Below are 57671 nucleotides of genomic sequence, written 5' to 3' on the forward strand. Positions count from 1 at the left end.
CGCTTGAAGAGCGCGTTTCAGGTGCTGCCGGAACTGCAGGACTATCTGGCCGCAACACAACCCGCACTGCTCAAAACCCTGGCGCAAACTGCCGGCACTTTTCCGGATCTTTGTGACCTGCTGAATCGGGCAGTCATTGAGAACCCTCCCGTGGTTATCCGTGATGGCGGAGTGATCGCCACAGGTTACGATGCGGAACTGGACGAGTTACGCGGTCTCAGTGAAAACGCTGGCGATTATCTGGTGCAACTGGAAACCCGCGAGCGGGAGCGCACCGGCATTCCAACCCTTAAAGTCGGTTATAACCGGGTGCACGGCTACTTTATCGAGATAGGCAAAGCACAGAAAGCCGAAGTGCCTGCTGACTATATCCGTCGTCAGACCCTGAAAAATGCAGAGCGTTATATTACCCCGGAACTGAAAGAGTTTGAGGACAAGGCTCTGAGTGCGAAAAGCCGGGCACTGACCCGCGAAAAAGCCCTCTATGAATCCTTGGTTGAGACGCTTGCGGAGCAACTGGCCCAGCTGCAGGACAGCGCTGCGGCGCTGGCAGAGCTGGATGTTCTGTGCAACCTTGCCGAACGTGCCGACAGTCTGGACTATGTCGCACCAACCCTGGCCGATGAACCGCAGATTCAGATCGCTGGCGGGCGCCACCCGGTAGTAGAAGATGTATTGGATGATCCGTTCGTTGCCAACGATCTGAAGCTGTCCCCCGAACGGCAGATGCTGATTATCACCGGCCCTAACATGGGCGGTAAATCCACCTATATGCGTCAGGCCGCCCTGATTACACTGCTGGCTCATATCGGTAGTTATGTGCCCGCCCAGAGTGCCACCATCGGCCTGGTTGACCGGATATTTACCCGTATGGGGTCGTCCGATGATCTGGCCGGCGGTCGCTCGACTTTTATGGTTGAGATGACTGAAACAGCCAATATTCTACATAACGCCACCGAACAAAGCCTGGTGCTGATGGATGAGGTCGGTCGCGGAACCAGCACCTTTGATGGCTTATCCCTGGCCTGGTCAGCGGCGGAATACCTGGCCAATGAAGTGAAGGCGATGACCCTGTTTGCCACCCACTATTTTGAATTAACAGTACTGCCAGAACTCTGTCAGGGCGTTTTCAATGTGCATCTTACCGCTATGGAACATCAGGACCATATCGTCTTTATGCATGAGGTTCAGGAGGGGCCGGCGAGTCAGAGCTATGGTTTACAGGTTGCCCAACTGGCAGGTGTGCCGGCTAATGTCATCAGCCGGGCACGGCAGAAACTGATCCAGCTGGAAGAGGATACAGGTCAGACGGAGCAGCGGCGTCAACCACCGCCGGTACAGGATGATCTGTTTGTCGCGCCACGGCCCCACCCTGCGCTGGTGCAGTTGCAAACACTGGAACCGGACAACCTGACCCCCCGTGAGGCACTGGATCTGATCTACAGTCTGAAAAAGGCGGCGGAGCGCAGCTAAACCGCCAACCAGAGGTAACACAGACAAAAAAAAACGGGCTCATCGCCCGTTTTTTCTTTACGCTGACGTTCAGCCTTTCAGCAGATCTTCTCCGCTCAGACCGTTTCGCTCAACGATTTCACGCAGCTTACGCAGCGCTTCAACCTGTATCTGGCGTACCCGCTCGCGAGTCAGGCCGATCTCTTTACCCACCTCTTCCAGCGTGCTCATCTCATAGCCCCGCAGCCCGAAGCGCCGTGACAGCACCTCAGCATGTTTCTCCGGCAGCATGCTGAGCCAGCCTTCCAGATTACCACTGATGTTTGATTTTTGCAGCAGTGTTTCCGGGTCAGATGACTCCTCGTCGGCAATCGTATCCAGCAACATCTTATCGGAGTCTTTACCCACCGGTACGTCGATAGAGCTGACGCGTTCATTCAGACCAAACATCTTTTCGACATTTTCAACCGGCTTATCAACGGCGGCGGCTATCTCATCGACGGTTGGCTCATGATCAAGCTTCTGCGCCAGTTCACGGGCAGCGCGCAGATAAACATTCAGCTCTTTCACCACATGGATAGGCAAACGGATGGTGCGGGTCTGATTCATAATCGCCCGTTCTATGGTTTGTCTGATCCACCAGGTGGCATAGGTTGAGAAACGAAATCCTCTTTCCGGGTCAAACTTTTCAACCGCCCTGATCAGACCGAGGTTCCCCTCTTCGATCAGATCCAGCAGTGTCAGACCACGATTGATATAGCGGCGGGCAATTTTCACCACCAGCCGGAGATTACTCTCAATCATCCGCTTGCGCGAGGCTTCATCACCCTTCAGCGCCCGACGGGAGAAGTACACTTCCTCTTCCGCGGTCAGTAGCGGTGAGAAACCTATCTCATTCAGATATAACTGTGTTGCATCCAGTGTTTTAGCATTCAGCAGGTCATTATGGGCCATACTTCCCTTGCCCCGTCCACTGTTGAGAAACTCTGGCTCGTCGTCGGCAACATCATCAAGATCGGTCTCCGCATCGTCTATATCGACAGACACCGTATCCAGATCCTGATCATTATTTTCAACATTTCCCATTTTTCATTCCCGAGTAACCTGTTGTTTTATAATCTTTTATCAGTTACTGCATAGTGATAATTGTTATATATTCATCTTTTACGCGGCAGATACATCATTGGATCCACAGGCTGTCCATCCCTGCGGATCTCAAAATGCAGCATTGTTCGGGCGGCTCCACTATTACCAATTTCAGCAATTTTGTCACCTATTTTTACCTTATCATTTTCTTTCACCAGAATGCGACTGTTATGCGCATATGCACTCAGAAATTTCTGATTATGATGAATAATGACAAGATTGCCATAGCCTAATAAGCCACTACCGGCATACACCACTTTGCCCGATTCAGCAGCGAACACCGGTTCCCCTTTACTGCCAGCAAAGTTGATCCCTTTATTGATCGTGCCTTTATTACTGAATCGGTCAATAATCTTGCCTGATGCCGGCCAGCGCCACTTCAATGCCCGGTCTGCGACCGGTTCAACCATTTTTTTCACAACCACAGGGGCGGCTTTAGGTCTGGTTTTCTGTGCCACTGGCGCGGGTGGCGAAACCTTTTTTTGCGCTACGACCGCTTTAACCGGCCGGGCAGATTTTACAGGGGTCGCAGAGGATGCAGGTTGAGCAACAGCGACCACCTGGCGCGGTCCCTTTTTATCTGGAGGGGTCTCTTTCAGTTCGAGGAGCTGACCCGGGAAGATCTCATAGCGATCACTGATACCGTTAGTGCGGGCCAGCTGTCTGAAATCAAGACCATAGCGGAACGCGATGGAATAGAGCGTATCTCCCCGGCGCACCCGATATTGACCGGGACGCGTCTGGCTGCTGACCACCTTAACCGGATGACGGCCACTGATTGAACGTTCATCCACCGGGGTGTAGAGGCTGGTTGAGCTGCAGGCAGACAGCATCAGCACCACAGCAAACAGTGCTGGAGCTGAGAGAATATCTGCAACTGCTCTCACCATAGTCTATTCCTTAGCGGCCTGATAACGCTCCATAGCCACGACAATAACAATACCCATCAGGGTTAACCCAAGCGCCCAGAACATAAAAGCGGACTGCCCGGTGATGCTTTCAAAGTTCCAGGGAAGCACATTATCCTGCAACAATGGAACCTGCTCCCCATGACGATTGATTGAATATGACAGGGTGTATTTCCAGGGCCAGACTTTATTCAGCGAGCCGAACATAAAGCCCGCCAGCAACGCCAGGGTCACCTGTCTGTGGTGGCTGAACATCCAGCTGAGCAATCGGGAAAAGCTCATGATGCCAACCACACAACCGGCCACAAACAGGCCGATCAGTTGAAAATCAGCGCCTTTCACGGCCGCCAGAATATGGGCATACATCCCCAGCAACAAGAGGATAAAGCTACCAGAGATACCGGGCAGGATCATTGCACAGATAGCAACAGCGCCGGATAGAAACACCATCAGGGCCGTAGGCTCAACACTGACAGGGGCGATGCTGGTTATGATATAGGCCACAATCGAACCGATGATAAAGCTGGAGATCAGATTCATATCCCACCGCTCAATATGACTCATCACCAACCATACCGAGGCCAGAATCAGGCCAAAAAAGAATGCCCATAGCAGAATCGGATAGTGGGCCAGCAGGAACAGCACCGCTCCGGCAATCGTAACAATACTGGTAATAATACCCGCCAGCAGGACCAACAGAAAGCTGCCATTTACCTGCTTCCAGAACGCCACAGGACCACGCTGAAACAGCACCCGGACCGCTCCCAGATTAAAACTCTTGATAGTGTTGATCAGTTCTTCATAGATACCGGTTATAAAAGCGATGGTACCACCAGACACGCCAGGGACCACATCCGCAGCCCCCATCATGACACCCTTAAAAAACAGCCCAAGATACTCCCGGGTTGTACGCGTTGTATTCATTTAATATTCCGTTACATCCATCAGTTCAGCGTATCGTTCCGCTTAACAGGGGCACAAACTTAACCCCTTCAAGTACCGTTGTTTCATACTCAGTGTCTGTGACCCGGATAACCAGCTTTAGTTGCTGATTTTGCGTGCCACCCACCGGAATCACTAAGCGGCCTCCCACGGATAGCTGTGCCAGCAGCTCTGGCGGCACCTCCTCCGGCGCCGCAGTCACCATAATGCCATCAAATGGGCCGCGATCAGCCCAACCCATGCCGCCATCACTGTGCCTCAGGGAGACATTACGGATTTTGAGCAGAGCAAAACGCTGTCGAGCCCTTTCCTGTAACGGTTTAATCCGTTCGACACTGAACACCTTATCAACCAGTTGTGCCAGCACGGTAGTCTGATACCCAGACCCGGTACCCACCTCGAGCACTTTTTCCAGAGGGCCTTCGGCCATCAGAATTTCTGTCATGCGGGCCACAATATAGGGCTGCGAGATCGTCTGGTTAAAACCGATAGGCAGTGCGGTATCTTCATAGGCACGATGGGAGAGTGCCTCATCGATAAAAATATGCCGGGGGGTGTTGCCCATAATATCGAGCACCTGCTGATCATTGATCCCCTGCTCTTTCAGCCGCTGCACCAGCCTGCTGCGGGTCCGCTGGGAGGTCATCCCAATCCCCTGCAACTGCAACTTATTCACTCTAAATCCTCAAGCCAGTTACTTAGATTATCCATTCCTGAATACTGCGTCATATCGACATTCAACGGGGTAATTGAAACATAGCCGGACTTCACCGCATAAAAATCGGTGCCCGGACCACAGTCTGCCGCCACCCCCGCACCTGCGATCCAGAAGCGCTTCGTACCACGGGGATCGATCGATTCGACCGGCGCATCGGCCACCACCCGATGCCCCAGACGGGTGACATGAACCCCTTTGAGCTGATCCAGTGGCAGATCCGGCACATTAACATTCAACACAGTTCGGGGGGCCAGCACCAGTCCCTGAATGTCCCGGACCAGTTGACGCACCACTTCGGCAGCCGTGTCATAGTTCACCGGATTACTGCCCGCCAGGGAAACCGCAATCGGCGGCAGATGCAGATGACGCCCCTCCATGGCTGCTGCGACCGTGCCCGAATAAAGCACATCATCACCCAGATTCGAGCCGCAGTTAATGCCCGAGATCACCATATCGGGGGGTTCATGATAGATACCGCCAATGCCCAGATGCACACAATCGGTCGGAGTACCATTGATACCGATAAAACCGTTCTGATGGTGGTGTGCTTCGAGGGGACGATCCAGCGTCAATGAGTTGCTGGCTCCGCTGCGATTACGATCCGGTGCGACCACCGCCAATTCTGAGTCCTGAGCAAGAATACGTGCCAGTGCTTCCAGGCCCGGGGCATACACCCCATCGTCATTGGAGAGTAATAATCTCATCACTCAGACTCCGGTTCCGGTTGCCCTGATGCAGATGACACCTGTGCCAGCTCCCGCAGCACACTGGTGGCAAAGCTGCCGGCGGGCAGATTAAAGGCCAGGACAAACTGATCATCAGCCTCCTGTTCAATGGTCAGATTCGCCGGCATCAGCCGGGTTGAACGGCGTTCCTGGTTCAGCCCCAGCCGCTCCAGTCCCTCCAGTTGTTCCTGCCAGGGCGTTAACTGCGCGATCTCCCAGGCAGCCGCTTCTGCGGTACAGATTGAGCGACCACGGCCCCACATCGCTGCTGTCAGGTGCAAGTCAGCAGATTGCAGACGGCTCAGGATAGTGTCATCCTGTGGATCAAAGGGAAAACAACTCTGACTGCCATTGATCATCAGCACATCACCGGGCATCGGTTGCGAAAAGAGCGACTGAGCGATGCGCTGAGACACCAACTGATTAAACATATAGGAACGCACCGCCGAGATATACAGCCCTTTTTTGTGTCGCTGACGCTCTTTCAGCTTCCCGGCTATCAGCAGCGCCCCCTTGTGCAGGTTTCCCTGATGGTGTCCGAATCGCTGTTCACCAAAATAGTTGGGCACACCCGCCCGGATCTGTTCCGCCCGACGGAGCAGTTCCGCCGGTTCACTGACCTGACGCAGACGGATCTCAAACCGGTTACCGTTAAGACTCCCCAGCCGCAACTTACGGGTATGCTTAACCGCTTTAAGCACCTTAATCGTCTCGGTTTCAAACAGCGACCAGGTCAGCGGAGCACGCCCCGGCAGATGAACACTAAACCATTGTTCGGTCACCGCATGGCGATCTTTTTTACCGGCGTAGCCAACCTCTTTAGGACTTACCTGGCAAAAGTGCGCCAGTTGCCGGGCTACCCAGTCAGTATTTTCACCGGTTTTGCGGATATAGAGAAACACATGATCGCCGCTGCCTTCAGGCTCAAAAGAGAGATCTTCTGTCACCCTGAAATCATCGGCTTCAGTTCGGATAACCGCACGATTGGCAGGCTCACCGTAGAGATAGTTTAACTCGTTTGGAAAGTTCATTAACGCTAGGATTTCCGTTACTGACCGCTATCGGCCGGTGGCTTACCTGGCAACGCCGGAACCAACTGAAAGAAGGATTCGTCTTCTTTCACCATGCCCAGCTGATTTCGGGCCCGCTCTTCCAGTGCCTCCAGTCCCTGCTTGAGATCCTGGACCTCAGCATCTAACTGATGGTTACGACTCACCAGAAGATCATTTTCCGCCCGTTGCCGCTCGATCTCCTGCTGTAACGCCTGCACTTCCCCCAGGTTCGCTTCGCCAAACCACAGCCGGTACTGCAGCCCGATCAGGCAGATCAGCAGCAACAACATAATCGAACGAAATAAACTCAGGCGAAACACAGTCCGACAGCACTCTTACTCTTTATATAGTCAAAAAAGGGGGCGTTAAGCCCCCTTAGTATTTCACAGATCAGTTAAAAATTAACCCTGACCTTTAATTTCAGACAAACCGTTGTAAACCGCGTTTTCACCCAGTTCCTCTTCGATGCGCAGCAGACGGTTATATTTAGCTACACGATCGGAACGACACAGGGAACCGGTCTTAATCTGACCTGCAGCAGTACCAACAGCCAGATCAGCAATCGTAGTATCTTCAGTTTCACCTGAACGATGAGAGATCACTGCTGTGAAGCCAGCATCCTTGGCCATCTTGATCGCATCCAGGGTCTCAGACAGAGATCCGATCTGGTTAAACTTGATCAGGATAGAGTTACCGATGCTCTGCTCGATACCGCGGCTGAGAATCCTGGTATTGGTAACGAAAAGATCGTCCCCCACCAACTGAACCTTATCACCGATCTTCTTAGTCAGGTATGCCCAGCCATCCCAGTCGGACTCATCCAGGCCATCCTCAATGGAAACGATCGGGTAGTTCTCTGTCAGTGCTGCCAGATAGTCACTGAAGCCTTCGGCATCGAATACTTTGCCTTCACCGGACAGGTCATACTTGCCATCTTTATAGAATTCAGACGCCGCACAGTCGAGCGCCAGGGTAACATCTTTACCCAGCTCGTATCCCGCATTGGAGATCGCTTCTTTGATCACCACCAGCGCTTCTTCATTAGACGCCAGGTTCGGTGCAAAACCACCTTCATCACCCACCGCTGTACTCAGACCGCGGCCTTTCAGAACCGCTTTCAGTGAGTGAAAGATCTCAGCGCCACAACGCAGACCATCGGAGAACTTAGTAAAGTTAACGGGCTGAACCATGAACTCCTGGATATCAACGTTGTTATCCGCATGCTCACCGCCATTGAGGATATTCATCATCGGTACCGGCAGTGAGTACTGACCCGCTGTACCGTTAATGTCAGCAATATGAGCGTACAGTGGAACGCCTTTAACAACGGCTGCGGCCTTGGCTGCTGCCAGAGACACCGCCAGGATAGCATTAGCACCCAACTTTTCTTTGTTCTCGGTGCCGTCCAGTTCCAGCATCCGGTTATCCAGAGCACGCTGATCGGTGACATCCATACCGGTCAGTGCTTCACGGATAACACCGTTCACAGCAGCAACTGCCTTCAGCACACCTTTCCCCAGATAGCGGCTCTTATCACCATCACGCAACTCAAGGGCTTCACGGGACCCGGTAGAGGCACCGGACGGTGCGCAGGCAGAACCGATTACACCAGAGTCCAGAATAACATCGGCTTCAACGGTTGGGTTACCACGGGAATCGAGAACTTCACGGGCTTTAATGTCAGCAATCTGTGCCATTGGCTAAACTCCAATAATTATTTCTATTCTTTATTTCTCAAGGTCCTGATAGGCCAGGGAGGCTTCAATAAAGCCTGTAAACAATCCATGGCCATCCCTTGGGGTAGAGGTAAACTCAGGGTGGAACTGACAGGCCACAAACCACGGATGATCCGGTGCCTCCACAACCTCAACCAGCTCTCCATCAACAGAGCGGCCTGAGATAATCAGCCCCGCTTCTTCAAGCTGAGGAACATAGTTGTTGTTAACTTCATAACGATGACGATGGCGCTCTTTGATCTCGGTTGCCCCATAGGCCTGATAAGCCCGGGTGCCCTCTTTGAGGGTACAGACCTGCGCCCCAAGGCGCATAGTACCGCCCAGATCATCGGTATAACCACGAATCTCTCTGGCACCCTCTTCGGTCATCCATTCGGTGATCAGACCCACCAGCGGAGAGGCCGCATTGGCATCAAACTCAGTACTGCTGGCATCGGTGATACCGGCAACGTGGCGGGCATATTCGATAACCGCCACCTGCATGCCCAGACAGATCCCCAGATAGGGCACCTTGTTTTCCCGGGCGAATTTAACGGCGGCAATTTTGCCCTCAACACCACGCTCGCCAAAACCGCCAGGCACCAGAATGGCGGAGACATCTTCCAGCAGGCCAATACCATCGCGCTCGATCTGCTCTGAGTCGATATACTTGATATTGACTTTGGTACGCAGTGCAATACCGGCATGGGAGATCGCTTCGATCAGCGATTTATAGGCGTCCAGCAACTCCATATACTTACCCACCATCGCAATGGTCACTTCACGATGAGGGTTCAGTTTAGCATCGGACACCCGGTCCCACTCGGTCAGATCGGCAGGCGGGCAATCCAGGTTAAACTGCTCGATGACGATCTGATCCAGTTTCTGCTCGCTAAGCATTCTTGGAATCTTGTAGATACAGTCAGCATCCGGCAACGAGATAACTGCCCGTTCTTCAACGTTGGTAAACAGGGAAAGTTTACGACGCGAGGACACTGGCAGCGCAAAGTCAGAGCGGCACACCAGAATATCAGGCTGAATACCGATAGAGCGCAGCTCTTTTACCGAGTGCTGGGAAGGTTTAGTCTTAATCTCACCGGCAGTGGCGATATAAGGCACCAGTGTCAGATGCATAAACATCGCCCGGCGGGCACCCAGCTCAACTTTCAGCTGTCGCACCGCTTCCATAAATGGCAGCGATTCAATATCGCCCACGGTGCCACCGATCTCAACCAGTGCGATATCGGCATCACCGGCACCTTCGAGTACCCGGCGCTTGATCTCATCGGTAATATGCGGAATCACCTGAACGGTACCGCCGAGATAGTCACCGCGACGCTCTTTACGCAGCACATGCTGATAGACACGCCCGGCAGTAAAGTTGTTACGCTTGGACATGGTGGTGCGGATAAAGCGCTCGTAGTGCCCCAGGTCCAGGTCGGTTTCTGCACCATCTTCGGTAACAAATACCTCACCATGCTGGATTGGGCTCATTGTCCCCGGATCAACGTTAATGTACGGATCCAGTTTAAGCATGGTGACTTTCAGCCCCCGGGCCTCAAGGATAGCTGCGAGTGATGCGGATGCGATGCCTTTCCCTAATGAGGAAACAACACCACCTGTGACGAAAATATATCGCGTCATGAGGAACCTGTATCTGGTCGTGAAAAGTGAGTCGAGCTGTTCCGAAAACAGCTACTAAAGATGGGGCTACAGGGTATCAGAATCACCCCGTGCAGACAATGCAGTTGGCAGCCATTTGAGTGCAAAACCGCTGCCTTTTTTTTCACTTTGCCAGCCCTCACAGATGCAGATTCCCGGCAACGCGACAATCTCATCGTCAACCACACATACCGGCCATGAGCTTCGCTGCCAGGCAGGAATATGATGCTCCTGAAATAATTTTTTCAAACTGCATGAACCACCCCGCCCGACGGGCCTGCAACGATCCCCATCAGAACGGTTGCGCAGGGTCACACCGGTCAGACTTTTTAACCCGCCCGGGGCGACACTGCGAACCACTTGCAGCGTTCCCTGAGCGGTCTGCACGCCCTCTTCACTGAGTGGCCAGTTGCCCCATTCGATGTCGACCTGCTCCGGTTGCAGAACAATAACGCCCTGATAGCGCCGCACCTGAAACGCCCCCAGTTGAACAACCGGCTGGCGGTCATCCGCCGCTGCAATCAGCTGCAGAACACTCTTTACCTGCCGCTCGCCGATGGAGACACCAGCCCTGAGACACCAGAAACGCAGCAGATTTGCTCTTCGCGGTCTGCTCAGATCCAGCAGCGCCTGACACTCCAGGCCGTCACCAGAACCGACACTATGCAGATCAATCTCTGCCAGATCCCTGTGCAGCTGCTCAGCATCTCGGAGATACCCCGCAGTATCCGCCCAGCGACGGGAAAAACCGGGCCAGCGGGCCTGCAACAAAGGCAACACCTTATGCCTGAGGTAGTTGCGGTCGTAGCGAAGATCGTTATTGCTGGGGTCATCAACCCACTGCAGCTGTTGCGCCTGGGCCCAGCTGTGTAACTGCTGCCGGGTGATGCTCAATAGCGGTCGGTAAAGCTCAGCCTGCCCCAGCCTGCGGCTATCGGGGATACCGGCCAGCCCTCGCACCCCGGCACCCCGAAGTAACCGGAACAGCATGGTTTCCGTCTGGTCATCCAGATGGTGGGCCAGCAACAGACAATCACCGGGTTGCAGCAACTGCCCGAATAGCTGATAACGGGCATTACGGGCAGCCTGTTCCAGACTGGAGCCCTCATCAACAACCACTTTATGACTGACAAAAGAAAGCTTCAGCGAGCCGGCCAGACGCCCACAAAAGTCACTCCATTGCGCTGACTGAGACTGCAACTGGTGATCAATATTAACCACCAGCAGTTGCTCAGCGGGCAACGACCTGGCCGCCAGATGGAGCAGCACCACCGAGTCCAGCCCACCACTCAGGCCAACCACCCAGCGGGTTACCCTGCTGCGCCGGTCTTTAAGCTGCTGATCAAAGTAGGACTGAAGATCTTTCATATCGGTTTTCTATCATTGCCCTGGCTCATGGCTGACAGGCAAAAAAAACCGCCGGTGTCGCCGGCGGTTGCTGTGTTACTGGCTAATGCCGTAGGACATAAGTCGCTGGTAGCGTCGTTCCAGCAAATCGTCCTGCTCAATATCTGACAACCGCTCCAGTGTCTCCAACAGATGCTTCTTGAGGTTAGCCGCCATCAGCGCGTGATCCCGGTGAGCACCACCCAGAGGCTCATCAACAATCTGATCCACCAGACCCAGCGCGTGCAGACGATCCGAGGTCAGACCCATCGCCCGGGCAGCATCGGGCGCCTTATCAGCGCTTTTCCACAGAATAGATGCACAGCCTTCCGGAGAGATAACAGAGTAGGTGGAGTATTGCAGCATCATCAACTCATCGCAGACGCCGATCGCCAGGGCTCCACCGGAACCGCCTTCGCCTACCACAGTAGCAACAATCGGCGTATTCAGTCGGGACATTGCCGCCAGGTTGAATGCGATCGCTTCAGACTGACCCCGCTCCTCAGCATCGATACCGGGATAAGCTCCAGGGGTATCAATAAAGGTAAGGATCGGCATCTTAAAACGTTCGGCCATCTCCATCAGACGCAGCGCTTTACGATAGCCCTCAGGACGCGGCATGCCGAAGTTGCGACGCACCTTTTCCTTCACTTCACGGCCTTTCTGATGGCCAATCACCATCACCGGACGCCCTTCCAGACGCGCAATACCACCCACCAGAGCCCGGTCATCTGCAAAATGACGGTCACCATGGATCTCTTCAAATTCGTCGAAAATCAGCTTAACGTAATCCAGAGTGTAAGGACGCTGAGGGTGACGAGCGATCTGGGAGATCTGCCATTCACTCAGGTCGCTGAACAAAGATTTAGTCAGCGTGCGGCTTTTTGCCTGCAACTTTGAGATCTCTTCCTCAATGTTCAGTTCATTGTCATCGCCAACCAGACGCAGCTCTTCAATCTTGGCTTCCAGGTCTGCAATTGGCTGTTCGAAATCCAGATAGTTGGGATTCATGTATTGATATTCCGTAAGTTTGCTTCGTTCCGGCCGGGACGCAGTGGCAACTAAAGATCAGCCGACGATAAAAATTGGCCTAATTCTACCCTGTGTAGAGACTAAGAACCACCCTGATCAGTAGCGAATTCTGACCGCATCTCCGCCAAACTGGTCTTTAAGCTTGAGCAACAACTCGTCACTGGGTTTCACCTGCCACGCCTCACCAAGACAGAGCGTTGCAGAGGCATTATCGCTGCTGTAACGCAACGCCACCGGCATATTCACATCACCTTTATGGGCCTGAAGCAGCTCACCAAAGGATTTTAAAGGCCGCTCTTTCAACTGCGAGCTATCGCAGTCGATCTCAATCTGACGACCATACCGGGCGCGGCACTGGGTTATATCAACAACCTTATTACCCCGCACCTTGAGCTTATCGGTGCCGGAATAACTATCGATGGTGATCTCACCTTCGATCAGCAGTATCGCATCCTTGTTAAGCATGGTGCGGTATTCGTCATACGCCTCACCAAACAGCGAGACCTCTATTCTTGAGGTGCGGTCATCCAGCGTGACAAAACAGAGTGAGTCCCCTTTTTTGGTTTTCTTAACCCGCACGTCCACCACCAGGCCCAGCATTTTTTGTTGCTGACCCCGCTGGGGCACCAGCTCCACGATCCGCCGGGAGATGAAGTTAGGTAACTCAGACTCATACTCATCGATCGGATGCCCGGTTACATAGAGCCCCAGGGTATCTTTTTCACCCTGCAGACGCTCCTTATCGGTCCAGTTCCGAAGCTTCATATATTCTGCATAGGGATCCCGGGGCTGCTCGGCCTCAACCTCACCGAACAGGTCAAACATCCCCGCGCTCTGATTACGCTCGGACTGATCCGCCGCTTTCAGCGCTTCACCGATGGAGGCCCACAGCTGGGCACGATCCGGCCCCAGATGATCCAGTGCACCCGAGCGGACTAACGCTTCCAGCACCCTCTTATTGAGCTTTTTACTACCAACACGCTTACAAAAATCAAAGATATCCTTGAAATGTCCACCCTGATTACGCGCCTCGACAATTGCTTCAATCGGGCCTTCACCGACCCCTTTAATCGCCCCCAGACCGTATACAATCTCACCCTTATCATTCACGGTGAACATGTACTCGCCCCAGTTAACATCCGGCAACACCAACGGCAGCTTCATGGTGCGACACTCTTCGATGAAGATCACCACCTTATCGGTGTTCTGCATATCAGAGGAGAGAACCGCGGCCATGAATGGCGCAGGGTAGTGTGCTTTCAGCCAGGCGGTCTGATAGGAAACCAGTGCATAGGCGGCGGAGTGAGATTTGTTGAAACCGTAGCCAGCGAACTTCTCTACCAGGTCAAAGATGTTGCCTGCCAGGTCCCGGTCGATACCATTGGTTTCACAACCATCGAGGAATACCGCCCGCTGCTTGGCCATCTCTTCGGGCTTTTTCTTACCCATCGCCCGACGCAGCATATCCGCGCCACCGAGGGTATAACCTGCCATCACCTGTGCGATCTGCATGACCTGTTCCTGATACAGGATGATACCGTAGGTCGGTTCCAGTACCGGTTGCAGAATATCCAGCTGATAATCGGCGTGAGGATAGGCCAGCTCAGCCTGTCCATGCTTACGCAAGATAAAGTCGTCCACCATGCCCGACTGCAGCGGGCCAGGTCGGAACAGCGCCACCAGCGCGACAATATCTTCAAAGCGGTCCGGTTTCAGACGCCGCACCAGATCCTTCATACCACTGGATTCCAGCTGGAATACTGCGGTGGTTTCTGCGGATTGCAGCAGATTAAAGGTGGCTCGGTCCTCCAGATCGATCAACGCAATATCGAGAGGCTCTTCACCATTCCTGGCGCGGATCCGGTCGATGGTTTTCACCGCCCAGTCGACGATTGTCAGAGTTCGCAGGCCGAGGAAGTCGAACTTAACCAGACCGGCTTCCTCCACATCGCTCTTATCAAACTGAGTCACCAGGCCGTGACCAAACTCATCACAGTAGGTGGCCGAGAAATCGGTCAGTTTAGTCGGGGCAATCACCACACCACCGGCGTGTTTACCCACGTTACGGGTCAGGCCCTCCAGCTTGAGGGCCATCTCCATGATCTCCTGAGCCTCTTCACTGGAGTCGACAAACTCCTTCATCAGAGGCTCTTCCACCATCGCCCGGCTCAGGGTAATACCCACCTCAAAGGGGATCAGCTTGGACAGGCGGTCGGCCAGGCCAAAGGCTTTACCCTGCACCCGGGCAACATCCCGTACCACCGCCTTAGCCGCCATGGTACCGAAAGTGACGATCTGGGATACCGCATCCCGACCATAAGTTTCAGCCACATAGTCGATAACCCGGTCACGGTTATCCATACAGAAGTCGATATCGAAGTCGGGCATCGATACCCGTTCCGGGTTGAGGAAACGTTCGAACAGCAGGTCGTATTCCAATGGATCAAGGTCGGTAATCTTCTGCGCATAGGCGACCAGAGAGCCGGCACCCGAACCCCGGCCAGGCCCCACCGGCACGCCGTTATCCTTACCCCACTGGATAAAGTCCATAACGATCAGGAAGTAACCGGGGAAACCCATCTGGGTGATAATATCCAGCTCAAATCTCAGCCGTTCTTCGTATGGTCTGCGCTTCTCAGCATAATCCGGATCATTTTTATCCAACAAAATATCCAGACGCTCTTCCAGCCCCTTCCAGGAGACATCGGCAAAAAACTGATCCATGGTCATCCCATCCGGGATGGGATATTTCGGCAGATAGTAGGTGCCCAGATCCAGTTCTACATTACAGCGTTTGGCGATCTCTACGGTGTTGGTAATCGCAGAGGGGATATCACTGAACAACTCAGTCATCTCTTCGGGGGTGCGCAGATACTGCTGTTCGCTGTAGTATTTTGGCCGGTGAGGGTCTTCCAGAGTTCGCCCCTGGTTGATACACACCCGTACTTCATGTGCTTCAAAATCCTCCGGCTTGAGGAACATCACCTCATTGGTGGCAACCAGTGGGCAACCCGTCTCATGGGCCAGCTGGACCGAAGCATGGACACAGTTTTCATCACCCGGTCGTCCGGTACGCTGAATTTCCAGGTAGAAACGATCTGGAAATATGGATTGCCACTGTTCCACTACAGCCCGGGCAGAATCGTTGTCCGCCAGCGCCCGTCCCACCTCACCATCTTTTGCACCCGACAGTGCGATCAGTCCCTCGGCGCGCTCAACGATCCAGCTCTTTTTCAGTAACGCCCGCTCAGGCTGAATATTCTGACCTTTCTCATAGGCCAGGGAGATCAGCTCCATCAGATTGCGGTAGCCTTTCTCATTCATGGCTAGCAGCGTCATCCGGTGGGGAGTCGCCTCCGGATCGGTCTCATTTTCGATCCAGATATCTGCGCCAAAAATCGGCTTTATTCCCGCCCCGGTGGTCGCTTTAAAGAATTTAACCAGCGCAAACAGGTTTACCTGATCGGTGATGGCGATAGCGGGGATCTGCTGATCTTTCGCAACACTCACCAGCTCTTTAATGCGCACCAGCCCATCAACCAGTGAATACTCAGTGTGCAGTCGAAGATGTACAAATGCCGGGTCTGTCATTTCAGCTCATTTATTCAGTGATAATTGTGGGTTAAAGCAACTCTGCTACGGGCCTGAAGCTGCGCCGGTGTTCCGGCAATGGGCCCAGCAGACGCAACCGTTCCATATGCAGCGCGGTCGGATAGCCCTTATGGCGGGCAAAACCATAATCGGGGTAACGCTGATCCAGCTCTGCCATCTCCCGGTCACGGTAAACCTTAGCCAGAATCGATGCGGCGCTGATGGCTGGCTCTTTGAGATCACCTTTGATAATCGCTTCCGACGCACAGGGTAAACCCGGTGGACAACGATTACCATCGATCAGGGCAAACTCAGGCACAACGCTCAGTTGAGTGACCGCCCTTTGCATCGCCAGCATCGTGGCATGAAGGATGTTCAGCTCATCGATCTCGGCTGGGGTCGCCCAGGCAATCGACCAGGCCAGCGCCCGCTCCTGAATCAGCGGAAACAGCTGCTCTCGCTTCTTTTCGCTTAACTTTTTGGAATCTGTCAGGCCATCGACAGGCCTGGCTGGGTCAAGGATAACCGCTGCGGCAACCACATTTCCAATCAGTGGTCCCCGCCCTACCTCATCGACGCCCGCGACCAGTCGTCCGGTAGAGAAATCAAACCCCAGGTTTTCCACTCAGCCTCCCCCTGGATTGCAGCAAACGGACAATCGCATCGGCCGCCTTTTTACTGGCATCCTGACGCAGTTGCAGGTGAATCTCATAAAAATGCTGTTTCAGCGCACTCTGTTCTTCGCTATCGAGCAACGCCTGTTCAATGGCAGGCCCCAGTATTTCGGGGCGCACATCATTCTGTAGAATCTCAGGAACCAGAGGCGCATCTGCCAGCAGATTAGGCAGAGAGATATACTGGCTGCTGAGCAAACGGGAGATAATCATATAGGTGACCGGGGCCATCCGGTAAGCCACCACCATCGGCTTTTTCAGCAGTAACGCTTCAAGGGTCGCGGTGCCCGATGCGATCAGCACCGCATCCGCGGCAGTCAGCACCTCACGGGAACGTTTCAGCACCAGCTTGACCGGCAGATCACTATAACGGCGGTCGAGTAGCGCCCTGAGGTGGTCGTAACGCTGCTGATTAGCTGCCGGCATCACAAAAACAAGATCAGAGTTGCGCTTCAGTAACCAGCGAGCCGTATCCAGAAAGGGGTCAGCCAGATATTTCAGCTCACCACCACGACTGCCAGGCATCAGCGCGACAATCTGCTGTTCAAACGGCAGACCCAGGTCTGCTCTGGCCTTTGCCTGATCCGGTTCAAGGGGGATCATATTTGCCAGAGGATGACCGACAAACTCTACGGGCATCGCATGTTGCTGATAAAACTTCGCTTCAAACGGAAACAGCGTCAGCATCAGGTCGGTGGTTTTGAGAATTTTAAATACCCGTTTACTGCGCCAGGCCCAAACCGACGGGCTGACATAATGGACCGTTGGAATACCGGCAAGACGCAACTTGCCTTCAAGATTGAGGGTAAAATCCGGGGCATCAATTCCGATAAAAATATCCGGACGCTGCTGAGAAAAATGCGCCACCAGTGATCTGCGGATCCTTAGCAGCTCCCGCAACCGACCCAGCACCTCAACCAGTCCCATCACCGACAACTTTTCCATAGGATAAAGGCTGTGACACCCCTCAGCCTGCATCAGCTCACCACCGATGCCCTCAATCTCAATCTCAGGAAAACGTTGTTTCAGTTCTGCCAGCAGCCCGGCACCCAGAATATCTCCCGATGCCTCACCTGCTACGATACCGATGCGCAGGGTAGCCATACCCTAGCGAATGATGCCCCGACTGGAGGCTTTGAGTGAGTCCGACAACAGCTGAAGCTCTGGTGTTTCAGCCACCAGAGGATCGAGCTGAGCAATCGCCTCCTCCAGCTTCAGCCCCTGACGATAGATAATCTTATAAGCACGCTTGATATTCTGAATAGCCTCGGCAGAGAAACCACGTCGCCTCAGGCCTTCGGCATTAATACCGTGCGGCTGAGCGCTATTGCCATTAGACATAACAAAAGCAGGAATATCTTTCAGCACCACACTGCCGGCACCGCACATACTGTGAGAACCGATCAGACAAAACTGATGCACCGCGGTGAAACCACCCAGAATAATGTAATCACCCAAATGGACATGCCCGGCCAGGGCACAGTTATTCGCCAGAATATTCTGGTCACCGACAACGCAGTCGTGAGCCACGTGAACATTCGCCATAAACAGATTATGGCTACCAATCACGGTAATGCTATTGTCCTGGATGGTACCCCGGTGAACAGTACAGCCTTCACGGAAGACGTTATGATCCCCGATCAGCAGCTCTGTTGGCTCACCGTTATACTTTTTATCCTGGCAGTCTTCACCAATACTGGCGAACTGATAGATATGGTTATGCGAACCGATTTTCGTCGGTCCCTTGATAACCACGTGAGAATGGATTTTAGTCCCGGGACCGACCTCTACATCGGGGCCGATAATGGTCCAGGGGCCCACCTCAACATCATCGGCCAGCCGGGCCGACGGATCTATAATGGCGCTGGAGTGGATCAACTTTAAACCTTTCTATCTGCACAAAGAATAGTTGCTGAGCTTGCCAGCTCTCCATCAACTGTAGCACGAACATCAAATTTCCAGATACCCCGTTTTTCAGAAACGATGGTAGCTTCCAGCTGCAGTCTGTCTCCAGGCACTACCGGCCGCTTAAAACGGACCTTATCAGAACCAACAAAATAGTATATCGAGCCATCCTGCGGGGTTTTATCCATGGTTTTAAAGCCGAGAATTCCGGCAGCCTGCGCCATCGCTTCAACGATAAGCACCCCCGGCATGACCGGGTGGTCCGGGAAGTGACCATTAAAGAAGTCTTCATTCACGGTAACGTTCTTATAAGCGACGATCGATTCACCAGGTACCAACTCCACCACCCGGTCTACCAGGAGGAAAGGGTAACGGTGAGGTAAATATTTGCGGATCTCTTTTACATCCATCATCATTCAGGCTGACCTTCAGTATGCTGCTTTACAATATTTTCTAAACACTTAACCCGACGAGACAGTTCATCCAACTGACGAAATCTCACCACATTACGTTTCCATTGCTGATGGGGTTCCATCACCGTCCCGGAAGAGAATACACCCGGTTGCAATATAGATTTACTGACCAGTGTCATCGCCGTGATATGTGTACCATCAGCGATCGTCAGATGCCCGGCAATGCCAACACCACCAGCGATAGTACAATTTTTCCCTATCCGGGCGCTACCTGCGATCGCGGTGCAGGCGGCAATTGCCGTATTATCACCGATATTGACGTTGTGACCGACCTGTATCTGGTTATCCAGTATCACGCCATCTCCAATCACCGTATCATCCAGCGCGCCCCGGTCGACTGTTGTGCCGGCACCAATCTCGACCCGGTCACCCACCCGGACACTGCCCAACTGATGAATCTTAATCCATTCACCATTATTGTTAGCAAAACCAAATCCATCGGCTCCGATCACTGCACCACTGTGGATCACACACGACGCACCTAGCCTGACCTCATGATAGAGGGTTACATTGGCTGCAATACGGGTATTTTCTCCGATCACGCAGTTGCTACCGATCACACTATTTGCACCAATCGTCACTCCAGAGCCGATCTGTGCACCGTCGGCGATAACCACATTTGCGCCGATGGTCAGGTGATCACCCAGCAACGCAGTAGGACTGATCTGCGCCGCAGGACTAATTCCGCTGCCGGTCTCTGACAGGCCACAAAAAAGCGCGGTGGCTCTGGCATAGGCTATATATGGGTCGGCAACTACCAGCGCAATACCGGTCACATCGTCACGGTGTTCAGCCCGCACCAGCACAGCACCAGCCCTGCAAGAAGATAGCTGATGCTGATAACGACCACTATGTAAAAATGACAGCTGATGCTCTGTTGCCGATTGCAGCGTCCCTATGCCTTCTATCAGATGGTCAGAATCGACAGGCTCAGCCTCTAACAGGCTGGCCAGTTGCGATACGGTAAAAGGAGAATGAGCCATCGACCGCTTACTGCTTATCCAGCAGCTCTACAACCTTTGCGGTAATATCCAGCTCTGGCTTGACATAGAAAGTAGCCTCTTTGCTGACGATCATATCATAGTCACCAGACTCTATCAGGCTGCGAATCACAACATCCAGTTTCGGTCGCATCTGTTTCAGGAACTCTTCTTCACGCTGGCGCTGCTTCTGCTGCAGCGCCTGCCCCAGGCGCTGGTATTCGCCATAGGCTTTCTGGAACTGTACCCGCTGTTGATCCTGCACCTCTTTCGACTGAGTATCCTGGCCCTTTTTTATCTCATCCTGAATCTTTTTTACCTGGGCTTTCAGGTCTGACAACTGTTTCTGTTCACTGCTAAACTCTGAACTCAGTTTATCACGATAGGCTTCAGCCGCTTTGCTGTTCATAAGAGCCTGCTGCACACTGAGGGCTGCCACTTTTTCAGCCATGGCATTGAAGCTGAACACCAGTCCTACGATAAGTATCAGTGATCGAAACATAGTCATTCTCCTTAGAAAGTTCGTCCAAGAGCAAATTCAAAGAATCGCTCGTCATCTGTATCTTTAGCATTCAACGCCTTAGACAGGGCAATAGAGATCGGTCCGATTGGCGTCAGCCAGCTGAAGCCAAAACCAGCAGTGTAACGCAGCTCATCCAGCTTGATGCCATTATCACAACCTGAACTTCCAACAGGACACTCCGTGAGGAAGACATTACCGGCATCGGCAAACAGCAGGGTCCGCATCGAACTGGAGTCTTTTATAAAGGGTACCGGGAAGATCAGCTCGGCGCTCATATCAATAGCGACATTACCACCGAATGGATCATCTTTAGAATCACGAGGCCCCAGGGAGTTGGAGTCAAACCCACGAACAGAACTGAGACCACCGCTGTAATAGTTTTTAAAGAATGGGTATTCGTTGTCGCCCAGTTTTCCGGCGAAGGCGAGGCGTCCACGCAAGGATCCGATCAACCCCTCGCTGTCTTCGCTCAGCGGGTAGTAGATACGCCCCTTATACTGCTCTTTATGGTAGGAAAGATCACTGCCGGGAACGCCTATCTCTATCGAAGCACTCTGCGAATACCCCTCGGTAGGGAAAATCTTCCGGTTCAGATGGTTATCACTCCAGCTAAGCTGGACGTTGAAAATATTAAAGCTGTCGCCTTCCAAATCTATATAGTCTGTTACTTCCTGTGAAACATCGTTCGAAGGCTTAACCTTGATCCCTTCGAAGTTAAAACCAAAGTTCAGCCGCTGATAGTCATCCATCGGGTAGCCGAAATTGACCCCGGCCCCCAGGGTATCGGTGGAATAGTTACTCACATTCTCTTCATCGTAATGTGTTTCACGGGAATAGATGTTATAGCCCCGGCTGACGCCATCAACGGTATAATAAGGCTCGACATAGCTAAACTTGTATTCGGTAATCGTATCACTCTGAGTGATACCAAAGCCGACACTGTTACCCGACCCCAGAAAGTTATCCTGTTCAACACTCAGATTGAGAATCGCACCGCTGGTCTGTGAGAAGCCGACACTGGCAGAGAAGTTACCGGTATTGTCTTCAACAACACTGTATTCCAGATCCACCTGATCATCGGTACCGGGTACCGGTGCGGTTTCCACATTTACATCTTTAAAATAACCGGTCTGGGCAATACGCTGTTTGGAGCGCTCGATCGCTGCTGAAGAAACCAAACCACCTTCCATCTGTGATATTGAGCGGCGAGCCACCACATCCGCAGTTTTTGTATTACCTTTTATAGCGATGCGACGCACATAAGTCTGTTTGCCCGGGGCGATAAAAAACTGCAGATTAACGGTATTATCATCATTAATCTTAGGCACCGGGCTGACATTGGCAAACAGATAGCCTTTGTCGCCCAGCTTACGGACCAGCGCATCCTGAGACTCGGTCATTTCACGGCGGGAGAAGGTTGCCCCCTTAGCGACAGTGATCGCATCCAACAACTCCTGTTCATCCACCACCAGATCACCGGCAACGGTCACATCGCCAACGGAAAATTTCTCACCCTCGGTCACACTGACCGTGATGAAAACGTGTTTCTTATCCGGTGACAACGAAACCTGAGACGAATCAATTGTAAAGTTGATATAGCCGCGGTCCAGATAATAGGAACGCAGACGCTCCAGATCGCCGGCCAGCTTTTCCCGGGCATACTTATCGGAGTCACTGAAAAAGTCCCAGAACCCGGGTAGTTTGAGGGAAAACTCATCTTTCAGCTCCTCATCGCTGAACACCGTATTGCCAACGATATTGACATGTTGGATGGTCGCTACCTTGCCTTCCTTGATATCAATATTCAGTGCCACACGGTTTTCAGACAGTGGCTCCACCTCTGCTTCTATCGCCGCACCATAGCGCCCCTGTCCTGCATACATGCGCAGCAGATCCTGACGAATTTTTTCCAGGGTTGCCCGCTTAAAGACATCCCCCTCGCGCAGGCCGTTCTGCTTCAGCCCCTCCAGCAACGCGTCATCTTCCAGCACCTTATTCCCTTCAAGGCGTATCAGACTGACGGCGGGACGCTCCTGAACCCTGACGATCAGCACATTGCCATCACGGGCGATGCGGATATCATCAAAATAACCGGTGCGAAACACCCGACGGGTCGCCTCAGCAATCTCGCTCTGATCGACACTCTGCCCCGAGTCGATATCAAGATTTCGCAACACCAGGCCGGGTTCCACCCGTTGCAGCCCTTCCAGGCGCACATCTTCTACTGTGAATGATTGCGCACTAACAACCGCTGAAAACAGTGCCAGGGAAAAGAGAAGTCCGATTCTGATCTTCATGAACTGGTTCTTATATTGGATAGAAAATTTAAAGTCGCATTAGATCATTAAAAATAGCGACGCCCATAAGCGAAAACAAAACTGCCATTCCGATTCTTAAGCCAATCATCTGCACCTTCTCAGAGACTGGCCTCCCCCGTAGCAGTTCTACTGAATAATACAGCAGATGCCCACCATCCAGCATGGGGATTGGTAACAGGTTAAGAATACCGAGACTGATACTCAGGTATGCCAGAAATCCGGCAAATGCCTCTACACCCGAAGCCGCAGAAGCGCCTGCCACTTTAGCAATGGTTATCGGTCCACTCAAGTTTTTTACCGACAGAACCCCTTCCAGCATTTTCCAGATTGAATCAAGGGTTAGACTGATCATCTGCCAGGTTTGTGAAAACGCTCTGCCAATCGATTCGAAAACACCGTAACGCACCTGCCGTAACATCTCGGGCGGCCATTTAACCGGCACAACACCCGCGCCAACATAGCCAACCACGCCCTCTGCTTCAGACTTTTCATCCGGAGTAACCGTTATACTGAGTCGCTGCCCCTCACGCTGCAACTCCAGCTCAAGCGCCCGACCGGGATTCTCACGAATAATATCGACCAGTTGTCCCCACTCAGTCACCGGCTGATTATCGATTGCGACAACCCGGTCACCCGCAAGCAGACCCGCTCTTGCTGCCGCCCCTGTTTCCACCACCTGCCCAATAACAGCGGGGTGAACCGGCCGATAGGGCTGAATACCCAGTGCCGACAGAGGACTTTGCGTTTCCGGATTAAAATGCCAGTCAGTCAGACTCAACTGATAGCCCTGCGGCTGACCGCTCTGCCCCTTTCGGGCCGTCAACGGTACAGATATCGATTCACCGATATAGGTCGCCATCGCCAGATTAATCTCATCCCAGGAATGGGTTTTCCGCCCGGCAACGGTGAGAATCTCATCGCCATGTTGCAACCCGGCCCGCTCCGCCACACTGCCTGCGGCAATACTGCCAATTACCGGTGCCACTTTTTCAACACCCGAAACCAGCATCGCCCAGTATACGACCACCGCAAACAGAAGATTGACCACAGGACCAGCCGCCACAATGGCGATGCGCTGCAGGACAGGTTTGCGATTAAACGCCTGATCCTGCAGCTCAGGCTCAACTTCGGCTTCACGCTCATCCAGCATCGACACATAACCGCCGAGTGGAATCATGGCAATCACATATTCTGTATCGCGCCGGTCACGCCAGCAGACCAGCGGCTTACCGAAGCCGACAGAGAAACGTAAAACCTTGACACCACAACGCCTGGCCACCCAGAAGTGGCCATATTCATGGATGGTTACCAGAATCCCCAGGGTAACAATCAGTGCCAGTACCGTATTTATAATGTCCATCATTCCTCAGAATCAGCCAACCGCTATCAGTTGCAGCCCCACGACAAACACTGGCGCAGCCGCGGTAATACTGTCGATACGATCCAGTATCCCCCCATGACCAGGCAGCAAGCGACTACTATCTTTAATACCCCGATGCCGTTTGAGCATACTTTCAAACAGATCACCCAGCACCGAAGCCAGCCCGGCAATCATCGCCATCAGCAACAGATAGACTCCGGTTAGCAGATCAAGTTCAAGATAGAAAACAAAACAGAGCGATATCAGAGCACAGGAGGCCAGCCCACCCCACAGTCCGGCACGGGTTTTACCCGGACTAACGTTGGGTGCCAGCTTAGCGTGCCCCCAGGTTTTACCAGCGAAATATGCACCGATATCAGCCCCCCAGACCAATAACAACAACATCAGCAACAACACCCCGCCTCTGGGCAGGTGATGCAGACTGACCAGCGCCATCCAGCTGGAGGTCAACACCAGAACACCAATAAGAGCCCGCTGCCAGGTAGCTTGCCACCCCTTGGCCGAGGGGTAGCGCACAACCCAGTAGGCAGCCAGCCCCCAAAAGATAACAGCGACAGGAAGAACCCGGCCAAAAAGTGCATCCGGCGAATAATAATTAAGGGCAGCCATCAGGGCTGCTATAAGAGAGGTATATGCAAAGCGCACGGCAGGAGCACTCAGAGCAGACAGATTAGCCCACTCCCAGGCAGCCAAAAGAATAATCGCCGCCACAAACAGTTTAAACACGTCAAAGCTGGAGAGGAAAAGCCCCGCCAAAACCAACGGTGCCAACAGGACAGCGGTCCAGACCCTCTCTTTAAGCATTATCAGCCTCTATCTGTTCACTGGTTTTACCAAAACGACGCTCCCGGGTTGCATAGCTTTGAATCGCGGCACCCAGAGCGTTTTTGTCGAAATCAGGCCACAGCAGATCACTGAAAAAATACTCACTGTAAGCCATCTGCCAGATCAGGAAGTTACTGATGCGCTGTTCTCCAGCGGTGCGGATACACAGATCCGGGGGAGGCAGATCACTCAGGCACACCATCGAGCCAAGCAGTTCGGCATCCAGCTGTTCCGGGGTAAACTGTCCGTCAATACAACCCTGTGCAAAGCGTTTCGCCGCCTGAACAATATCCCACCGCCCCCCGTAGTTGGCAGCCACATTGACTATCAGCCCCGTATTAGCCGCCGTCAGCAGCTCGGCTTTATCAATCTTCTTCTGCAACGAACTGCTGAAGCGACTCTTATCACCGATAACCCGCAAACGGATATTGTGCTTATGAAGTTTCTTCACCTCGCGATCAAGCGCCAGAGCAAATAACTCCATTAACCCTTTTACTTCGAGCGGGGGCCGTTGCCAGTTCTCGCTACTGAAAGCAAACAGCGTCAGCACTTCCACGCCCAGTTCAGCGCACCCCTGTACCACACTGCGGACGCTTTCTACACCGGCCCGGTGACCCGCCAGACTACCTTTTCCATGCTTTTTCGCCCACCGGTTATTGCCATCCATAATGATCGCAATATGTCGCGGGACAGACTTTCCCACAGGCAGGCTGAGCTGTAATTTTTCCGACATATCAGACGCCGGCACACCCTAACAGAGGTTACCGGCTATTCCCTATTAAATTTCCATCAGGTCCGCTTCTTTATCCTGAAGCAGTTGGTCAACCTCAGCGATAAATTTATCGGTCAGCTTCTGAATCTGATCTTCACCACGACGGGCATCGTCTTCAGTGATCTCTTTTTCTTTCAGCAGATCTTTAATATCGCCATTGGCATCGCGGCGGATATTACGAATCGATACACGACCATTTTCAGCTTCCTGACGAGCCTGACGGATATACCCTTTACGGGTTTCTTCGGTCAGCGCAGGCATAGGCACACGAATCACTGCGCCTGCTGTAGAGGGGTTCAGGCCCAGATCAGATTTCATAATCGCCTTTTCAATATCGGGAACAAGATTGGATTCCCATGGGGAGATCGACAGCGTCCGACCATCCTCAACACTGATATTGGCTACCTGACTCAGCGGCACAGCTGAACCGTAATAATTCACATGTACGGTTTCCAGAATACTCGGATGCGCCCGACCTGTTCGAATCTTCTTCAGGTTTGTGGCCAGAGCTTCCAGACTTTTACCCATTCGATCCTGGGCATCCTGAGCGATCTCATTCAGCATATATATCTCCTACCGTCTCATTATTATCGATGACGGTTCCCTCGTCGCTACCAACAATCAGGTTGGCTAACGCACCTGGTTTGTTCATATTGAAAACCCGGACCGGCATATCATGGTCACGAGCCAGACAGATTGCAGTCAGATCCATGACGCCCAGCTGCTTATCCAGCGCTTCATCAAATGTCAGATGCAGATAGCGCTTGGCAGAAGGGTCCTTCATTGGATCTGCGGTATACACACCATCAACCTTGGTGGCTTTTATTACCACATCAGCATCGATTTCGATGCCCCGCAGACATGCGGCAGAGTCTGTAGTAAAAAACGGGTTACCGGTACCCGCAGAAAAAATCACAACATCACCCTGATTCAGGTAACGGACCGCATTACGGCGATCATAATCATCCACCACACCGCGCATCGGTATGGCAGACATTACACGGGTAGCAATATTACAACGTTCCAGCGCATCACGCATCGCTAATGCATTCATCACTGTTGCCAGCATCCCCATGTGGTCTCCGGTCACCCGGTCAAGGCCCGCTGCACTGAGTGCCGCACCACGGAACAGGTTACCACCACCAATAACCATACCGACCTGAACACCTATACCGACCAGTTGACCTATCTCCAGCGCCATCCGGTTCAGCACCTTAGGATCGATGCCGAAATTTGCTTCACCCATCAGGGCTTCGCCACTTAATTTGAGCAGTATACGTTTATATTTGGAATGTTTATTTGAGGCAGGCATCGGTATCGTCTCCACCCGGACTGAGTTCGCACCAGTGTAACAAGAAAGAAATAGATTGCGCACCCAGAACAGGCGCGCAATCTGCGCAGGATCAGTGTTTAACCTTTCAACTGCTCAGCAACTTCAGCAGCGAAGTCTTTATGCTCGACCTCGACACCTTCACCTACTGCAATACGGATGAAAGATGCAACAGAAGCGCCCGCATCTTTAACCAACTGACCCACTTTAACATCGGGGTTTTTAACGAATGGCTGTTCAACCAGGCTGTTTTCTGCCAGGAATTTGTTGATACGTCCAACAACCATCTTTTCTGCGATCTCTGCAGGCTTGCTAGCCATATCAGGCTGAGCCAGAATGATCTCTTTCTCTTTCGCAACAACATCAGCAGGCATATCTTCTTTGCTAACCACTTGCGGATTAACAGCAGTAACATGCATTGCGACATCTTTAGCCAGCTCAGCATCGCCACCGTTCAGGGCAACAATGGCCGCCAGAGTACCAGTACCGTGAACGTAAGCAGCGACCGTTTCGCCTTCAACAATGAAAACACGACGTACGCCGATATTCTCACCGATCTTCTGTACCAGCGCATCACGAACATCAGTCAGTTCACCAGCCATCAGTGCGGCAACGTCTGTCTGCTTGTCAGCAAAAGCTTTTTCCAGAACCGTTTGAGTAAAGGCCAGGAAGTTGTCATCACGAGCAGCAAAGTCAGTTTCAGAGTTAACTTCAACTGCAACGGCATAGCTGCTGTCATCAGCAACTTTAACCGCAACAACACCCTCAGCTGCAGTACGACCAGCCTTTTTAGCCGCTTTCATACCTGATGCTTTACGCAGCTCTTCGATCGCCTTATCCACATCGCCATCAGCAGCAGCCAGCGCTTTCTTACACTCCATCATACCCAGACCGGTACGATCGCGCAGTTCTTTTACCTGCTTAGCGGAGAAGTTTGCCATTTGGTTTTACCCCATTAACAATCTATTGATTCAAATTCAAAAAAAGGGGAGCAACTCAGCTCCCCCTCCCGCGTGTCTGAATAGTCTATCCAAACCGCTTGACAGTCTGATTACTCAGCAGCAGCGTCGTCTTCAACTTCAACGAATTCGCTCTTGTCACCAGCATTAACTTCCGCGCCTTCAGAGCATGCATCAGCAACCGCTTTAACGTAGATCTGAATTGCACGCAGGGCATCGTCGTTACCCGGAATAACGTAGTCAACACCATCAGGGTTGCTGTTAGTATCAACGATACCAATGACAGGGATACCCAGCTTGTTAGCTTCATTGATAGCGATACGCTCGTGATCAACGTCAACCACAAACAGCGCGTCTGGCAGACCACCCATATCCTTAATACCACCGATAGACAGCTCCAGCTTTTCCATCTCACGCTGACGCATCAGCGCTTCTTTCTTGGTCAGCTGAGCGAAAGTACCATCCTGGCTCTGTGCTTCAAGATCACGGAAACGACGGATAGACTGACGGATAGTCTTGTAGTTAGTCAGCATACCACCCAACCAGCGGTGGTTAACGTACGGCATATTCGCACGAATTGCTTCTTCTTTGATGGTCTTGCTGGCAGCACGCTTAGTACCAACGAACAGAATTTTGTTCTTGTTGCCAGCCATGCCTTTAACAACATCCAGCGCACCATTCAGTGCTGGCAGGGTGTGTTCCAGGTTGATGATATGAATCTTGTTACGGGCACCAAAAATGTATTTACCCATTTTCGGGTTCCAGTAACGGGTCTGGTGACCGAAGTGAACACCTGCTTTCAGCAGGTCACGCATTGTAACTTTTGCCATTATATTTTCCTAAGTATTAGGGTTAGACGTCCATGCACCCCACCCCCCAACCGCAAGCGGCACCCAAGGAGATGTGTCGGTAACATGTGTGGATTTATGAAACCTGCGTTTGCAAACCCTGCGGATTCAGAAACTCAAATTTCGAGCGCGATTTTATACCATAAACGCCCCCTGTTTTGAAGTATGAATTACAATCTATTTATTCGCAGTGTTTTGTTCTTGGTCGGTAAATTCGCTACAATCCACTGATATCTTCTTACGCCCCAAAGGCTTACAAATTTAAGGGTTTATATGAGCATCACGATTAAAACGCCGGAAGAGATCGAAAAAATGCGCGTCGCAGGACGTCTGGCTGCAGAAGTCCTGGAAATGATCGCCCCCTTTGTCAAGCCAGGCGTCACCACAGAAGAACTGAATACCATCTGCCATAACTATATGGTCAACGAGCAGCAGGTAATCCCGGCGCCACTCAACTATCACGGGTTTCCCAAGTCGATCTGCACCTCGGTCAACCACGTTGTCTGTCACGGTATTCCAAATGACAAGCCACTCAAAAACGGGGACATTATCAATATCGATATTACCGTGATTAAAGATGGCTACCACGGCGACACCAGCCAGATGTTCTATGTCGGCAATGTCCCTCCCCATGCGCAACGGCTGTGCGAAATCACTCAGGAATGCCTGTATAAAGGGATGGCCCTGGTCAAACCTGGCGCCCGCCTGGGCGATATAGGCCATGTGATCCAGCAATACGCTGAAGCCAATCACTATTCAGTGGTACGGGAATACTGTGGCCACGGCATCGGCATCGGTTTCCACGAAGACCCACAAGTAGTGCATTATGGTAAGCCGGGGACCGGCGTCGAACTGCAAGAGGGGATGTGCTTTACCATTGAGCCGATGATCAATGCTGGCAAACGCCACGTTAAATTGCTAAAACGGGACGGCTGGACAGTCGAAACCGTCGACAAGCGCCTTTCGGCGCAATGGGAACATACAATCCTGGTCACCGCTGATGGTTATGAAACGCTAACCAGACGCAAGGATGAAACCATCTAATCTACCGCTGCCGAGGGCAATCCATGTCGCACAACGCTTTTGCTGCTGATGAAACGCTCTTTTCTGCCAGCGAGTTTAGCGCTGCCCTGGCGCAATCAAGCTCCCCCATACCGGTATTTAAAGATGCATTGAAAGCAGCCCAGGAGAAGATGGACGCCCGCTTCCGGGAAGGCGAGGATATTCGCAAGCTGATCTATGGTCGCGCCTGGCTGATCGATCAGTTGCTACTGCAGGCCTGGCAACTGTTTGACTGGCCAGACGATAAACATATTTGCCTGATGGCCGTCGGAGGTTATGGCCGGGGCGAGCTGCACCCCCGCTCCGATGTCGATATTCTGATTTTGCTGGATAACATCAGTGACAGCGAAGTACAGGAGAGTATCAGCCGCTTTCTCACACTGCTATGGGATATCAATCTCGACATTGGTTCCAGCGTCCGCACCCTTGACGAATGCTACAACGAAGCCCAAAGCGATATCACTATCGCAACCAATCTGATCGAATCGCGTCCACTGGTCGGCAATGCCGATCTGCATATTCAGATGTACCTGCGGGTAACTTCAGAAGGCGCATGGACCGATAAAGAGTTCTTCCTCGCCAAGGTGAATGAACAAAACAGCCGGCACGACAAAACCAACGATACCGAATACAACCTGGAACCCAACCTGAAAAACTCTCCCGGAGGATTACGGGATCTGCAGACTATTGGCTGGGTGGCGAAACGTCATTTTGGTGCGACCTATATCCGCGACCTGGTGGATCACGGTTTTCTCACCGAGCTGGAGCTGGACACTCTGAACAAGGGTGAGCTCTACCTCTGGACGGTACGCTACGCCCTGCATATGCTCTGCCAGCGCCGCGAAGACCGACTACTGTTCGATCATCAGCGCAGCCTCGCAGACCTGTTCGGCTATACCGATCAGAGCGGCGCACTGGCCGTTGAGCAGTTCATGAGCAAGTACTACCGGGTTGCCAAGGCGATGTCTGAGTTCAACGGCATGCTGCTGCAGTATTTTGATGAGGTTATTCTGCGCCGTGAAGAGGAGCAGGTTATCGAACCACTGAATAACCGCTTCAACCTGCACAACGGTTTTATCCGGGTCGCCTATGAGTCAGTTTTTGAACACCACCCGTTCGCGATGCTGGAAATGTTTGTACTGCTGGCGCAAAACCCTGAGATCAAAGGGGTGAGGGCATCCACCATCCGTCTGATCCGCAACAACCGGCACCGTATCGACGATGAGTTCCGTAACGATATTCGCAACACCTCCCTGTTTATGGAGCTGTTAAAGCAGGATAAAGGGGTCTCTACCGAACTTAAGCGGATGAACCGGTTTGGTATTCTCGGTCTCTACCTGCCTGAATTTGGTGATATCGTCGGACAGATGCAACACGACCTGTTTCATATCTACACGGTCGATGCCCACACCCTGAAAGTGATACAGAAGATACGCAAGTTCCGTCACAAGGATCAGCGGGAGAAATTCCCGATCGCCTACCGCATCATCAATCAGTTGCCCAAGCTGGAGCTAATCTACATTGCCGGGCTTTACCACGACATTGCCAAAGGGCGTGGTGGCGACCACTCAGAGCTGGGCGCGGAAGACGCGATAGCTTTCTGTCTGCGGCACCATCTGGGTAAATGGGATACCCATATGGTGCAATGGCTGGTGCGCAACCACCTGCTGATGTCGATGACTGCGCAGCGCAAAGATATCTCTGACCCGGATGTGATTCTGCACTTTGCCAAACAGGTACGGGATATCGCCCACCTGGATTATCTCTACATCCTGACGGTGGCCGATATCAACGCCACCAACCACAGCCTCTGGAACAGCTGGCGGGCAACCCTGATGCGTCAGCTGTATACCGAAACCAAACGCGCACTCCGTCGGGGACTGGAAAACCCGGTTAATAAAGATGACCGGGTCGAACAGATTCAGAATGAAGCCCTGGCGATTATGCAGCGCAAAGGCTTCAACGAGCAGGAGGTCATCGAGTTCTGGAACCTCCTCGGCGACGATTACTTCCTGCGCGAACAGCCGCAGCATATTGCCTGGCAAACCCAGGGAATACTGGAGCACGGAGACTCTGATCTGCCACTGGTTATGATCCGCAAAACATCCTACCGGGCTTTTGAAGGGGCCACTGAGATCTTTGTCTACATGCCTGACCTGCCAAGCCTGTTTGCCGCTGCCGCTTCAGCCCTGGACCAGCTCAACCTGAACATTCAGGATGCGCGCATTATGGTGGCCGACAACAATCAGGCACTCAACACCTATACGGTGCTGGCTGAAGATAACCTGCCATTGCCGGATGACGAAGCGTTTCTGGAACAGATTCGCAATCACCTGGTGGAAGAGCTGGATGACCCCGACGACTTCCCGGCCATCATTCAGCGCCGCATTCCACGTCAGATGAAACTGTTTGCCTATCCAACCCAGGTCAACATGAGCACCGACCCGGCCACTCAACTGACCACCCTGGAGATTATCACACCAGACCGGCCCGGACTGCTGGCCCGACTGGGGGGAATCTTTGTTGATTTTGGCATCTCGGTGCGCAAAGCCAAGATCGCCAGTATAGGCGAACGGGTAGAAGACTTTTTCTTTATCTCCGACGAGCAGGGACAGGCCATCAGTGACCCGGATCTCTGCATCAGGCTGCAAGAGGCGATCTGTCAGCAGCTGGATGAGTATAGTAAGTCAGCCTGACGCTGACGCATTAATCTGACAGGTGAATATTCATGGACAAACAGACACAAACCGAATTAGAAGCGGCAGCTTTTCGCCGCCTGGTACAACATCTGGATCAACGCAAAGATGTACAGAATATCGATCTGATGATTCTGGCAGGCTTCTGCCGCAACTGCCTGTCCAAGTGGTACAAAGCCGCCGCCGACGAACGGGGGGTAGAACTGAGTTACGAAGCAGCCTGCGAGCAGGTCTACGGCATGCCATACTCCGAGTGGAAAGAGAAACATCAGAAGAAGGCAACCCCTGAACAACTGGCGGCCTACGAAGCGACTCAGAAGCCGGGATAACACCTCATATGCCAGGTTTTACCAGAGCAACGCTCATAAAAAAGCCGGTCTGATTTGACCGGCTTTTTTTTATACCCAAACGACCCTCACACCCCGCAACTATTGACTGGCCTGCCAGGCACGCTGCACCTGATTCAGATCGATCTCCAGAATCGTGGCGTAAACATCGGTCTGCACCGGATAACTTTTCACCACCCGTGCGCCGCGGACAATGCCGGCTACCGCCCCCTGAAACTGGTTGTTCTGTAAGACCATATCCTTCACCGATGTAGTCCCGGCCAGATACTGCCCATGCACCAGCGCCGTCAGCTCACGATAGGCATCCAGCTTTGAGGCTTTCATCGCCATCAGCACCTTATGCTGCTGGGTTTGCCCCTCCTGCAGACTGATGGGAGCATAACCCGTCACCTGAACCCAGTTGGGTTCTATCGGCGTATCATCCACCCTGGGCGGCAGATCCGGCAGCGCCGAAACAATATCTTTTGTGGACTCAACAAAGGTTTCGCAGCCCGCCAGAGAGATCACCAGCAACATTGCCAGCATCGCCTGTATCAGGCTTTTCAGCCCCTTTCTGAAGCGCCAGAAGCCCGCATTCATTGTTTACTCTCCGAAGCCGGTTGACGTGTACCATTCTCAATAATCATACCATCATCCATCGCTTTGATCGGGTCATAGCCCGGCAGGGCACCTTCCAGGCGTACAGAGGGAATATTAGTCTGGGCCGACGCCATAATCTGACGACTGGTGGTGTCCAGCACCCGGGCATTGATAATGATGCCATCCGGGTGCTGACTGTAGGTACCGGTCAGCACAAAATGGATTCTGAAACGGTTACGAATACCCGACAGGTTCTCTGTAGAGAGTGGATCTTTTACAGTCGTATTCAGGCTAACTGCTCGAAAATCGACCAGATTATAGCCATGCTGCTGTAACTGAAAAATAAAGTTCTCACTCAGACGTTCACCGGTCGGCGTTCCTGAGGCTTTGTTACCCAGTTGCACAAAGGGAAGAATTGCAATCGGCAGCCGCTTAATACGATTCTCAGCCAGACCAACATTCAACTGCACCGCCATCTGCGCCACCGCTTCGCTTAGCGGATCAGCGCCCGAAGGCTGATCTCCCACCACCTGAACTTCATGTTTGGCTAACTCACGCTGCGCTTCAAGATTCGCCGCTTCCGCTGCGCGCATCTGCTCCAGCGCCTGCGGATCTACACTCTGCACCGCCACAGGGACCGGCTCATTCAGCGCACAGCCGGCCAGCAAAACAGACCAAAGCAGTAAAGAATATCTCATCGACACCCGACACCCAGAATTGAATATCCGTTTAAACTAACATAAATCAGGCACTTAAACAGTCCCTGCCGTATTGCAACAGATCAATAATTTGCATACCTTAGTGTATTATCGGTCAGCCAGAAAGTATGTTTAGCCCTATGATTCGTATCGCCGCAGCACTCTTGTTCAGCCTTCTCAGCCTGTCACTGCATGCCGTTACGATGGAAGCAGAGGGACGCGCACTGATATTCGACAAGGATATTGATTCTGCCCGCCAGGCCGCCATCAAGAATGCCACCCAGCAAGCCTCTCTGCAGGCCAGCGCCATTGTCAGCAGCACCCAGAGCATCGATCAGGGAGTATTGAGCATCGACAATATGCAGGTCAGCACGCTGGGGATGGTCAGCAATATCGAAATTATTGATGAGAAAATCCAGGGGCGGATGCTCTGGGTCAAAGTCCGCGCCGATATCGATTTCGAAGAGGGTTGCGCCGCAGGCGTCTCCGGACACGGCTACCAGAAATCGGTGGCGGTAACCGCCTTTCCCCTGCTCTATCCACAACAGGCCAGTCTTGGTGCGCTCAGCAATATGCCGACAGAACTCAGCAGTCTGCTCAGCAATCAGATCAACCAGACCAGCAACCTGAGGGCACTCAACGCCGGTATGCTCAACGTACTTGAAGCACCAGCCACCGCCCCCACCCGCCAGCTCAGCGCCGGTGCCCTGACCACCGTACTGGACTACACCCGCCAACTGGACGTCCAATATATCGTCTCCGGCGTCATTCGTGATATCAGCCTCTACGATTCCTCTGTCATTGATCCACAGCGCAATATTCTGGTAGACCTCTATAACCGACTCGATTACCGCAGCAAACGCCACCTGCGCACTCTGGTACTGGACCTGTATATCCACGATGGTTTTTCCGGCGCCCTGCTCTTCAGCAAACAATACGCCACCGCCGGACGCTGGAATCTCGAACCCGAAGCCCGCCCAGGTTTTGCCAGCGCTGAGTTCTGGCGTCAGGATTATGGCAAGCAAACCCGTGAACTGCTGAATCAGGTCGCTGCCGACCTCAATGATGAACTGCGCTGCATGCCTTTCTCTGCACGCATCACCAAAAGCGAAGATAACCTACTCTGGTTCAATGCCGGAGCCCTGGCGGGTATAAAGGTGGGCGATAAACTCACGGTGTACCGCAAATCAAACTTCTATACTGACGATATGCGCAGCCATATACAGCTTATCAACACCCGCAAAACCATGACCGTCACCGAAGTACAACCGATGTTCGCCATCGGCCGACTGGCGGAAGATGGTGCAATCTACAATATACAGCCGGATGATGTCGTGATTTCCTGGTAAGCGCGAAGCGCTTAACAGGCAGACCGCCGCGAAGCGGCTAGCTAGACGCGACTGCGTCGCTTGCTAGGAGCTAGACGAAAAACTTCGTTTTTCTTGCTAGAAAAAGCAAAGAAGAGATAACTTTATTGCTCGCTCTGTTAGAACTGCTTTGAGCTATAAAGTCAGTGGATCATTGCAATAACTTGAATCAGAAACTGAACTGAGTCAAATTGCCCGCTACAATAATGTCAAATCCTTCTCAAAGGATTGTCCAGAGAGCTGCTTAGGAAAATTTATGACATGGAATTTGTTTTTTTATTTGCTTACCTGTCGTTGTACTGGGCTATTAGAATTAATCAGGCATTAACCCCAGAAGATTTAATGTTACATGATGAACGACTTGGCCATTTAGTTATTATGCTTCTAATTGCCATGCCTGTTGTGATTCTCAGAGTGATAGTAGGAAACAGGTACTACAGGAAGAAATTTCATGGCCTTTACCCTTCTATAAACGTCAAGAATCTTATGCAGCATGACATCTCATACTCTGCTCTCTGTACGATAGTTGTCGGTATCATTTATGTCTCTGAACGGGATTATTTTGATGCTGGTTTTCGTGAGTTTGGAGTGTCAATGTTTATATATTGGTTTGCATCTATGCTGCTTGGCTTTCTTCGATGGCTTCCTGCCACCAAGAATGGCTTTAGGTAACAAATGGCAGTTGTATAAAGTTATCAAAAGCATCTTCTTAATGTCGTTAGTTAACCCTATGAATCCTCATTGAAAACTTGACACAAAAAAACCGCCAAATGACGGTTCTTTTTTATGCTTTTTCTAGCAAGGAAACGAAGTTTCCGTCTAGCGAGTGACGAAGTCACGTTCTAGCGAGCCGCGAAGCGGCGGTCTTGAAATAATTGCTCCGCAATTATTTCTGCGTCCCGCGAATATTCACTTCCACCCGGCGGTTCATCGCCCGGCCACCAGCAGTATCGTTGCTGGCCACCGGATAGCGCTCACCATAGCCCCGGGATTGCAGGCGCAGCGGTGCAACACCTTTACTGGACAGATACTGGGCTACGCTGGCAGCGCGTCGCTCAGACAGGGTCTGATTGGTTTCAAACGAACCGGTACTGTCGGTAAAACCATCGACATTGACGACGGTCTTATCAAATTTAATCAGCACCTTGGCGACAGAGCTCAGGGTTGGGTAGAAGCCCTGGTCAATATTGTAAGATCCGGTTGGGAAGGTCACATTGCCAGGCATAATCAGTCGGATTGAGTCGCCGATACGTTCCACCCGAACGCCTGTGCCTTCCAACTCCTGACGCAGCAACATCTCCTGCTGGTCCATATAGTAACCGATACCGCCACCCACGGCGCCGCCCAGCAGTGCACCGGCAATCGCGCCTTCCGTTCTTTTACCTTTGCCTGCCACTGCATTCCCAAGAACCGCACCGGCAACCGCACCGATCCCGGCACCTGTTGTGGCGTTGCTGGTTTTTGCTTCCTGAGTGTATGGATCCATTGTCTGGCATCCCGCCAGTGCGATTGCACCAGCCAAAACAATAATTTTTTTCATTATCACTCCTTTGAGGATCTGTGAAAAAGTTCAGCCTGATTCAGACGATACTGTGAACTGACAAAACCTGTGATGATCTCGTTTATCTCAACCGGGGTTAGTTTCTATTCTGCCAACTAAGTTCCCCCTTAGCCAATCTGATTAGCAAATTATCGCTTTTTAAGCTGAATATCACCTTAGCGAGGCATTTTTCCCGATATAGATCTGGCCTCAGGTTACAACAACTTATAGAATCTCTTCTTAACACATTAGTACGACCTTTGTATTGCGATCGAATCATTCTGTCCGAGGATTATCACTTGTCTCAGCTACCAGTCATCGTGGGGTTCGGCGGCATCAGCCCAGCCGGACGTAGTTCCTTTCACCATGGCTATCGTCGCCTGATCCTCGATAAGCTCAGCAGTGATAAGCGCAACGAGACCCTGCTTGACCTGGCGACCCTGACAGGGCTGGCTGGCTACAGAGACAACAGTTACGTCGATCAGAAAGGAAACCCGACGCCTGTCAGCGAACTGCTGGAGGCAATTACTCCGCAGGTGTGCAATAACACCCTGATTCGCCGGATTGAAAAAGAGTGTTTCGATGTTCATAACGTCACATTCAATAAACCCGCTACGATCAATGCTGCCGAGCCTATCACTTTTACCCTGCGCAAACGCCAACTGCCACAGAACATCCCTGCCAACTGGTCAGTAAAGCCTCTGTCTGCCACTCAGATTGAAGTGACACTGACAGGTGATCTGGAAGTTATTTTTCCGGATTTTAAGGAAGCACTGGTCCAGTCAGCCGGACAGCTACCCAGTGGTTTCCAACCCGGCAAGTTGTATCAGTCGCGCAACCATCCCCGCAATATCCAGATGACCGTATTTGGGGCTTCCGATGCTCTCAACTCTGCCGGAATACCCTGGGATAAAATTGCCGCCGCCGTCAGCCCCGATCAGATCGGTGTTTACGCCAGCAACTCCATCGGTCAGCTTGATGATCTGGGGTTTGGCGGTCTGACTAAATATCCATCTATCGGTAAACGCACTACCTCAAAACAGATGCCACTGGGCTACGCGCAGATGCCAGCGGATTTTGTCAACGCGTACATCCTGGGCAGCGTGGGCGTAACTGGCGGCTCACTGGGTGCCTGTGCGACCTTTCTTTACAACCTGCGCAACGCGGTAAACGATATCCGTTCAGGGCGCCGCAAGGTGGTCTTAGTGGGTGGCAGTGATGCTCCGGTGACCCAGGAAGTTATTGAAGGCTTTCGCTCAATGGGGGCACTGGCAGAGGATAAAGACCTTCTGGCACTGGATAACCTTGCCGAACTGAGTGGCGATGATTACCGTAAAGCCTGTCGTCCCTTTGGCAATAACTGTGGTTTTACGATCGCCGAGTCTTCCCAGTTCACCCTTCTGATGAGCGATGATCTGGCTATTGAACTGGGTGCAGATATCTATGGTGCAGTTCCTGAAGTGTTCGTCAACGCCGATGGCCACAAGAAATCGATCTCGGCCCCCGGTATCGGCAACTATATCACCCTGGGCAAAGCAGCATCGCTGGTACAAAGCATGCTGGGACAGACCTCCCTGCATCAGCGCAGCTTCGTACAGGCCCACGGCACCAGCACACCGCAGAACAGAGTAACTGAATCCCATGTCATCAATGAGACCGCGAAAGCCTTTGGCATTCAGAACTGGACAGTGGCTGCACTGAAATGCTTTATCGGCCACTCTCAGGGAACCGCCGGTGGCGACCAGATGAACCTGTCTCTGGGGGTATGGCAGTATGGCTATATCCCTGGCATCACCACCACTCCTGAGTTTGCCAGCGATATCCACAACAGCAACCTTAATCTGAGCAACCAGCATATTGAAGTTGGCCCACAAGGCATGGACTCGATAATCCTGAACTCCAAAGGGTTTGGTGGTAATAATGCCAGCGCGGTTGTCCTGGCTCCCCATATTACTGAGCAGATGCTACTGAAACGTCATGGCCAGGAAGCGATCAATCGCTACCAGGATAAACGTGCTATCACTCGAGAGATGGCTAACAGCTACGACCAGGACAGCATTAAAGGGCTGACCCGACCGATCTATCTCTATGACCACAACGTGCTGGCGGGTGAAGACCTTGAGATCAGTAACCGGGCAATCAGGCTTCCTGGCTATAACCAGCCCGTCAGCCTTGATATTGAGAACCCATTTGACGATATGAACTGAACGGGTACTCAGACTTCAGCCTTATAACAACAGACTATCAGGAAATCACATGTTCAGAGTTATCACCGCACTACTTATAACCCTGGCCCTGACCGGATGCATGGACAGCATCAGTAAACTGTCTGAACCGGCGGATACCAGTTACTACACCGTTGACCTGAAGGATTATGAATACTGCAGGGGGAATACAACACAATGCCTTAGCATGACACTCATTGGCACAGGACTACCCTACTTCAAACCGATCGAAGAGGCATACAGTCAGAAATTATCTGGAAAAAACTCTCTAAAATCCCTGATTCGCATGCTACTTACTTCTGATAATGCTAAATACCCGATAGTAAAAGAAAGCGAAGACGGTCGTTACTATCGGCTTGGGGCCAACAAACAGACCGATACTGTATGGAAAACCCTCCAACATATTGAAGAATCTCTCTACAACCCTAAAAGGTTAATCGACTGAGCACTGGTCACCCCAATCACGTCAGCCAGCGGTTCCTGCCTGAGTTTAGCAACTACCGCGGCAACCTTTGCCACCCGCTCGGGGTAGTTCAGCTGCCCCTGATACCCCAGTAACGGCATATCGGGGCTATCAGTCTCGAGGACAAAACTTTCCAGCGGCAGCTCTGCCACCAGTTTTCTCAGTTTTGTCGCGCGATCATAGGTGACCGCGCCACCGATTCCCAGCTTATACCCCAGTTTCAGGTACTCTCGGGCCTGTTGCTCACTACCCGAAAAGGCATGCACCAGCCCTGCCCGCTGCAACTTTATCTGACGTAACTGCTTTAGCACCTGATCATGGGCTTTACGAACATGTAACAGCACCGGCTTATCAAACTGATCTGCCAGCCTGAGTTGAGGGACGAAAAAAGCGAGTTGATGTTGCAGATCAGCCTGGGGGATAAACAGATCCAGCCCGATCTCGCCAACCGCAACCAACTCGGGATGATCCTGAAGCTCCTGTTCCAGCCGCAGCAGATCACTCTCTACAGCGGGATGATCGAAGCAGGGATGCAAACCCAGCGCGGGGTATAACGCGGAATATCGGGCGCACAGCGTTAATAAACGGTTCCAGTGAGGTTCGGATACACCAGGCACCACAAACCCCGTCACACCCTTGTCCCGGGCACGTTTAAGAACACTGTCTATGTCGTCTGCCAGTTCCGGAAAATCCAGATGGCAGTGGGTATCAATAAGCGGCATAGAATAAATCGCTGTGTGACGCGGATTAGTGGCTAGTGGCTAGTGGCTAGTGGCTAGTGGCTAGTGGCTAGTGGCTAGTGGCTAGTGGCTAGTGGCTAGTGGCTAGTGAAAGTTTAAGAGCCTTCCTCAGGAGTATCAAGTTTATAAGTCGGTACATCTATTTGTAGAACGCCCTTTCTGGCCACCCATAAAAATATTCTTGCATGTTATGGGGAAGGATACAGAAAGTATTGATACCTTCCCGGTTGGTTGGAGCCCTCTCCAGATATTTAAAATCGCGGCAAAGCGACCTTTGTAGGCGGTAAAAGCAAGAACTCCTGACGTTGCAGGATGCCGCTCCACAACCGGCAGGCGGAGGTATGGATATGTGACGCTGAAAAGCATAAGGGGAATGTTTTACCAGAGTACCCAAAGAGCATGCTAAGTACACAGAGAACGCCGAGAAACGCTATTTATAAGCTTTCCTCTGTGGCCCTCTGTGTCCTCTGTGGTGAATCTCTTTTAAGCTGTTGTATCGATCCACAGAAGATCAAATATGCAGGCATCCTTTCCCGATAAAGCGCGATGAACCTAAAAAACGCGCCAGTGGCGCGTTTTCGTGTTTAATGCTCCCGGGTCGCCCGGAAACGCATATCCGGCCAGCGCTCCTCGGTGAGACTCAGGTTTACCCGCGTCGGTGCCAGGTAGGTCAGCAAGCCACCACCATCCAGGGCCAGGTTATCTCCCCCTTTACGGCGGAACTCTTCCAGCTTGCGGGCATCATCGCATTCAACCCAGCGGGCGGTTGCGATGGTCACCGGCTCATACATACACTCAACCTTGTACTCATCTTTAAGACGATACACCACCACCTCAAACTGTAGCTGGCCCACCGCCCCGAGAATCAGGTCGTTCTTGTTGATCGGCTGGAACAGCTGTACCGCACCCTCTTCTGATAGCTGCTGCAAACCTTTCTGCAACTGCTTCATCTTCAGGGGGTCTTTAGCCCGCACCCGACGGAACATCTCCGGTGCAAAGTGGGGAATACCGGTAAACTTCAGGTCTTCGCCTTCGGTAAAGGTATCGCCTATCTGGATCGTACCGTGGTTGTGCAAGCCGATAATATCACCAGACCAGGCTTCCTCTACGTTGGAACGATCGCCGGCAAGAAAGGTTACCGCGTCGGCGATCTTCACATCTTTGTTGATCCGCACATGACGCATCTTCATCCCCCGGGTATAACTCCCCGAGCAAACCCGCATAAAAGCGATCCGGTCACGGTGTTTAGGGTCCATATTAGCCTGAATCTTAAACACAAAACCTGAAAACTTATCCTCATCGGCAGAGACAGTCCGGCTGATCGTTTCCCGTGCTATCGGTGACGGTGCAAACTCGACAAAACCATCCAGCATTTCACGCACGCCAAAGTTAGACAGCGCAGTACCAAAATACACAGGTGTCTGACGGCCTGCCAGATACTCATCCTGATCATATTCATGGCTGGCCCCCCTTACCAGGTCGATCTCATCGACAAAATCATCATAGAGATTACCCAGTAGTTCCCGGGCGGCATCGCTTGCCAATCCCTGTACCTGGATATCATCGGGAATCACACTCCCCTGCCCCGGCGTAAACACATGAATCGTATCGGTATAAAGGTTATAAACCCCGCGAAAATCCTTACCCATACTGATCGGCCAGGTAATCGGTGCAGCCGCAATCTTCAGGACCTCTTCAATCTCATCCAGCAACTCAATCGGGTCGCGGATATCCCGGTCCATTTTGTTAACAAAGGAGAGAATCGGCGTATCACGAAGACGGCAAACCTCCATCAGCTTGATCGTCCGGTCCTCGACACCCTTAGCACCGTCCACCACCATCAGAGCTGAATCCACAGCCGTCAGTGTGCGGTAAGTATCTTCAGAGAAATCTTCGTGTCCCGGCGTGTCCAGCAGGTTAACGATGCGCCCGTTATGGGGAAACTGCATCACCGATGATGTCACCGAGATACCCCGTTCCTGTTCCATCGTCATCCAGTCAGACGTCGCATGCCGATCAGATTTTTTACCCTTAACGGTACCCGCTTTCTGAATCAGGTTTCCGAACAGCAGCAGTTTTTCGGTAATCGTGGTTTTACCCGCATCCGGGTGAGAGATAATCGCGAAAGTCCGACGAATCGACACTTCCTTAGAGATACTAGACATAGAGATCCGGTTACGTTGGAAACAGCCCTGCACACTACATGGCAGAAGCCAGAAAATATAATTGGGCGCTATTTTCCCTGATATGCCTCAAATCCACAACTGAAAGCTATTGACTGACCCATCTATTCTGACAGACTACCCTTTGCTGCTATGGAAAGCAGGGAGTAAATGATGATATGGACTATCACTCCGGCAACCGCTCACTCTCTCCTCCTTTTGCTCAACATCCCTGTTCTCGCCCTTGAGTAGCAAATAACAATACTCCGTCGATTTAAGCTTTCATCAAAGCCTGATCATGGAAGACTAAGCCGACTTTAATAAACCAAGGACTCCACAGATGAACCAGCCTGTCATAATCGCGGAAGAGACCCCTCCTATCAGCCGTAGTGCAGAGCAGCACACCCTCCTTAGCCACGATAACAGCGAACTGTTTTACCGCTATTGGCCCGCTATACAATCAACCAATTCGCAGCGTGCTATTGTGATGTTTCATCGGGGCCACGAACATGGCGGGCGAATGAGCCATCTTGTAGATGAACTGCAACTGCCTGATACCGCCTTCTTTGCCTGGGATGCCCGGGGGCTGGGTCAGTCTTCCGGCGCACGGGGCCATGCCAAAAGCTTTGCCACCCTGGTGAAGGATATCGACTGTTTTATTCGCCATATCACCGAGGCCCACGGTTTTAAAACCGATCAGATCATCGTGTTAGGCCAGAGTGTCGGCGCGGTTATGCTGACAACCTGGGTACATGACTATGCCCCGGAGATTCGCGGGATGGTACTCGCGGCACCCGCATTTGATATTAAACTCTATATCCCCTTCGCCCGACAGATGATCTCAATGCGGCAAAAACTCGGGGGAATTTTCACAGTTAACTCCTATGTCAAAGCGAGTCAGCTCACCCACGATCCTGACAGAATTCGCAGCTACAACGCAGACCCTCTGATTACCCGTCCCATCGCCTCCAACCTGTTGCTGGACCTTTATGCCGCAGGTGAACGCTCTGTTAAAGACGCCCACGCGATCAACACACCAACCCTGACACTGGTATCTGGCAGTGACTGGGTGGTCAGAAAACAGCCTCAGTATGAATTTGCGGCACGTCTGGGTAGCAGCAACAAACGGCTGATAGAGCTACCCGGCTTTTTCCATGACACGCTGGGCGAACTCAACCGGGAGCAGGCTCTGACAGAGATACGCCAATTTACCAGCGAACTTTTTGACACGCCCCGACATCAGCCCGACCTGAGACAATCAGATCAGCAGGGTCAGGGTTATCAGCACTATAAAAGTCTCGCCACAGCAGAAACGGGGCTGAAACAAACCTATTGGCAGCTACTACAGAAAATGGTCGGTCTGGGCGCACAGTTATCAGAGGGGTACCGGTTAGGTAAAGAGACCGGCTTTGATTCCGGCAGCACCCTCGATTATGTCTATCGCAACCAGCCACAGGGGAAAAACTGGCTGGGCAGGCAGATCGACCGGGTATATCTCAATAGCATTGGCTGGCGTGGCATCCGGCTACGCAAACTTCACCTGGAACAGTTGATTAATCAGGCCATCGATCAGTTACAGGCAAACCAGCAACCCGTCCGTATCGTTGATATTGCTGCGGGCCATGGCCGTTATATTCTGGATGCTATCGCTCCCCGTAAAGATGATATCGATAGTATCCTGCTGCGGGACTTCAGCGATATCAATGTGACCGCAGGCAGCCAGGCGCTGATACAGCGCGGCATGGATAGATTCGGCTCGTTCCAGCAAGGGGATGCTTTTGATCAGGCGTCGGTAGCCGCAGTACAGCCAGAACCGTCCCTTGCCATCGTTTCCGGACTGTATGAACTGTTCAGCGATAACAGCCTGCTGCAGTCATCCCTTGCCGGGCTGGCCGACGCGGTGAAACCCGGCGGTTATCTGATCTACACCAACCAGCCCTGGCATCCGCAGCAGGAGCTGATCGCACGGGTGCTGAGCAGCCACCAGAGCAATCAACCCTGGGTGATGCGTTGTCGTTCACAGGGGGAGATGGACCAGTTGGTTGCCGAGGCTGGTTTTGAAAAATGTACTCAGCTGATCGACCAGTGGGGCATCTTCAGCGTCTCAATTGCTCAACGACGCTAAGCGGAAGCAGCGATGAATACTGAATCCGTCATGCTCGGTGATCAACCGCCACGCCCCTGGCTCAGAGCGTTACTCTGGCTGGCCTTTCTCGGGCCAGCATTTTTTATCAGCTACGGCTTTGCCAATGCGTTTACGGCGGGCCGCAGCGATGTTGGGCAGTATGTCTTTGCCTGGGAGACACAGATCCCCTTCTGGGACTGGACCATCATTCCCTATATGTCCATCGACCTGTTGTATGGCATCTCATTGTTTCTCTGCACCAGCAAGGCCGAACTTGATCGCCATGCTCTGCGCTTGCTAACCGCTACCGCTGTTTCTGTTAGCTGTTTTCTGCTGTTTCCGCTGGAATTCACCTTTGTCCGCCCACCCACCGATGGACTCTATGGCGAATTATTTAATCTGCTAACCGGCTTCGATAAGCCCTACAATCAGGCGCCCTCTCTGCATATCAGCTTACTGGTGCTAATCTGGTACACCTTCAGCCAACACCTCAGGGGCTTACTGCCGCGCTTGTTAATGCATAGCTGGATGCTATTAATCGGCATCTCAGTACTGACCACCTGGCAACACCACGTCATCGATGTGATTGGGGGACTTATCGTTGCGCTAGTGGTGATGTACATGATTCCCCCGGTTGCTCATCGCTGGCACTGGGCAGGGCAGCGGAATAGCAAACTGGCCGGATATTATTGTTTCGCCACCCTGATTCTGAGCCTCAGCGCGATTTTTATCGGCAGTTGGGGCTGGTTATTGTTGTGGCCAGCCACGGCGACAGCCCTGATGGCGCTGGCCTATTGGGGTTTAGGCATCTCGGTTTTTCAATATGATAATCAAAAGATGTCGCTGCCGGCATTGATACTATTGACCCCCTACCTGCTCGGCGCCCACCTCAGCGCCCGGTTGCTCAGCAGACACAGACAGGGGTGTGTAAAAGTCACCGACGGGGTCTGGCTGAGTAAAGTCCCAGGCAGGGAGGAGTTACAAACCAGCGGCGCCAGCCTGCACCTGAATCTGACCGCCGAGATGCGGCCTCTGAGCTATCGTTGCAACCATACATATCGCATACCGATGCTCGACCTGGCGATCCCCGATGAAGCAACGCTGTGGGCAGCGATTCAGACACTCAATTGCCTTGCTGAGAACAAAAAAACGGTACTGGTGCATTGTGCACTGGGATTATCACGCAGTGCACTGGTGGTTGCTGGCTGGCTGCTATACAGCCATAAAGCCCGTTCAGTCGGGCAGGCTGTGGACATGATCACCCAGATAAGACCCGACTGCATCCTCCACGAAGGTCATCGGGCACTACTCCATAAGATCAGCAGGCCGACAATGGAGATCGATAATGATCACTAACCAATCCCCAACCGAAACGGTGCTGGCCGAAAAACCTGAGGAGGTCAAAGCAGAGGTGCTGCTGGCGGCCCTGTCATCCACTCATGCGCTTAGTTTTATCTCTGCGGTGCTGGCAGGCTTATGTGGCCTGTTGATTATTTTCGGCGGCTCGCTTCTGGTCAGGTTGATCGCTTTCGCCGGTATACTCATTGCGCTGCTGCAAAGTTATTACTTCTGGCGAGTATCTCTTGATAGAAAATTACTGCCAGTCTTACTCAAACATGGTGCGAAATCCTTTGATCAGGGACTCCGGTTCCTGTTTCCGGCGAAAGCCGATTCACTGATAACCCTGACGATGAGTGACCGTCTACAGGGCATCAGAAAACTATTCTTTCGGCAGTGCTGGCTGGCTATAGTACAATCGCTGCTGACCCTACTCAGTCTGGTTCTGTGCTTAATCAGCGCCGCTTGTTAAAAGGATTTATTCATGCCCAGTGTTTATCAGCTTAAAAGTGCGTTCTCCGATATTCTCCGCCCGATCACGCAACGCCTGGCAGCCGCTGGCGTCACAGCGAATCAGGTCACTATTGCGGCACTGGCCGGTTCTGTTGCGCTGGCAGCCGCACTCTATTTTGGTTCGCTGCTACTGAATCTATCGCCACTCACCTGGCTATCGGTGCCCATCTGGATGTTTATCCGCATGGCGCTGAATAATATCGACGGCATGCTCGCCCGCGAACATGATATGTCGACCCCGAAAGGGGCCATTCTCAATGAGATGGGCGATGTCGTGTCCGATAGTGCCCTGTTTCTGGCCTTTGCCGCACTGCCGGGTATCAATATTCCACTGCTGGTTATCCTGACACTACTCGCGGTAATGAGCGAGATGATCGGCGTTGTTGCTGTGCAGATCGGTGCCAGCCGCCGCTATGACGGCCCCTCCGGTAAGAGTGACCGGGCACTGTTTTTTGGTCTGCTGGGGTTTCTCTATGCCCTGGGCGTTAACCCGGGAATGTGGAGTAGCGCAGTATTACTGCTGATTATCGTTTTGCTGGCGGTCACCATTATTAACCGCGCTAAATCAGCCCTGCGCGAGGTTAACAGCAACACCCCATCTGAAGCTGATTAAACCGCCACATCATCGGCTTCAGCAGCAGGCAGGGTCAGGCAATAGGCGGATAACTGTTTAAACGATTCGGTCGCCGAGTTCATAAATCCGGCGGCACTTTCGCGATCCGTCAGATTTTCACCGATCACCACGTCGCAGTTAAAAGGTACCAGCAGCGCTTCACCTTTAGGCAGCGCCCGGCCAAGACCATGCAGCATGGCTGGCACCACCGGGATATCCCCGCGCTCTTTGATCAGATAGTACACCCCTTTTTTTAGTCGACTCAGCTGCTCCGGCTTACCCCGGCTGCCCTCAGGGAATAGCACCAGAATCTCTCCGGTATTCAATGCCTGAGTACAGCCACTGAACAATGTTTCCCTATCGGCACCACCACTGCGATCCAGAGGAATAATACCGATGCATTTCAACGCTACCCAGGCGAGCAAACCGCCATTGCCGAGAAAATAATCGGCCGCGGCCACCGGACGTACTTTATGGATCATCGACAATGGAAACAGGCTGAGTAACACCAGCGTATCCAGATGGCTGTTATGGTTGGCGATAACGATGGCCGGGCCGCTATCCGGCAGGTTATTCCTGCCCCGGACATTCAGTCCCAATAACAACAGCACTATCGGTTTGACCAGCAATGCAAAAAATAGCACTTTAATCGCTCTGTCCATTGTCTCCCCTCCAATCAGTAATAACTGTAATAGAGAAAATGAAAAAACAGTGGAGCGGTAAACATCAGACTATCCATTCGGTCCAGAATCCCACCATGCCCAGGGATCAGATTGCCAGTATCCTTAATCTGCAGATCCCGTTTAACCGAAGAGATCACCACATCACCAAAGAAACCGCTAACACTGATCAGCAGTCCGGCAATCAACCCCTGCCACCAGTTTAACGGCGTCAGCAACGGCGCAGTCAGCCCTCCTAGTAAGGTAATCGTAGCAACACCACCGAGAAACCCTTCCCAGGTTTTATTCGGACTGACCTTCGGAATAATCTTATGCCGGCCGAATCGCTTACCCCAGATATACTGACAGACATCGTTAAACTGGGTCATAAACAGCAGAAACAATACCGGACCGATATAACCAGCCATCTCATTCTTTACCGGCAACACCAGCAGATAAGCGATATGGCTGATAGCAAAGACTGTCAGCATGGTTGCCCAATGGAGAATCCCCACCGAACGAATAAACCCTTTTGTTTCACCCAGTAGCACCATCCGTACCGGCAGCAACAGAAAGATGTATACCGGGATGAAGATGATAAACATGCCGTACCAGCCAATAGACACCCAGTAGTACTGCACGGGAATTGACAGATAGGCCCAGAAGATCACCCGCCGGTCAGTTTGCCGGGTAGGTACAATCGAAAGAAACTCTTTTAACGCCAGAAAACTGAGAAAGCCAAAAAAGACAATGGCCAGGGTCTGATTAAACAGCAGTGCTGCAAACAGAATACCGATCATCATCCACCAGGACTGCACCCGCTGTCGGAGTTCGGTGTAATCTTTATCAGGATGCTTCTGTTGCATACGATAGCTAATCAGGCTACCGCTCATCAGCAGAATAACCACCAGCAGGATCAGATAAAACGAGTGAATCGGTACACCAAACATATGATTTCAAAATCCTTTTAAATAAATGCGCAAAGTACCTAATATTGAAAGGCTAAATTCTACCTGCGTTACAGTATACTGTAATCAAAACATAACATAATACTGTGGCGATCACGCCTGATCTCCTTAGCAAGAATTTAAAACAATCCCTGTGGTTAAACTGTAGTTACAACCGCCTTATTCGGAAAACTTCCAGGGCTTGTCTTCAGGCACATATACGCTTTCCTTCTTAACGCAACGCTGGCTGATGTCAGTCGCTTCGGAAAACAGAATGTCCCGCCCCTGGGCTATTTTTCGCGTATAGAGCGGGATTGTCCAACCGTAAAAAACAGCTTCGCATCGCTGCGTCGTCAGCACCCCGGCCATATCTTCTTCACTCCAGTTGCACTGATAATCTGCGATTGTCCGTACAGGACCTTTATCAGATAACAGTTTATAAGGGGTAAGGTTCTTTTCAGTCACCGGGTGCATCCGGACTCTGGCAATATTACCTACAGAGAGATAGGTGTACTCCGCATCAGAGGTTTCCCAGCGCTGTTTACGATAGGGGGTGTAGGTTATTTCACCCCGCTGCCGGGCCTGCATTGTGAGCATCCCGCCGGTTTCTTCAAAATAACTGGCGTCGGCTGTTGCAATTACCACCTGACGGCCCTTCCTGTCGGGTTGTTCATCGATCAGACGGGTAACAAAATGCTCATAGGTGATAACCACTGCAGGCACTTCATCAGAACTGCAGGTCAACGCCCCCTGATTCTGTGCATGGACGAAAGGTATACTGAATAGAAAGACTAAACAGAGCAATCGTTTAATAACTGGATTCATTTGCATAAAAAGCTCAGCCATTGACTCCCAAAATTTATCTGCAGACATTGTGATTGCCTGATCAACAGAGAGCAATAGTTGGAGGCAATGTGACTTAACAGTTTTGCGACAAAGATAAACAATCAACGTGCGACAATCTGCCACATTCATGACTTAAGGCGCTTGGTTATAATTCTGCTTTCTGCCAAGCTAGCGCTATGAACTACACCAGCAACACCCGTCATCAGCTATTGCAGCTCAGTTATATCCGTACGGTCACTATTTTCGGCCAGAGCGGGTTGTTGCTGTACCTGTTTTTTGGCCTGCATGTCACGCTTAATTTCTGGCTGATCGCGTTTGCGCTGCTGGCGATGGCGTTGCTTAACCTGTTGTCACTCTTGCGGCTGCGCTCCCCTATGCCCCTGACCCAGCTGGAGTTTTTCTTTCAACTGGTTGCAGATATCGCTTTTTATGTCTGCTTGTTATATCAGATGGGTGGCGTGGGCAACCCCTTCTCCGCACTGCTTCTAATCCCCCTGATTATCAGTGCAACCTCACTGCCGCGACAATACACCTGGCTGACTGCACTGATGGTGACCATCAGCTACTCTCTGCTGATGCGCTTTTTTATCCCCATCAACCTGCCGGATACGGGGCATCAGCATCAGGCCGATGCACTGTTAAATCTGCACCTTGCCGGGATGTGGGTTAACTTTATTCTCACAGCAATTCTGATCACCTGGTTTGTTGTGAATATCCGCGAGAATCTGCAGCGTCAGGAACTGAGCCTGAATCGTGCACGAGAATCCAACCTGCGCAATCAGCAGTTGCTCTCTCTGGCCACCATGGCAGCCGGTACAGCCCATGAGATGGGAACACCGCTGGCGACTATGCGGGTCCTGCTGCATGAGATTAAACTTGATCACAGTGAAGATCAGGAACTTGTGGAGGATATTGAGATCCTTCAGGCTCAGGTGGAAAACTGTTCCGATCGTCTGAAACACCTGGCGGAATCAGTCAGGCAGGAGCAGCAGGAATCCCGCGCACTGCCTGCCGCACAATTTTTCGATGAAATTCTGGACCGCTGGTTGCTGATGCGCCCCACTGCACGCTTCAATCCCCCGGTGATCAACGTCAGTGGTAATCCGGTCATACTCAGCTCTATCCCTCTGCAACAGGCGTTTATTAATCTGTTGAATAATGCCGCTGATGCATCGGATAAACCGCTGCAGATCGAGGTATCGTCTGATGCACAACAGATACTCTTTACTATTCTGGATCAGGGGCCGGGGATACCTCTGGAGCAAGCGGAACAACTGGGTAGCCCGTTTATCACCACCAAAGGTAAAGGCCTGGGCATAGGACTGTTTCTGACTGCCAGCGCACTGGACAGCTATGGCGGAGAGGTCCGGCTGTTCAATCACCCAGAAGGGGGAACACTGACCGAAGTTAAACTACCGGTCATTAAAGAGGGGCATAACAATGGATACTGATTCGTTAGCTTTGCGTTTTCTGATTGTTGATGATGACGAGACGTTCTCCCGGGTATTAAGCCGGGCAATTAAACGACGGGGTTATGAGACGGCAGTGGCCGGTTCAGCGGAACAGGCTCTGGAGATGTTACAAACCTTTACCCCGGATCTTGCCACTCTGGACCTGAAGATGGATGGCGCCTCAGGCATCACTCTGATTCCCCGTCTGAAAGCGCTTAACCCCGATATCAGAATTCTGATTCTGACCGGCTATGCCAGTATCTCTACGGCAGTTGAAGCGATCAAGCTGGGGGCTACCGATTATCTCGCCAAGCCTGCCGATACCGACCAGATTCTCGCAAAATTGAACGCTACAGAGCCGGACCCGGATATTGAAATAGCCGATAAACCTATGTCTGTAGGACGACTGGAATGGGAACATATTCAGAAAGTGCTGACAGAGCATGATGGCAACATCTCGGCTACCGCCCGCGCCCTGGGCATGCACCGGCGCACCCTGCAGCGTAAACTACAAAAACGGCCGGTCAGGGAAGAGCATTAACGTTGCTCGTTGTAGGAGCGGCTTCCAGCCGCGAGAATAGGTGAAAATGTTCAATCGCGGCTGGAAGCCGCTCCTACAAATACAAAGAAGGGTTTTATCGAGCAACGGCTTTTGAAGCTCTTTGTGACGTCGAGCTACGAGCAACGGCTCTTAAAAAATCACTTTTCCTGTGACAATCGAGCTATATCCCTTTACTGATCATCAATATATTTTTTAGCATCGAAGGTGCGGATCCAGTCAGGATAGAACACCATCATCCCGGTCATGATGATGCCGTTGAGCAGTCCCTCAGGAAAAACAATAAGAGGCAGTATCTGTATATACTCGCTATAGATCTTATCACTGCTGTAAACGTCACTGATCCACAACAGAAACCCCATGCTCAGCCCGCCGACAAGGGTCGCCGCCCCCGCTCCCAAAAAAGCACAGAGAAACAGATAAACAAAGAAGTTAGGTGGCAGCCGTGCTTCAACCTGACGCAGAATATAATAGCTAACCAGCGAAGGAATGACGACGGTGCAGAGCCCGTTCACGGCGAAGCCGTCCCAGCCCTCCCGCCCAATCAGGGTAGTCCCCAACAGTGCCAGACTGGCGGATAGAATCGCAAGATCCCAGCCAAACATCAGGGTAAGCACCGTCACCCCGAGAAAATGGATACCCAGTCCGGGCGAGATGCCGGCCCGCATCTGCCATAAAATCATCAGCCCGACGGTTGTTCCCAGAAACAGATGTTGCAGCTGCCGGTTGCTGACGAGCGTCGACCAGGGCGCAGACCATATCGCCAGCCCCAGCAACAGAAAATAACCGGCCTGGGCAAACCAGAACCAGAAGCCGGTAATCAGGTCTGTGGTTAAATTCATGACGTTGCCGAATCCCTTGAGTAAACTCTCTAATCAGTGAGTTCTGTCGAGTTTAGCGCGCTGACGGTAAAATAAGATTGTTACAGCTCATTAAAATAGCATCTTCACTGCCATTTCCGCTTGGATAATAGCCTTTACGAATACCATCTTCTGTATAACCCAGCCGCAGATAGAGTTTGCGGGCAGCCTCGTTAGAGCTGCGCACCTCGAGCATATTCCGCCGAATATCGTCTTTGTGAAGCTGCTCATGAACATAACCCATCAGCTCAGTCGCCAGCCCCTGGCCACGGCACACAGGGCTCACCCCTATCTGCAGTAGCTCGGCCTCATCCAGAACCGTTGACAGCAGAGCAAACCCGGTCAAATGCGCCTCCTGCCACATACCATAACAACGATATCGCTGACCAGACAGATACGTGTGTAACTGAGTTTCAGACCAGGGGGAAGCGAAACACAGGGTCTGCAGCTCAGACAGCTGCAACAGATCGTCGACCTTAAGCGGTCGCAGGTGATTATCGCTCATCGCCAGCCAGTTGTTTTTCCAGGTGATCGAGCAGTGGTTGCAGATCCTGCCACACCTCCCGCTTGCAGCCCGGCACCATCATCATCTCGGTAAGGCTGGCAGAGGCCAGGGTTTTAACGCTGGAACGCAGACTGAACAGCATACCGCGCAACTGATCCAGCGGCTCAGTTCGTTCCAGCACCATCTGGGCGGCCGACTCGCCCAGCAGTAATACCGTATTTACCGGACTCTTTTGCAAACTTTTCTTCAGTTTATGCTGCACGGTGAGGCGGGCCTGTTCAGCCCCCTGATCCAGCGATTTGCTGGCAAACATCGGCCAGGGAAGGGTGTAAAACTCAGCCGCACTGCCGCCGCTAAGACCGATAGAGCGCAGAATTTTATCGAGTAGAATCTGGTGGTGCGCATCGGCCTGCCCGCTGTTCAGTTGCGCCCGCGCTGACACGGACACCGGTGGCAGAGAATCGATGACCAGGCAGTCCTGATATACCATAAAGGCCAGCTTAAACGGTTTTTGTTCCGTCTGTGTGGCGGGATCGGGAAGATCGATATCCACCGATTGAGAGAGGCTTATATCCGCCGCAGCTGCTGGAACCGCTTCAGAAGGCGCTGTAGGGGGCACCTGCACCTCAGGCCGGGCTGGCGCAGCGGCTGCAGACGCACTACCGGCCGATACTGCTTTCTGCTCTTCCCCAAAACTGGCACTCAGCTCAGCCCGGGCCTGTTTAGCAGCATGAGCGCGATCAGCCGGTTTAAGGATTGGAGCAGATCCCGTTGCAGCAACATCAGTTGCCGATGCAGGTTGCGGCCAGCAGTACTCCCACACCCAATCCGGGGTGGGACGGGCACCGGGGAGCTGTCGACGGGGCAACCAACTGACAATGCCCAGCGTTTCCAGATACTGATTTCGTAGCGACTGCTCCATTCTGCTGTTCCCTTTACCCTGAACTGATAACTGAAATTTACGCGTCAGTTAAACCTGCGGATGAGCTTTCTCTTCAGTGGATTCAAGCATATTCAACGCATGGATATAGGCTTTAGCCGAAGCGATAATAATATCGGTATCCGCCCCCAGCCCATTAACGATACGCCCCCCCTTCTCCAGCCGCACGGTCACCTCGCCCTGAGAATCGGTGCCGCTGGTGATCGCATTGACGGAATACAGTTCCAGACTGGCATCAGATCCAACCAGTGAGGCAATCGCTTTAAATGCCGCATCCACCGGACCACTGCCCTCAGCTTCGGCGGTGTGTTCAGCGTCGCTAACCACGACCGTCACTTTAGCAACTGGCACTTCACCGGTCTGGGAGGTCACCGAGAGACTGCTGAGCTTAAACTTCTCGTAATGGGATGCACGGGTATCACTCACCAGCGCCTGCAGATCCTCATCGAAAATCTCATGCTTTTTATCCGCCAGATCTTTAAACCGGGCAAACGCAGTATTCAGTTCAGCATCCGATTCGAAAGTGGTGCCCAGTTCTTCCAGTCGAGCCCGGAAAGCACTGCGACCGGAGTGCTTGCCCATCACCATCTTATTGGCGTTCCAGCCAACATCCTGGGCGGTCATAATCTCGTAAGTTTCGCGGTGCTTCAGCACACCATCCTGATGGATACCGGATTCATGAGCGAACGCATTAGCCCCCACAATCGCCTTATTCGGCTGTACCGGAAAACCGGTCACACTGGAGACCAGCCGAGAGGCGGGCACGATCTGCGTGGTATTGATACCGGTATGCAATCCCAGCACATCCTGGCGGGTGCGCAGCGCCATAACCACCTCTTCCAGAGAAGCATTACCTGCCCGTTCACCCAGGCCGTTAATAGTACATTCCACCTGCCGGGCTCCGGCACTGACCGCTGCCAGCGAGTTGGCGACCGCCAGACCCAGGTCGTTGTGGCAGTGAACCGAAAACACCGCTTTATCGGCGTTGGGAATCCGTTGCAACAGCTGCTGAATCGTATGGCCAAACTCTTCCGGTACGGCATACCCCACCGTATCCGGAATATTAATCGTGCGGGCACCAGCATCGATCACCTTCTCGATAATGCGGCACATGAAATCCAGCTCAGAACGGCTGGCATCCTCCAGCGAGAACTCCACATCACTGATCAGGTTTCGCGCCCGCTTAACGGCATAGACCGCCTGCTCCACCACTTTGTCCGGGTCCATCTGCAGCTTATACTTCATATGGATCGGCGAGGTGGCAATAAAGGTATGGATACGTCCGGAATTGGCATTCACCAGCGCTTCACCCGCGCGATCAATATCGGCATCCAGTGCTCGTGACAAAGAACACACCGTGCTGTCTTTTATGGTATCTGCAATCGCTTTAACTGAGGCAAAATCCCCCGGCGAGGCGATCGCAAAGCCCGCTTCAATCACATCCACCTGCATTTTTTCCAGCTGTTTAGCTATACGCAGCTTCTCTTCGCGGGTCATCGAAGCGCCGGGGCTCTGCTCGCCATCACGCAGAGTGGTATCAAAAATAATTACACGGTTATTATCGGTCATGAGCGGACTCCGGGAACTGATTGGCTGCGACTCTCTATGGTGCGGCAAACAAGCTGTATTGATTAGTTGGAAAAGGGATCGGCAGCGGGCGGGACTGTAACGCTACAGTCAAAAAATTGCCGGAAAATTAAGGCCATATCCACTATATTATCTGATACTGAGTAATATAACTTCCTGATGGCTATTTGCAACTTAATGACATACAAATAAGCCCCTGTCAGCCTCTCAACTAAAGGGATTCAGCCGATGAGCTATGATCATTTCGATCAACCTGTAGACCGCCATACAACTTCCAGCCAGAAGTGGGAGAAATACCGCGACACCGATATCCTGCCAATGTGGGTCGCCGATACCGACTTTATGGCTCCCCCCGCAGTGATAGAGGCACTGCAGGCGCGGGTCGACCATGGCATCTTCGGCTATACCAACACCCCCTCAGAACTCAGCCAACTGATTATCGAGCGGATGCAAACACTCTATAACTGGAGCATTCAGGAGGAGTGGCTGGTCTGGCTACCGGGGCTGGTGTGTGGTCTCAATCTGGCCTGTCGCAGCGTCGGGGCCAGTCAGGACGAGGTCGTCACTGCCAAACCGATCTACCCCCCCTTTATGTCCGCTCCCCGCTTATCTGACCGGCGTCTGATCACTGTGCCCATGATTGAACAACAGCAGCGCTGGCTGATCGATTTCGACGCACTGGAACAATCGATTACCGATAACACCACACTATTATTGTTCTGTAATCCGCATAACCCGGGAGGCACCGTCTACCGTAAAGAGGAACTGCTGCAACTGGCTGATCTCTGCCTTAAACACGGGCTGACCATCTGTTCTGATGAGATCCACTGTGATCTGATTATGGAGCCGGGATTAAAACATATCCCCCTGGCCTCGCTGAACCACGAGATAGCAAACCACAGCATCACCCTGATGGCCCCCAGCAAAACCTTTAACATTGCTGGCTTAGGCTGCTCGTTTGCCATCATTCCCGATACCCGGTTGCGCAAACAGTTTCAACAGGTACGCAAAGGGATCGTACCCGACGTTAACCTGCTCGGTTATACCGCGACAATGGCCGCCTACAAAGAGGGAGCACAGTGGCATCAGCAGCAACTGGATTACCTCAAAGGCAACCGCGACTACCTGATGCATGAGATCAATCAGATTCCAGGGCTCAGACTTAACCCGGTGGAAGCCACCTACCTGGCCTGGATAGATGTCTCAGCCGCCAAGCTGGAAAACCCCGCCCACTTCTTTGAACAGGCTGGCGTAGGGATGTCACCGGGACGGGACTTTGGCGATGACCGCTTTATGAGACTCAACTTTGGCTGCACCCGCAGCCTGCTGATAGAAGCGGTCGACCGCATCCGCCGGGCGATGCTTAGCCAGTTGCCAGGGGGCTAACTCGCTTCGCGAGAGTCGCTAGACGTAAAACTTCGTTTTACTTGCTAGAAAAAGAATAGGTACCAGATGTCCGCTTTCGACAAAGCGGACAGAAAAGTGCCGTGGCTAGATGTGAAATTCAGAGAGGTTGTTCACAACTCGGTTGT

Annotated in this window: 53 protein-coding genes (1 of these 53 running past the window's edge); 15 read left to right on the forward strand and 38 right to left on the reverse strand. The window is 52.3% G+C overall.

The features are described from left to right. A protein-coding gene (mutS, locus tag BMY09_RS16815; RefSeq protein WP_091360578.1) for a DNA mismatch repair protein MutS crosses the window boundary here: on the forward strand, window positions 1-1473 show its 3' portion. The gene continues 1113 nt to the left of window position 1, outside the view; the window shows 1473 of its 2586 coding nt (coding positions 1114-2586); the start codon falls outside the window, past its left edge; it ends in the stop codon at window positions 1471-1473. A 69-nt stretch (window positions 1474-1542) separates the two neighbouring features. Here mutS and rpoS read toward each other — a convergent pair whose 3' ends face one another. The 26 genes from rpoS to rpsB form a co-directional block, all read right to left on the reverse strand. After that, the gene (gene rpoS / locus BMY09_RS16820; protein WP_091360579.1) at window positions 1543-2538 is read right to left on the reverse strand and encodes an RNA polymerase sigma factor RpoS; all 996 of its coding nucleotides are present in this window, start codon (window positions 2536-2538) and stop codon (window positions 1543-1545) included. A gap of 71 nt (window positions 2539-2609) precedes the next feature. Continuing rightward, window positions 2610-3488 carry a peptidoglycan DD-metalloendopeptidase family protein gene (locus BMY09_RS16825; protein ID WP_091360581.1) on the reverse strand — a complete coding sequence of 293 codons (879 nt, stop codon included), beginning with the start codon at window positions 3486-3488 and terminating at the stop codon, window positions 2610-2612. Window positions 3489-3491: 3 nt separating this feature from the next. Then, complete coding sequence (locus tag BMY09_RS16830) at window positions 3492-4430, reverse strand: polyprenyl-phosphate transporter (RefSeq protein ID WP_091360583.1); 939 nt, start codon at window positions 4428-4430, stop codon at window positions 3492-3494. Between the two features lie 25 nt (window positions 4431-4455). Beyond that, window positions 4456-5124, reverse strand: a complete 669-nt coding sequence (locus tag BMY09_RS16835; RefSeq protein ID WP_091360585.1) for a protein-L-isoaspartate(D-aspartate) O-methyltransferase — start codon at window positions 5122-5124, stop codon at window positions 4456-4458. Continuing rightward, entirely contained in the window at window positions 5121-5870 is a 750-nt protein-coding gene (gene surE, locus BMY09_RS16840) for a 5'/3'-nucleotidase SurE (protein WP_091360587.1), read from the reverse strand. The genes BMY09_RS16835 and surE overlap by 4 nt, the downstream gene beginning before the upstream one ends. Continuing rightward, window positions 5870-6922, reverse strand: coding sequence for a tRNA pseudouridine(13) synthase TruD (gene truD, locus BMY09_RS16845; RefSeq protein WP_091360589.1), 1053 nt, complete (start codon window positions 6920-6922; stop codon window positions 5870-5872). Before truD ends, surE begins: the two co-directional genes overlap by 1 nt. 17 nt (window positions 6923-6939) lie before the next feature. Then, complete coding sequence (ftsB, locus tag BMY09_RS16850) at window positions 6940-7263, reverse strand: cell division protein FtsB (RefSeq protein ID WP_425424964.1); 324 nt, start codon at window positions 7261-7263, stop codon at window positions 6940-6942. A gap of 81 nt (window positions 7264-7344) precedes the next feature. Next, complete coding sequence (eno, locus tag BMY09_RS16855; RefSeq protein ID WP_091360593.1) at window positions 7345-8640, reverse strand: phosphopyruvate hydratase; 1296 nt, start codon at window positions 8638-8640, stop codon at window positions 7345-7347. Between the two features lie 30 nt (window positions 8641-8670). After that, the gene (locus BMY09_RS16860) at window positions 8671-10302 is read right to left on the reverse strand and encodes a CTP synthase (RefSeq protein WP_091360594.1); all 1632 of its coding nucleotides are present in this window, start codon (window positions 10300-10302) and stop codon (window positions 8671-8673) included. A 66-nt stretch (window positions 10303-10368) separates the two neighbouring features. Then, a complete protein-coding gene (gene tilS / locus BMY09_RS16865) occupies window positions 10369-11688 on the reverse strand; it encodes a tRNA lysidine(34) synthetase TilS (RefSeq protein WP_091360596.1) in 1320 nt (439 codons plus the stop codon). A gap of 75 nt (window positions 11689-11763) precedes the next feature. Beyond that, window positions 11764-12717 (reverse strand): acetyl-CoA carboxylase carboxyl transferase subunit alpha, encoded by a 954-nt coding sequence (gene accA / locus BMY09_RS16870; protein WP_091360597.1) that lies wholly within the window; start codon window positions 12715-12717, stop codon window positions 11764-11766. A gap of 117 nt (window positions 12718-12834) precedes the next feature. After that, window positions 12835-16329 carry a DNA polymerase III subunit alpha gene (gene dnaE / locus BMY09_RS16875; protein ID WP_091360599.1) on the reverse strand — a complete coding sequence of 1165 codons (3495 nt, stop codon included), beginning with the start codon at window positions 16327-16329 and terminating at the stop codon, window positions 12835-12837. Between the two features lie 31 nt (window positions 16330-16360). Beyond that, window positions 16361-16954, reverse strand: a complete 594-nt coding sequence (gene rnhB, locus BMY09_RS16880) for a ribonuclease HII (protein ID WP_091360601.1) — start codon at window positions 16952-16954, stop codon at window positions 16361-16363. Further along, window positions 16935-18107, reverse strand: a complete 1173-nt coding sequence (gene lpxB / locus BMY09_RS16885) for a lipid-A-disaccharide synthase (protein WP_091360602.1) — start codon at window positions 18105-18107, stop codon at window positions 16935-16937. Before lpxB ends, rnhB begins: the two co-directional genes overlap by 20 nt. 3 nt (window positions 18108-18110) lie before the next feature. Next, the gene (gene lpxA / locus BMY09_RS16890) at window positions 18111-18881 is read right to left on the reverse strand and encodes an acyl-ACP--UDP-N-acetylglucosamine O-acyltransferase (RefSeq protein WP_091360604.1); all 771 of its coding nucleotides are present in this window, start codon (window positions 18879-18881) and stop codon (window positions 18111-18113) included. Window positions 18882-18883: 2 nt separating this feature from the next. Beyond that, window positions 18884-19324 carry a 3-hydroxyacyl-ACP dehydratase FabZ gene (gene fabZ / locus BMY09_RS16895; RefSeq protein ID WP_205209916.1) on the reverse strand — a complete coding sequence of 147 codons (441 nt, stop codon included), beginning with the start codon at window positions 19322-19324 and terminating at the stop codon, window positions 18884-18886. Beyond that, window positions 19321-20364 (reverse strand): UDP-3-O-(3-hydroxymyristoyl)glucosamine N-acyltransferase, encoded by a 1044-nt coding sequence (gene lpxD / locus BMY09_RS16900; protein ID WP_091360606.1) that lies wholly within the window; start codon window positions 20362-20364, stop codon window positions 19321-19323. Before lpxD ends, fabZ begins: the two co-directional genes overlap by 4 nt. A gap of 7 nt (window positions 20365-20371) precedes the next feature. Then, window positions 20372-20863 carry an OmpH/Skp family outer membrane protein gene (locus tag BMY09_RS16905; RefSeq protein WP_091360608.1) on the reverse strand — a complete coding sequence of 164 codons (492 nt, stop codon included), beginning with the start codon at window positions 20861-20863 and terminating at the stop codon, window positions 20372-20374. An 11-nt stretch (window positions 20864-20874) separates the two neighbouring features. Further along, entirely contained in the window at window positions 20875-23181 is a 2307-nt protein-coding gene (gene bamA / locus BMY09_RS16910; protein ID WP_091360609.1) for an outer membrane protein assembly factor BamA, read from the reverse strand. Window positions 23182-23209: 28 nt separating this feature from the next. Next, window positions 23210-24562 (reverse strand): sigma E protease regulator RseP, encoded by a 1353-nt coding sequence (gene rseP, locus BMY09_RS16915; RefSeq protein WP_091360669.1) that lies wholly within the window; start codon window positions 24560-24562, stop codon window positions 23210-23212. Window positions 24563-24574: 12 nt separating this feature from the next. Next, window positions 24575-25387: a phosphatidate cytidylyltransferase gene (locus BMY09_RS16920; protein ID WP_091360611.1), complete on the reverse strand. Its 813-nt coding sequence runs from the start codon at window positions 25385-25387 to the stop codon at window positions 24575-24577. Next, window positions 25380-26141, reverse strand: coding sequence for a polyprenyl diphosphate synthase (gene uppS / locus BMY09_RS16925; RefSeq protein WP_091360613.1), 762 nt, complete (start codon window positions 26139-26141; stop codon window positions 25380-25382). The genes BMY09_RS16920 and uppS overlap by 8 nt, the downstream gene beginning before the upstream one ends. 45 nt (window positions 26142-26186) lie before the next feature. Further along, window positions 26187-26744, reverse strand: coding sequence for a ribosome recycling factor (gene frr / locus BMY09_RS16930; protein WP_091360615.1), 558 nt, complete (start codon window positions 26742-26744; stop codon window positions 26187-26189). Continuing rightward, a complete protein-coding gene (pyrH, locus tag BMY09_RS16935; RefSeq protein WP_091360617.1) occupies window positions 26734-27492 on the reverse strand; it encodes a UMP kinase in 759 nt (252 codons plus the stop codon). Before pyrH ends, frr begins: the two co-directional genes overlap by 11 nt. 98 nt (window positions 27493-27590) lie before the next feature. Then, the gene (gene tsf / locus BMY09_RS16940; protein WP_091360619.1) at window positions 27591-28451 is read right to left on the reverse strand and encodes a translation elongation factor Ts; all 861 of its coding nucleotides are present in this window, start codon (window positions 28449-28451) and stop codon (window positions 27591-27593) included. 110 nt (window positions 28452-28561) lie between these two features. After that, window positions 28562-29299: a 30S ribosomal protein S2 gene (gene rpsB / locus BMY09_RS16945; RefSeq protein ID WP_091360621.1), complete on the reverse strand. Its 738-nt coding sequence runs from the start codon at window positions 29297-29299 to the stop codon at window positions 28562-28564. Window positions 29300-29590: 291 nt separating this feature from the next. Between rpsB and map the strand changes: the two genes are divergently transcribed. From map to BMY09_RS16960, 3 genes are read left to right on the forward strand one after another with little or no spacing between them, the layout of a single operon-like run. Further along, window positions 29591-30361, forward strand: a complete 771-nt coding sequence (map, locus tag BMY09_RS16950) for a type I methionyl aminopeptidase (RefSeq protein WP_091360623.1) — start codon at window positions 29591-29593, stop codon at window positions 30359-30361. 23 nt (window positions 30362-30384) lie between these two features. Continuing rightward, window positions 30385-33075, forward strand: a complete 2691-nt coding sequence (locus BMY09_RS16955) for a [protein-PII] uridylyltransferase (RefSeq protein WP_091360625.1) — start codon at window positions 30385-30387, stop codon at window positions 33073-33075. A gap of 32 nt (window positions 33076-33107) precedes the next feature. Further along, complete coding sequence (locus tag BMY09_RS16960) at window positions 33108-33404, forward strand: DUF1244 domain-containing protein (protein WP_091360627.1); 297 nt, start codon at window positions 33108-33110, stop codon at window positions 33402-33404. 99 nt (window positions 33405-33503) lie between these two features. Here the strand turns inward: BMY09_RS16960 and BMY09_RS16965 are convergent, their stop codons facing one another. Both BMY09_RS16965 and BMY09_RS16970 read right to left on the reverse strand, forming a co-directional pair. Then, on the reverse strand, window positions 33504-34001 hold the full coding sequence (locus BMY09_RS16965) for an LPP20 family lipoprotein (protein WP_245756619.1): 498 nt from the start codon (window positions 33999-34001) through the stop codon (window positions 33504-33506). Further along, complete coding sequence (locus tag BMY09_RS16970; RefSeq protein WP_091360629.1) at window positions 33998-34699, reverse strand: FlgO family outer membrane protein; 702 nt, start codon at window positions 34697-34699, stop codon at window positions 33998-34000. The genes BMY09_RS16965 and BMY09_RS16970 overlap by 4 nt, the downstream gene beginning before the upstream one ends. 128 nt (window positions 34700-34827) lie before the next feature. Here BMY09_RS16970 and BMY09_RS16975 point away from each other — a divergent pair, with 128 nt between their 5' ends. Both BMY09_RS16975 and BMY09_RS16980 read left to right on the forward strand, forming a co-directional pair. Beyond that, a complete protein-coding gene (locus BMY09_RS16975) occupies window positions 34828-36048 on the forward strand; it encodes a flagella assembly protein FlgT (RefSeq protein ID WP_091360630.1) in 1221 nt (406 codons plus the stop codon). Between the two features lie 279 nt (window positions 36049-36327). After that, window positions 36328-36738, forward strand: a complete 411-nt coding sequence (locus BMY09_RS16980; RefSeq protein WP_091360632.1) for a hypothetical protein — start codon at window positions 36328-36330, stop codon at window positions 36736-36738. A 214-nt stretch (window positions 36739-36952) separates the two neighbouring features. Here the strand turns inward: BMY09_RS16980 and BMY09_RS16985 are convergent, their stop codons facing one another. Further along, the gene (locus tag BMY09_RS16985) at window positions 36953-37606 is read right to left on the reverse strand and encodes a YiaD family glycine zipper/OmpA-like lipoprotein (protein WP_091360633.1); all 654 of its coding nucleotides are present in this window, start codon (window positions 37604-37606) and stop codon (window positions 36953-36955) included. Between the two features lie 299 nt (window positions 37607-37905). Between BMY09_RS16985 and BMY09_RS16990 the strand changes: the two genes are divergently transcribed. Together BMY09_RS16990 and BMY09_RS16995 are read left to right on the forward strand one after the other, a co-directional pair. Continuing rightward, window positions 37906-39813, forward strand: coding sequence for a beta-ketoacyl synthase (locus tag BMY09_RS16990; RefSeq protein ID WP_091360635.1), 1908 nt, complete (start codon window positions 37906-37908; stop codon window positions 39811-39813). A gap of 49 nt (window positions 39814-39862) precedes the next feature. Further along, window positions 39863-40276 carry a hypothetical protein gene (locus BMY09_RS16995; protein ID WP_091360637.1) on the forward strand — a complete coding sequence of 138 codons (414 nt, stop codon included), beginning with the start codon at window positions 39863-39865 and terminating at the stop codon, window positions 40274-40276. Here BMY09_RS16995 and BMY09_RS17000 read toward each other — a convergent pair. Further along, window positions 40249-41016, reverse strand: a complete 768-nt coding sequence (locus tag BMY09_RS17000; RefSeq protein ID WP_091360638.1) for a TatD family hydrolase — start codon at window positions 41014-41016, stop codon at window positions 40249-40251. The two genes, BMY09_RS16995 and BMY09_RS17000, sit on opposite strands and share 28 nt — an antisense overlap. A 602-nt stretch (window positions 41017-41618) precedes the next feature. Beyond that, complete coding sequence (locus BMY09_RS17005; RefSeq protein WP_091360640.1) at window positions 41619-43199, reverse strand: peptide chain release factor 3; 1581 nt, start codon at window positions 43197-43199, stop codon at window positions 41619-41621. A 337-nt stretch (window positions 43200-43536) separates the two neighbouring features. Here BMY09_RS17005 and BMY09_RS17010 point away from each other — a divergent pair, with 337 nt between their 5' ends. From BMY09_RS17010 to BMY09_RS17025, 4 genes are read left to right on the forward strand one after another with little or no spacing between them, the layout of a single operon-like run. Beyond that, window positions 43537-45321 (forward strand): bifunctional alpha/beta hydrolase/class I SAM-dependent methyltransferase, encoded by a 1785-nt coding sequence (locus BMY09_RS17010; protein WP_091360642.1) that lies wholly within the window; start codon window positions 43537-43539, stop codon window positions 45319-45321. 12 nt (window positions 45322-45333) lie between these two features. Further along, complete coding sequence (locus tag BMY09_RS17015) at window positions 45334-46677, forward strand: phosphatase PAP2/dual specificity phosphatase family protein (protein WP_091360643.1); 1344 nt, start codon at window positions 45334-45336, stop codon at window positions 46675-46677. Continuing rightward, complete coding sequence (locus BMY09_RS17020; RefSeq protein ID WP_091360645.1) at window positions 46667-47131, forward strand: hypothetical protein; 465 nt, start codon at window positions 46667-46669, stop codon at window positions 47129-47131. The genes BMY09_RS17015 and BMY09_RS17020 overlap by 11 nt, the downstream gene beginning before the upstream one ends. A 12-nt stretch (window positions 47132-47143) precedes the next feature. Continuing rightward, window positions 47144-47785 (forward strand): CDP-alcohol phosphatidyltransferase family protein, encoded by a 642-nt coding sequence (locus tag BMY09_RS17025; protein WP_091360647.1) that lies wholly within the window; start codon window positions 47144-47146, stop codon window positions 47783-47785. On the opposite strand, the gene BMY09_RS17030 is transcribed toward BMY09_RS17025, so the two are convergent. From BMY09_RS17030 to BMY09_RS17040, 3 genes are all read right to left on the reverse strand, one after another. Beyond that, on the reverse strand, window positions 47782-48447 hold the full coding sequence (locus BMY09_RS17030) for a lysophospholipid acyltransferase family protein (RefSeq protein WP_091360649.1): 666 nt from the start codon (window positions 48445-48447) through the stop codon (window positions 47782-47784). The two genes, BMY09_RS17025 and BMY09_RS17030, sit on opposite strands and share 4 nt — an antisense overlap. 14 nt (window positions 48448-48461) lie before the next feature. Further along, complete coding sequence (locus BMY09_RS17035; protein WP_091360652.1) at window positions 48462-49394, reverse strand: phosphatidate cytidylyltransferase; 933 nt, start codon at window positions 49392-49394, stop codon at window positions 48462-48464. A 177-nt stretch (window positions 49395-49571) separates the two neighbouring features. Continuing rightward, window positions 49572-50222 (reverse strand): hypothetical protein, encoded by a 651-nt coding sequence (locus tag BMY09_RS17040; protein ID WP_139203211.1) that lies wholly within the window; start codon window positions 50220-50222, stop codon window positions 49572-49574. Between the two features lie 191 nt (window positions 50223-50413). Between BMY09_RS17040 and BMY09_RS17045 the strand changes: the two genes are divergently transcribed. Next, window positions 50414-51688, forward strand: coding sequence for an ATP-binding protein (locus BMY09_RS17045; protein ID WP_091360656.1), 1275 nt, complete (start codon window positions 50414-50416; stop codon window positions 51686-51688). Further along, window positions 51678-52229, forward strand: a complete 552-nt coding sequence (locus BMY09_RS17050; protein ID WP_091360658.1) for a response regulator transcription factor — start codon at window positions 51678-51680, stop codon at window positions 52227-52229. Before BMY09_RS17045 ends, BMY09_RS17050 begins: the two co-directional genes overlap by 11 nt. Before the next feature lie 191 nt (window positions 52230-52420). Here the strand turns inward: BMY09_RS17050 and BMY09_RS17055 are convergent, their stop codons facing one another. Genes BMY09_RS17055 through BMY09_RS17070 form a run of 4 tightly spaced genes read right to left on the reverse strand, consistent with a single transcriptional unit; the run spans window position 52421 to window position 56121 of the window. After that, on the reverse strand, window positions 52421-53089 hold the full coding sequence (locus tag BMY09_RS17055; protein ID WP_091360660.1) for an energy-coupling factor ABC transporter permease: 669 nt from the start codon (window positions 53087-53089) through the stop codon (window positions 52421-52423). A gap of 52 nt (window positions 53090-53141) precedes the next feature. Then, window positions 53142-53612, reverse strand: a complete 471-nt coding sequence (gene rimI / locus BMY09_RS17060; RefSeq protein WP_091360661.1) for a ribosomal protein S18-alanine N-acetyltransferase — start codon at window positions 53610-53612, stop codon at window positions 53142-53144. Further along, window positions 53602-54534, reverse strand: a complete 933-nt coding sequence (locus BMY09_RS17065; protein WP_091360663.1) for a uracil-DNA glycosylase family protein — start codon at window positions 54532-54534, stop codon at window positions 53602-53604. The genes rimI and BMY09_RS17065 overlap by 11 nt, the downstream gene beginning before the upstream one ends. A 48-nt stretch (window positions 54535-54582) precedes the next feature. After that, window positions 54583-56121: a 2-isopropylmalate synthase gene (locus BMY09_RS17070; RefSeq protein ID WP_091360664.1), complete on the reverse strand. Its 1539-nt coding sequence runs from the start codon at window positions 56119-56121 to the stop codon at window positions 54583-54585. Between the two features lie 246 nt (window positions 56122-56367). Here BMY09_RS17070 and BMY09_RS17075 point away from each other — a divergent pair, with 246 nt between their 5' ends. Next, window positions 56368-57525, forward strand: coding sequence for a MalY/PatB family protein (locus BMY09_RS17075; RefSeq protein WP_091360666.1), 1158 nt, complete (start codon window positions 56368-56370; stop codon window positions 57523-57525). Window positions 57526-57671: the final 146 nt, after the last annotated feature.

Origin of the sequence: Amphritea atlantica, from assembly GCF_900111095.1 — a bacterium.
GTDB classification, from domain to species: domain Bacteria; phylum Pseudomonadota; class Gammaproteobacteria; order Pseudomonadales; family Balneatricaceae; genus Amphritea; species Amphritea atlantica.

What these genes read in the sequence shown, in the direction of transcription:
- BMY09_RS16960 (WP_091360627.1), top strand. Translation starts at nt 33,108, where the DNA reads ATGGACAAACAGACACAAACCGAATTAGAAGCGGCAGCTTTTCGCCGC.
- BMY09_RS16980 (WP_091360632.1), top strand. Translation starts at nt 36,328, where the DNA reads ATGGAATTTGTTTTTTTATTTGCTTACCTGTCGTTGTACTGGGCTATT.
- BMY09_RS17040 (WP_139203211.1), bottom strand. Translation starts at nt 50,222, where the DNA reads ATGCAAATGAATCCAGTTATTAAACGATTGCTCTGTTTAGTCTTTCTA.
- BMY09_RS16830 (WP_091360583.1), bottom strand. Translation starts at nt 4,430, where the DNA reads ATGAATACAACGCGTACAACCCGGGAGTATCTTGGGCTGTTTTTTAAG.
- BMY09_RS16970 (WP_091360629.1), bottom strand. Translation starts at nt 34,699, where the DNA reads ATGAGATATTCTTTACTGCTTTGGTCTGTTTTGCTGGCCGGCTGTGCG.
- map (WP_091360623.1), top strand. Translation starts at nt 29,591, where the DNA reads ATGAGCATCACGATTAAAACGCCGGAAGAGATCGAAAAAATGCGCGTC.
- BMY09_RS17020 (WP_091360645.1), top strand. Translation starts at nt 46,667, where the DNA reads ATGATCACTAACCAATCCCCAACCGAAACGGTGCTGGCCGAAAAACCT.
- BMY09_RS16975 (WP_091360630.1), top strand. Translation starts at nt 34,828, where the DNA reads ATGTTTAGCCCTATGATTCGTATCGCCGCAGCACTCTTGTTCAGCCTT.
- tsf (WP_091360619.1), bottom strand. Translation starts at nt 28,451, where the DNA reads ATGGCAAACTTCTCCGCTAAGCAGGTAAAAGAACTGCGCGATCGTACC.
- lpxB (WP_091360602.1), bottom strand. Translation starts at nt 18,107, where the DNA reads ATGGCTACCCTGCGCATCGGTATCGTAGCAGGTGAGGCATCGGGAGAT.
- BMY09_RS16995 (WP_091360637.1), top strand. Translation starts at nt 39,863, where the DNA reads ATGTTCAGAGTTATCACCGCACTACTTATAACCCTGGCCCTGACCGGA.
- bamA (WP_091360609.1), bottom strand. Translation starts at nt 23,181, where the DNA reads ATGAAGATCAGAATCGGACTTCTCTTTTCCCTGGCACTGTTTTCAGCG.
- truD (WP_091360589.1), bottom strand. Translation starts at nt 6,922, where the DNA reads ATGAACTTTCCAAACGAGTTAAACTATCTCTACGGTGAGCCTGCCAAT.
- BMY09_RS17030 (WP_091360649.1), bottom strand. Translation starts at nt 48,447, where the DNA reads ATGGACAGAGCGATTAAAGTGCTATTTTTTGCATTGCTGGTCAAACCG.
- accA (WP_091360597.1), bottom strand. Translation starts at nt 12,717, where the DNA reads ATGAATCCCAACTATCTGGATTTCGAACAGCCAATTGCAGACCTGGAA.
- tilS (WP_091360596.1), bottom strand. Translation starts at nt 11,688, where the DNA reads ATGAAAGATCTTCAGTCCTACTTTGATCAGCAGCTTAAAGACCGGCGC.
- BMY09_RS16985 (WP_091360633.1), bottom strand. Translation starts at nt 37,606, where the DNA reads ATGAAAAAAATTATTGTTTTGGCTGGTGCAATCGCACTGGCGGGATGC.
- BMY09_RS17015 (WP_091360643.1), top strand. Translation starts at nt 45,334, where the DNA reads ATGAATACTGAATCCGTCATGCTCGGTGATCAACCGCCACGCCCCTGG.
- BMY09_RS16825 (WP_091360581.1), bottom strand. Translation starts at nt 3,488, where the DNA reads ATGGTGAGAGCAGTTGCAGATATTCTCTCAGCTCCAGCACTGTTTGCT.
- frr (WP_091360615.1), bottom strand. Translation starts at nt 26,744, where the DNA reads ATGCTGAATGAGATCGCTCAGGATGCCCAGGATCGAATGGGTAAAAGT.
- BMY09_RS17005 (WP_091360640.1), bottom strand. Translation starts at nt 43,199, where the DNA reads ATGTCTAGTATCTCTAAGGAAGTGTCGATTCGTCGGACTTTCGCGATT.
- BMY09_RS17070 (WP_091360664.1), bottom strand. Translation starts at nt 56,121, where the DNA reads ATGACCGATAATAACCGTGTAATTATTTTTGATACCACTCTGCGTGAT.
- BMY09_RS16955 (WP_091360625.1), top strand. Translation starts at nt 30,385, where the DNA reads ATGTCGCACAACGCTTTTGCTGCTGATGAAACGCTCTTTTCTGCCAGC.
- BMY09_RS16920 (WP_091360611.1), bottom strand. Translation starts at nt 25,387, where the DNA reads ATGCTTAAAGAGAGGGTCTGGACCGCTGTCCTGTTGGCACCGTTGGTT.
- BMY09_RS17000 (WP_091360638.1), bottom strand. Translation starts at nt 41,016, where the DNA reads ATGCCGCTTATTGATACCCACTGCCATCTGGATTTTCCGGAACTGGCA.
- BMY09_RS17045 (WP_091360656.1), top strand. Translation starts at nt 50,414, where the DNA reads ATGAACTACACCAGCAACACCCGTCATCAGCTATTGCAGCTCAGTTAT.
- rimI (WP_091360661.1), bottom strand. Translation starts at nt 53,612, where the DNA reads ATGAGCGATAATCACCTGCGACCGCTTAAGGTCGACGATCTGTTGCAG.
- BMY09_RS17035 (WP_091360652.1), bottom strand. Translation starts at nt 49,394, where the DNA reads ATGTTTGGTGTACCGATTCACTCGTTTTATCTGATCCTGCTGGTGGTT.
- BMY09_RS16965 (WP_245756619.1), bottom strand. Translation starts at nt 34,001, where the DNA reads ATGAATGCGGGCTTCTGGCGCTTCAGAAAGGGGCTGAAAAGCCTGATA.
- fabZ (WP_205209916.1), bottom strand. Translation starts at nt 19,324, where the DNA reads ATGATGATGGATGTAAAAGAGATCCGCAAATATTTACCTCACCGTTAC.
- lpxD (WP_091360606.1), bottom strand. Translation starts at nt 20,364, where the DNA reads ATGGCTCATTCTCCTTTTACCGTATCGCAACTGGCCAGCCTGTTAGAG.
- BMY09_RS17010 (WP_091360642.1), top strand. Translation starts at nt 43,537, where the DNA reads ATGAACCAGCCTGTCATAATCGCGGAAGAGACCCCTCCTATCAGCCGT.
- BMY09_RS16860 (WP_091360594.1), bottom strand. Translation starts at nt 10,302, where the DNA reads ATGACGCGATATATTTTCGTCACAGGTGGTGTTGTTTCCTCATTAGGG.
- rpoS (WP_091360579.1), bottom strand. Translation starts at nt 2,538, where the DNA reads ATGGGAAATGTTGAAAATAATGATCAGGATCTGGATACGGTGTCTGTC.
- dnaE (WP_091360599.1), bottom strand. Translation starts at nt 16,329, where the DNA reads ATGACAGACCCGGCATTTGTACATCTTCGACTGCACACTGAGTATTCA.
- BMY09_RS17025 (WP_091360647.1), top strand. Translation starts at nt 47,144, where the DNA reads ATGCCCAGTGTTTATCAGCTTAAAAGTGCGTTCTCCGATATTCTCCGC.
- surE (WP_091360587.1), bottom strand. Translation starts at nt 5,870, where the DNA reads ATGAGATTATTACTCTCCAATGACGATGGGGTGTATGCCCCGGGCCTG.
- BMY09_RS17055 (WP_091360660.1), bottom strand. Translation starts at nt 53,089, where the DNA reads ATGAATTTAACCACAGACCTGATTACCGGCTTCTGGTTCTGGTTTGCC.
- pyrH (WP_091360617.1), bottom strand. Translation starts at nt 27,492, where the DNA reads ATGCCTGCCTCAAATAAACATTCCAAATATAAACGTATACTGCTCAAA.
- BMY09_RS16905 (WP_091360608.1), bottom strand. Translation starts at nt 20,863, where the DNA reads ATGTTTCGATCACTGATACTTATCGTAGGACTGGTGTTCAGCTTCAAT.
- BMY09_RS17065 (WP_091360663.1), bottom strand. Translation starts at nt 54,534, where the DNA reads ATGGAGCAGTCGCTACGAAATCAGTATCTGGAAACGCTGGGCATTGTC.
- rseP (WP_091360669.1), bottom strand. Translation starts at nt 24,562, where the DNA reads ATGGACATTATAAATACGGTACTGGCACTGATTGTTACCCTGGGGATT.
- rpsB (WP_091360621.1), bottom strand. Translation starts at nt 29,299, where the DNA reads ATGGCAAAAGTTACAATGCGTGACCTGCTGAAAGCAGGTGTTCACTTC.
- uppS (WP_091360613.1), bottom strand. Translation starts at nt 26,141, where the DNA reads ATGTCGGAAAAATTACAGCTCAGCCTGCCTGTGGGAAAGTCTGTCCCG.
- BMY09_RS17075 (WP_091360666.1), top strand. Translation starts at nt 56,368, where the DNA reads ATGAGCTATGATCATTTCGATCAACCTGTAGACCGCCATACAACTTCC.
- eno (WP_091360593.1), bottom strand. Translation starts at nt 8,640, where the DNA reads ATGGCACAGATTGCTGACATTAAAGCCCGTGAAGTTCTCGATTCCCGT.
- BMY09_RS17050 (WP_091360658.1), top strand. Translation starts at nt 51,678, where the DNA reads ATGGATACTGATTCGTTAGCTTTGCGTTTTCTGATTGTTGATGATGAC.